Origin of the sequence: Pseudarthrobacter sp. BRE9 (genome assembly GCF_031844305.1) — a bacterium.
Classification (GTDB): domain Bacteria; phylum Actinomycetota; class Actinomycetes; order Actinomycetales; family Micrococcaceae; genus Arthrobacter.
Genome location: NZ_JAUZUY010000013.1, coordinates 56,360 through 113,576, shown reverse-complemented (window position 1 = coordinate 113,576; position 57,217 = coordinate 56,360). Strand labels below are relative to the sequence as shown.

At 66.5% G+C, this 57,217-nt stretch carries 50 protein-coding genes and 2 riboswitches (2 of these 52 cut by a window edge); of the genes, 27 read left to right on the top strand and 23 right to left on the bottom strand.

Annotated elements, in window-relative coordinates:
- Together Q9R31_RS19355 and Q9R31_RS19350 are read right to left on the bottom strand one after the other, a co-directional pair.
- Positions 1 to 899: the 5' portion of a CoA transferase gene (locus Q9R31_RS19355; protein ID WP_311264331.1), read on the bottom strand. The gene continues 502 nt to the left of window position 1, outside the view; the window shows 899 of its 1,401 coding nt (coding positions 1-899); it begins with the start codon at positions 897 to 899; the stop codon falls past the left edge of the window.
- Positions 900 to 906: 7 nt separating this feature from the next.
- A complete protein-coding gene (locus Q9R31_RS19350) occupies positions 907 to 1,806 on the bottom strand; it encodes a glycerophosphodiester phosphodiesterase family protein (RefSeq protein WP_311264330.1) in 900 nt (299 codons plus the stop codon).
- 49 nt (positions 1,807 to 1,855) lie between these two features.
- Here Q9R31_RS19350 and Q9R31_RS19345 point away from each other — a divergent pair, with 49 nt between their 5' ends.
- Positions 1,856 to 3,217 (top strand): DUF445 domain-containing protein, encoded by a 1,362-nt coding sequence (locus Q9R31_RS19345; protein ID WP_311264329.1) that lies wholly within the window; start codon positions 1,856 to 1,858, stop codon positions 3,215 to 3,217.
- 197 nt (positions 3,218 to 3,414) lie between these two features.
- A complete protein-coding gene (locus Q9R31_RS19340) occupies positions 3,415 to 4,989 on the top strand; it encodes a DUF222 domain-containing protein (RefSeq protein ID WP_311264328.1) in 1,575 nt (524 codons plus the stop codon).
- A gap of 88 nt (positions 4,990 to 5,077) precedes the next feature.
- Here Q9R31_RS19340 and Q9R31_RS19335 read toward each other — a convergent pair whose 3' ends face one another.
- The 3 genes from Q9R31_RS19335 to cycA all read right to left on the bottom strand — a co-directional run bounded on the left by Q9R31_RS19335 (position 5,078) and on the right by cycA (position 8,328).
- Entirely contained in the window at positions 5,078 to 5,827 is a 750-nt protein-coding gene (locus Q9R31_RS19335) for a 5-oxoprolinase subunit PxpA (RefSeq protein ID WP_311264327.1), read from the bottom strand.
- Complete coding sequence (locus Q9R31_RS19330) at positions 5,811 to 6,611, bottom strand: hypothetical protein (RefSeq protein WP_311264346.1); 801 nt, start codon at positions 6,609 to 6,611, stop codon at positions 5,811 to 5,813. Before Q9R31_RS19330 ends, Q9R31_RS19335 begins: the two co-directional genes overlap by 17 nt.
- A gap of 175 nt (positions 6,612 to 6,786) precedes the next feature.
- The gene (gene cycA, locus Q9R31_RS19325; RefSeq protein ID WP_311264326.1) at positions 6,787 to 8,328 is read right to left on the bottom strand and encodes a D-serine/D-alanine/glycine transporter; all 1,542 of its coding nucleotides are present in this window, start codon (positions 8,326 to 8,328) and stop codon (positions 6,787 to 6,789) included.
- Between the two features lie 146 nt (positions 8,329 to 8,474).
- A riboswitch (glycine riboswitch) is annotated at positions 8,475 to 8,572 on the bottom strand.
- Positions 8,573 to 8,862: 290 nt separating this feature from the next.
- Positions 8,863 to 8,962: riboswitch (glycine riboswitch) on the top strand.
- A gap of 159 nt (positions 8,963 to 9,121) precedes the next feature.
- Here cycA and gcvP point away from each other — a divergent pair.
- From gcvP to lipA, 6 genes are all read left to right on the top strand, one after another.
- On the top strand, positions 9,122 to 11,995 hold the full coding sequence (gcvP, locus tag Q9R31_RS19320; RefSeq protein WP_311264325.1) for an aminomethyl-transferring glycine dehydrogenase: 2,874 nt from the start codon (positions 9,122 to 9,124) through the stop codon (positions 11,993 to 11,995).
- Positions 11,996 to 12,004: 9 nt separating this feature from the next.
- Positions 12,005 to 13,138: a glycine cleavage system aminomethyltransferase GcvT gene (gene gcvT / locus Q9R31_RS19315; RefSeq protein WP_311264324.1), complete on the top strand. Its 1,134-nt coding sequence runs from the start codon at positions 12,005 to 12,007 to the stop codon at positions 13,136 to 13,138.
- A 102-nt stretch (positions 13,139 to 13,240) separates the two neighbouring features.
- Positions 13,241 to 13,624 carry a glycine cleavage system protein GcvH gene (gene gcvH / locus Q9R31_RS19310; protein ID WP_311264323.1) on the top strand — a complete coding sequence of 128 codons (384 nt, stop codon included), beginning with the start codon at positions 13,241 to 13,243 and terminating at the stop codon, positions 13,622 to 13,624.
- Between the two features lie 11 nt (positions 13,625 to 13,635).
- The gene (gene glyA / locus Q9R31_RS19305; RefSeq protein WP_311264322.1) at positions 13,636 to 14,949 is read left to right on the top strand and encodes a serine hydroxymethyltransferase; all 1,314 of its coding nucleotides are present in this window, start codon (positions 13,636 to 13,638) and stop codon (positions 14,947 to 14,949) included.
- Positions 14,950 to 15,352: 403 nt separating this feature from the next.
- Positions 15,353 to 16,780: an L-serine ammonia-lyase gene (locus tag Q9R31_RS19300; RefSeq protein ID WP_311264321.1), complete on the top strand. Its 1,428-nt coding sequence runs from the start codon at positions 15,353 to 15,355 to the stop codon at positions 16,778 to 16,780.
- A 14-nt stretch (positions 16,781 to 16,794) separates the two neighbouring features.
- Positions 16,795 to 17,808, top strand: a complete 1,014-nt coding sequence (lipA, locus tag Q9R31_RS19295; RefSeq protein ID WP_311264320.1) for a lipoyl synthase — start codon at positions 16,795 to 16,797, stop codon at positions 17,806 to 17,808.
- Between the two features lie 69 nt (positions 17,809 to 17,877).
- Here the strand turns inward: lipA and Q9R31_RS19290 are convergent, their stop codons facing one another.
- The 3 genes from Q9R31_RS19290 to Q9R31_RS19280 form a co-directional block, all read right to left on the bottom strand.
- Positions 17,878 to 20,223, bottom strand: coding sequence for a glycosyl hydrolase family 65 protein (locus tag Q9R31_RS19290; RefSeq protein ID WP_311264319.1), 2,346 nt, complete (start codon positions 20,221 to 20,223; stop codon positions 17,878 to 17,880).
- A 136-nt stretch (positions 20,224 to 20,359) separates the two neighbouring features.
- Complete coding sequence (locus tag Q9R31_RS19285) at positions 20,360 to 21,097, bottom strand: HAD-IA family hydrolase (protein WP_311264318.1); 738 nt, start codon at positions 21,095 to 21,097, stop codon at positions 20,360 to 20,362.
- A gap of 201 nt (positions 21,098 to 21,298) precedes the next feature.
- A complete protein-coding gene (locus Q9R31_RS19280; RefSeq protein ID WP_311264317.1) occupies positions 21,299 to 21,916 on the bottom strand; it encodes a phospholipase in 618 nt (205 codons plus the stop codon).
- Positions 21,917 to 22,089: 173 nt separating this feature from the next.
- Between Q9R31_RS19280 and Q9R31_RS19275 the strand changes: the two genes are divergently transcribed.
- From Q9R31_RS19275 to Q9R31_RS19255, 5 genes are all read left to right on the top strand, one after another.
- Positions 22,090 to 22,347, top strand: a complete 258-nt coding sequence (locus Q9R31_RS19275; RefSeq protein ID WP_056333125.1) for a DUF6458 family protein — start codon at positions 22,090 to 22,092, stop codon at positions 22,345 to 22,347.
- Between the two features lie 278 nt (positions 22,348 to 22,625).
- Complete coding sequence (locus Q9R31_RS19270; RefSeq protein ID WP_311264345.1) at positions 22,626 to 23,432, top strand: DeoR/GlpR family DNA-binding transcription regulator; 807 nt, start codon at positions 22,626 to 22,628, stop codon at positions 23,430 to 23,432.
- Complete coding sequence (locus Q9R31_RS19265) at positions 23,429 to 24,469, top strand: PfkB family carbohydrate kinase (protein WP_311264316.1); 1,041 nt, start codon at positions 23,429 to 23,431, stop codon at positions 24,467 to 24,469. The genes Q9R31_RS19270 and Q9R31_RS19265 overlap by 4 nt, the downstream gene beginning before the upstream one ends.
- 2 nt (positions 24,470 to 24,471) lie before the next feature.
- The gene (locus Q9R31_RS19260; protein WP_311264315.1) at positions 24,472 to 26,571 is read left to right on the top strand and encodes a fructose-specific PTS transporter subunit EIIC; all 2,100 of its coding nucleotides are present in this window, start codon (positions 24,472 to 24,474) and stop codon (positions 26,569 to 26,571) included.
- A gap of 67 nt (positions 26,572 to 26,638) precedes the next feature.
- Positions 26,639 to 26,917 carry an HPr family phosphocarrier protein gene (locus Q9R31_RS19255; protein WP_056333115.1) on the top strand — a complete coding sequence of 93 codons (279 nt, stop codon included), beginning with the start codon at positions 26,639 to 26,641 and terminating at the stop codon, positions 26,915 to 26,917.
- 129 nt (positions 26,918 to 27,046) lie between these two features.
- On the opposite strand, the gene Q9R31_RS19250 is transcribed toward Q9R31_RS19255, so the two are convergent.
- The 3 genes from Q9R31_RS19250 to Q9R31_RS19240 form a co-directional block, all read right to left on the bottom strand.
- A complete protein-coding gene (locus Q9R31_RS19250) occupies positions 27,047 to 27,478 on the bottom strand; it encodes an SRPBCC domain-containing protein (RefSeq protein ID WP_311264314.1) in 432 nt (143 codons plus the stop codon).
- A gap of 3 nt (positions 27,479 to 27,481) precedes the next feature.
- A complete protein-coding gene (locus tag Q9R31_RS19245; protein WP_311264313.1) occupies positions 27,482 to 28,324 on the bottom strand; it encodes a class I SAM-dependent methyltransferase in 843 nt (280 codons plus the stop codon).
- Between the two features lie 130 nt (positions 28,325 to 28,454).
- Positions 28,455 to 29,558: a Ku protein gene (locus tag Q9R31_RS19240; protein WP_311264312.1), complete on the bottom strand. Its 1,104-nt coding sequence runs from the start codon at positions 29,556 to 29,558 to the stop codon at positions 28,455 to 28,457.
- Positions 29,559 to 29,598: 40 nt separating this feature from the next.
- Here Q9R31_RS19240 and Q9R31_RS19235 point away from each other — a divergent pair, with 40 nt between their 5' ends.
- Positions 29,599 to 32,142: an ATP-dependent DNA ligase gene (locus Q9R31_RS19235; protein ID WP_311264311.1), complete on the top strand. Its 2,544-nt coding sequence runs from the start codon at positions 29,599 to 29,601 to the stop codon at positions 32,140 to 32,142.
- 128 nt (positions 32,143 to 32,270) lie between these two features.
- On the opposite strand, the gene Q9R31_RS19230 is transcribed toward Q9R31_RS19235, so the two are convergent.
- On the bottom strand, positions 32,271 to 32,528 hold the full coding sequence (locus Q9R31_RS19230; protein WP_311264310.1) for a hypothetical protein: 258 nt from the start codon (positions 32,526 to 32,528) through the stop codon (positions 32,271 to 32,273).
- 435 nt (positions 32,529 to 32,963) lie between these two features.
- On the opposite strand from Q9R31_RS19230, the gene Q9R31_RS19225 reads away from it, so the two are divergent.
- Entirely contained in the window at positions 32,964 to 34,553 is a 1,590-nt protein-coding gene (locus Q9R31_RS19225) for an MFS transporter (protein WP_311264309.1), read from the top strand.
- A 212-nt stretch (positions 34,554 to 34,765) separates the two neighbouring features.
- Complete coding sequence (locus Q9R31_RS19220) at positions 34,766 to 35,881, top strand: FUSC family protein (RefSeq protein ID WP_311264308.1); 1,116 nt, start codon at positions 34,766 to 34,768, stop codon at positions 35,879 to 35,881.
- Here Q9R31_RS19220 and Q9R31_RS19215 read toward each other — a convergent pair.
- On the bottom strand, positions 35,849 to 36,622 hold the full coding sequence (locus tag Q9R31_RS19215; protein ID WP_311264307.1) for an SDR family oxidoreductase: 774 nt from the start codon (positions 36,620 to 36,622) through the stop codon (positions 35,849 to 35,851). The genes Q9R31_RS19220 and Q9R31_RS19215 overlap by 33 nt on opposite strands.
- A 248-nt stretch (positions 36,623 to 36,870) precedes the next feature.
- On the opposite strand from Q9R31_RS19215, the gene Q9R31_RS19210 reads away from it, so the two are divergent.
- A complete protein-coding gene (locus tag Q9R31_RS19210) occupies positions 36,871 to 37,197 on the top strand; it encodes a hypothetical protein (protein WP_311264306.1) in 327 nt (108 codons plus the stop codon).
- Positions 37,198 to 37,253: 56 nt separating this feature from the next.
- Here the strand turns inward: Q9R31_RS19210 and Q9R31_RS19205 are convergent, their stop codons facing one another.
- From Q9R31_RS19205 to Q9R31_RS19170, 8 genes are all read right to left on the bottom strand, one after another.
- Positions 37,254 to 38,219: an NAD(P)/FAD-dependent oxidoreductase gene (locus Q9R31_RS19205; protein WP_311264305.1), complete on the bottom strand. Its 966-nt coding sequence runs from the start codon at positions 38,217 to 38,219 to the stop codon at positions 37,254 to 37,256.
- A gap of 191 nt (positions 38,220 to 38,410) precedes the next feature.
- Entirely contained in the window at positions 38,411 to 38,740 is a 330-nt protein-coding gene (locus Q9R31_RS19200) for a GNAT family N-acetyltransferase (RefSeq protein WP_311264304.1), read from the bottom strand.
- A 20-nt stretch (positions 38,741 to 38,760) separates the two neighbouring features.
- On the bottom strand, positions 38,761 to 40,095 hold the full coding sequence (locus Q9R31_RS19195; protein ID WP_311264303.1) for an acyltransferase: 1,335 nt from the start codon (positions 40,093 to 40,095) through the stop codon (positions 38,761 to 38,763).
- Between the two features lie 90 nt (positions 40,096 to 40,185).
- Entirely contained in the window at positions 40,186 to 40,590 is a 405-nt protein-coding gene (locus tag Q9R31_RS19190; protein WP_311264302.1) for a DUF1304 domain-containing protein, read from the bottom strand.
- A gap of 43 nt (positions 40,591 to 40,633) precedes the next feature.
- Positions 40,634 to 41,497 carry a class II fructose-bisphosphate aldolase gene (locus Q9R31_RS19185; protein WP_311264301.1) on the bottom strand — a complete coding sequence of 288 codons (864 nt, stop codon included), beginning with the start codon at positions 41,495 to 41,497 and terminating at the stop codon, positions 40,634 to 40,636.
- Positions 41,497 to 42,963: a GntP family transporter gene (locus Q9R31_RS19180; protein ID WP_311264300.1), complete on the bottom strand. Its 1,467-nt coding sequence runs from the start codon at positions 42,961 to 42,963 to the stop codon at positions 41,497 to 41,499. The genes Q9R31_RS19185 and Q9R31_RS19180 overlap by 1 nt, the downstream gene beginning before the upstream one ends.
- A 169-nt stretch (positions 42,964 to 43,132) precedes the next feature.
- Positions 43,133 to 44,032, bottom strand: a complete 900-nt coding sequence (locus Q9R31_RS19175) for an NAD(P)-dependent oxidoreductase (protein ID WP_311264299.1) — start codon at positions 44,030 to 44,032, stop codon at positions 43,133 to 43,135.
- 41 nt (positions 44,033 to 44,073) lie between these two features.
- Positions 44,074 to 45,558 (bottom strand): four-carbon acid sugar kinase family protein, encoded by a 1,485-nt coding sequence (locus Q9R31_RS19170; RefSeq protein ID WP_311264298.1) that lies wholly within the window; start codon positions 45,556 to 45,558, stop codon positions 44,074 to 44,076.
- 173 nt (positions 45,559 to 45,731) lie between these two features.
- Here Q9R31_RS19170 and Q9R31_RS19165 point away from each other — a divergent pair, with 173 nt between their 5' ends.
- The gene (locus Q9R31_RS19165) at positions 45,732 to 46,436 is read left to right on the top strand and encodes a FadR/GntR family transcriptional regulator (protein ID WP_311264297.1); all 705 of its coding nucleotides are present in this window, start codon (positions 45,732 to 45,734) and stop codon (positions 46,434 to 46,436) included.
- A gap of 97 nt (positions 46,437 to 46,533) precedes the next feature.
- Positions 46,534 to 46,746, top strand: coding sequence for a dodecin (locus Q9R31_RS19160; RefSeq protein WP_141158437.1), 213 nt, complete (start codon positions 46,534 to 46,536; stop codon positions 46,744 to 46,746).
- Between the two features lie 92 nt (positions 46,747 to 46,838).
- Here Q9R31_RS19160 and Q9R31_RS19155 read toward each other — a convergent pair whose 3' ends face one another.
- Positions 46,839 to 47,045, bottom strand: a complete 207-nt coding sequence (locus Q9R31_RS19155; protein ID WP_311264296.1) for a hypothetical protein — start codon at positions 47,043 to 47,045, stop codon at positions 46,839 to 46,841.
- A gap of 141 nt (positions 47,046 to 47,186) precedes the next feature.
- On the bottom strand, positions 47,187 to 48,086 hold the full coding sequence (locus Q9R31_RS19150) for a helix-turn-helix transcriptional regulator (RefSeq protein WP_311264295.1): 900 nt from the start codon (positions 48,084 to 48,086) through the stop codon (positions 47,187 to 47,189).
- A 210-nt stretch (positions 48,087 to 48,296) separates the two neighbouring features.
- Between Q9R31_RS19150 and Q9R31_RS19145 the strand changes: the two genes are divergently transcribed.
- The 8 genes from Q9R31_RS19145 to Q9R31_RS19110 all read left to right on the top strand — a co-directional run.
- Positions 48,297 to 49,130, top strand: a complete 834-nt coding sequence (locus tag Q9R31_RS19145; RefSeq protein WP_311264294.1) for an aldo/keto reductase — start codon at positions 48,297 to 48,299, stop codon at positions 49,128 to 49,130.
- Positions 49,131 to 49,179: 49 nt separating this feature from the next.
- Positions 49,180 to 50,151, top strand: a complete 972-nt coding sequence (locus tag Q9R31_RS19140) for an aldo/keto reductase (protein WP_311264293.1) — start codon at positions 49,180 to 49,182, stop codon at positions 50,149 to 50,151.
- The gene (locus Q9R31_RS19135; protein ID WP_311264292.1) at positions 50,145 to 51,167 is read left to right on the top strand and encodes an NAD-dependent epimerase/dehydratase family protein; all 1,023 of its coding nucleotides are present in this window, start codon (positions 50,145 to 50,147) and stop codon (positions 51,165 to 51,167) included. Before Q9R31_RS19140 ends, Q9R31_RS19135 begins: the two co-directional genes overlap by 7 nt.
- 92 nt (positions 51,168 to 51,259) lie before the next feature.
- Complete coding sequence (locus Q9R31_RS19130) at positions 51,260 to 51,970, top strand: TetR family transcriptional regulator (RefSeq protein WP_311264291.1); 711 nt, start codon at positions 51,260 to 51,262, stop codon at positions 51,968 to 51,970.
- Between the two features lie 126 nt (positions 51,971 to 52,096).
- Positions 52,097 to 53,353, top strand: coding sequence for an acyl-CoA dehydrogenase family protein (locus Q9R31_RS19125; protein WP_311264290.1), 1,257 nt, complete (start codon positions 52,097 to 52,099; stop codon positions 53,351 to 53,353).
- Positions 53,354 to 53,401: 48 nt separating this feature from the next.
- A complete protein-coding gene (locus tag Q9R31_RS19120; protein ID WP_311264289.1) occupies positions 53,402 to 54,598 on the top strand; it encodes an acetyl-CoA C-acyltransferase in 1,197 nt (398 codons plus the stop codon).
- Between the two features lie 23 nt (positions 54,599 to 54,621).
- Positions 54,622 to 56,178 carry a long-chain fatty acid--CoA ligase gene (locus Q9R31_RS19115; protein WP_311264344.1) on the top strand — a complete coding sequence of 519 codons (1,557 nt, stop codon included), beginning with the start codon at positions 54,622 to 54,624 and terminating at the stop codon, positions 56,176 to 56,178.
- A gap of 298 nt (positions 56,179 to 56,476) precedes the next feature.
- A protein-coding gene (locus Q9R31_RS19110; RefSeq protein WP_311264288.1) for a rhamnogalacturonan lyase crosses the window boundary here: on the top strand, positions 56,477 to 57,217 show its beginning. 1,821 nt of this gene lie beyond the right edge of the window; 741 of the gene's 2,562 nt are visible here — the first part of the coding sequence; its start codon is at positions 56,477 to 56,479; its stop codon lies beyond the right edge, outside the window.

The window sequence follows — 57,217 nt, the reverse complement described above, 5'->3', positions numbered from 1 at the left end:
TGGAGGCCGAAACGGTCCAGGGAGCCGTGCCGGTACCCCGTGACCACGACGTCGGCGCCGTCCAGGAGTTGCTGGAGGCTACGCTGGTTCTGCGGGAGCCCCAGGTCGGTCTCCGCGCTGCGCTTGCCAAACGCCGTGTCCACGAACTGGTCTTCGATTTCGGGGAAGGCGGGCGGGTCGATCCGCAGGACGTCAGCGCCGAGTGCAGCCAGCAGGCGGGTGGCCACCGGCCCTGCGATCACCCGTGTCAGGTCCAGGACCCGCAGACCTTCAAGCGGCAGGCCGTTGCCGCCGTCGTTGCTCTTGCGCTTTTCGCCTTTCCCTTTGTCTTTGCCGTCATCTGTCCTGGTGGTTGCCGCTGCAAGGTCCTGCAGACCCCAACCCGCTCTGGTCCCCTCGGCGAGTTCCACGGCGACCCATGGCCCTGAACCTGCCGCACGGCCGATGTCCGAGGCTAGCCACTCCTCGCGGGTCCTGACGGCCCCAGCAATCCCGCCCAGCCCCTGGATGGCCGCCTCAGCCTCCAATGCCGTCATGGCGCGAAGAGCGTGTTCAGCTCCTTCCGCCGACGTGGTGCCCAGCGCCTGCAGCAGCCGCTGCTCGTGGTGAGGGTAGTTGGCGTGGAGTCGAATCCAGCCATCACCGGTCTGCCGGAAGCCCGACAGGGGTGCGAAGCCCTGCGGTTTGCGTCCGGCAATGCGCAGGTGTCCGAAGGAATCAAAGGCAGCCACTGTGAGGGCGGGTGCGGTGCTGAAGCGGCCAGGCGCACGCGCATAAAGATTCAGCGCCTCCGCGGCGGCTGTCACGGAGCGCAAAGCCAGGCCTTCGACGTCGAGCGGCCCGGCCCACCAGCGGTGCGGGGAAGGTGAGCCGGACAAATTTGAGCCCGCGGCGTCCATGGCGGCGCTACTTTCCCTGCGGCGAGGCTGCGTGAAGCTGGTCCAGGACACGGCCCGGCACGTTGCTGGTGATCTCGTGGATGCCCAACTCCTGGCAGAGCGCGACGTCCTCCGGGGCGTCCACCGTCCACACCCGGAAACGCCGGCCGGAATCCAGCCAGCGGCGGACCGTCGCCGGGCGCTCGCGGACATAGTCGATGCCGGGACCCGCCATGAGCACCTCACGGTCGTCCAAAATGCGTTTGCCCTCCAGCTGCGTCGCCTTCATGAAGTTGGCGATGGCGCTGCCGGTAATTGCCCCCACCCCCAGTCCCCCGCGGATCTCATGGATGGTCAGATCGTCCACCAGTTGGCAGATGTACTGGGGCGGGACGGAACGGAGCAGGTGGCGTACCGAGTCCGGGCTGAAACTCATGAAGGTCACGGCCACGTTGTCCACGGCGGAGCTTTGCGGGTCCCAGCCCTCGCTGCGGAGCACCTCCAACACGCGGTCCTCCAGTTTGAGCTGGTAAGGGCTGGGATGCTTGAACTCGATGGCGAGCTTTACCGGCCGTCCCGCGCCGCGGAGGATGTCCAGCAGCTCCGGAAGCGTGAGGAGCTGCTCCGAGCGTGCCCCATACGCTTCGGGGATGCGGACTCCTTTCCAGGAGGAGAAGTCCAGCTGGTGCAGCTCGCGCAGGGTCCGTTCGGCAACCGGCCCCGTCCCATCCGAGGTGCGGTCCAGGTTGGCGTCGTGGAGCAGGACTACGTGTTGGTCCCGGGTGAGGTGGACATCGCACTCCACCCCGTCGGCCCCGTCAGCCAATGCCTGCAAGTAGGCGGCCCGGGTGTGTTCGGCGTAGGCACCGCTTGAACCACGATGGGCAAAGACCAGTGGCCGCTGCGGCAATGACTCGTCAGTTGTCATGGACACACGGTAGCCGACCGGCCCCCGCCTTCGGGGCTAGGCTTGGCACATGCAGGTGAACTCTGAGGCAACTACTGGGCCAACCACGCAGGAAGCCCCCACCGAAGCCCCGCAGCAGGTGGGGCTTGGCACCGAGGCGGCAGGCGCCGTCGTACGCCGCCAACCCGGCGCCGACGACGCCGAAAAGGCGGCAGCGCTGCGGAAGATGAAGCTGCTGGCGCTGAGCCTGCTGATCGCCATGGCCGTGATATTTGTCTTTGCGTTCGCGCTGCAGAAGGAATATCCGTGGTTGCAGTACGTGCGCGCAGCGGCCGAGGGCGGCATGGTGGGTGCGCTGGCTGACTGGTTCGCCGTGACGGCCCTGTTCAAGTACCCGATGGGCATCAAGATCCCGCACACCGCCATCATCCCCCGTCGGAAGGACCAGATCGGCGCCTCGCTGGGCGAGTTCGTGGAGACCAACTTCCTCTCAGAGCAGGTGGTCCAGGACAAGCTGGCGAGCGTCAACATCGCCCGCCGGGCTGGTCAGTGGCTGGCCGCGCCCGGCGGCGCCGACCGCGTGGCCAAGGAGGGCGCTGCCGTCATCCGCGGCGCCTTCAAGGTCTTGAACGACGACGACGTCCAGGCCGTGATCGAGGGCATGGTGCGCAAGCATCTGCTCACACCGCCGTGGGGACCTCCGGTGGGCAGGCTCGCCGAACGCATTTTCCATGACGGGCACCACCACACGCTGGTGGACCTGCTGGTGGACCGCGCGGCGGACTGGGTGGACGACAACCACCAAACCGTGACCCACCTGGTCTCCGACCGGTCCCCCACTTGGGTTCCGCAGTTCGTGGACGGGTTGGTGGGCGACAAGGTCTACATCGAGATCCTGAAGTTCGTGCGGGCCGTCCAGGCAGACCCCCGGCACCAGGTGCGCCAGTCGATTGACAAGTACCTCAACGACCTGGCGCAGGACCTCCAGCATGACCCAGCGATGATTGCGCGCGCCGAAGACATCAAGGCACAGGTGCTGGGTGACCCCGAGGTGCGTGAACTCGCATCCCGGACGTGGGGCACCGTCAAGAACGCCCTGCTGGGCGCCGTGGATGATCCAGACAGTGAACTCACCATCAAGTTCAAGGCAGCGGTGCGCGATTTCGGATCCCGGCTCGTGGACGACCCCGAACTGGCCGGGAAGGTTAACGCCTGGATCGGTGACGCTGCTGGGTATCTGGTGCGCACCTACCGGTCTGATATCGCCGGGGTTATCACGGACACGGTGGCACGCTGGGATGCCGAGGAAACCTCGCAGAAAATCGAGCTCCAGGTAGGCAAGGACCTCCAGTTCATCCGGATCAACGGCACGGTGGTGGGTTCCCTGGCCGGGTTGGTGATCTTCACGGTGGCGCACCTGCTCTTTGGGTGATTCCCGGGTATTTTTCAGGCGCTGCGCATCTGGGCTTTTCGCAGCGGATATTTGGGGCGCGAAAAGGAACTTTCGCAGCGAAAAGACGGACGACGGCGGGACGGGCTTGGGATGCTCGCTGCGCCTGCGCTAAGGCCCGGCTGAGGCAGGTTTAGCCGGCATGCTTGATTGTCAGTGCCTCGATGGATGATGTTCGTATGGAAATCGGCGCAGGTCATGGGGTGGCTCTGGAGGCTGTGCGTGCCTCTGGTGTTCATGCCTCCCTTGCTGCGCTTGATGCGCTGGACCGCGAGGACAAATTTCTGGCTGTCGGGGCCGGTACTGGGTCTGATGTTGGCGCTGATGTTGATGTGTTGCAGCGGCGGTTTGAGCTCCGGCTGGACCGGTTGGAGGTGGTGAAGCGGCTGGAGGCGCAGCTCGCCGCGGTCAAGGCCCGTGATGTCGCCGAGACCGTTGAGATCCAGCACGCGATGCTTGCTCCGGACGCGCCGGTGCATGAGCGCACCTTCGCGGAGATGTCAGCGGTGGAGGAGATCGCCGGGGTCCTGACCATCAGTTCCGGCGCTGCCGGGGCGTTCGTGGAACAGTCCCGGCGGGTGTGTTCGTTGCCGCCCGTCCTGGCAGCCTTGTCCGCGGGTGCCGTGTCCTGGCAGCACGCCAGGATTGTTGCCGACGAGACCGAAGGCCTGTCCCCGGATGGTGCCGCCGGGCTGGTGGCGCACTTCTTCGACCCGGACGCGCCCAATCCGGCCCGTGGTGCCGCGCCCGGTGAGCTCGTTCCCGCCCGGTTCCGGGCCAAGGTCCGCACCTGGCGCGAACGCCACCACCCCGAGACCCTGGAAAAGCGCCACGCCAAGGGCGTCGCGGACCGGCGGATGGAGTACACCCCGGACCGCGACGGCATGGCCTGGATCTCGCTCTGTCTCCCCGGGCACATCGCTTCGGCGATTTGGAACCGCACCACCGCCACCGCCCGCGGCCTTCAAGGCCCGGACGAGGCCCGCACCCTCAGCCAGCTCCGCCCCGACATCGCAGCATCACTCCTCCTCGGCGCAGGCAGCGCCGGCGACACCGACAGCGCGGGACCCACCGAGGCAGGCCAGGTCCCTACCCCGCGGGCCGATGTGCTGGTCATGGTGCCGGTATTCTCCGTCCTCGGCCAGACGGACGAACCCGCGGTGCTGGACGGTTTGGGCCCGATCCCGGCGTCGATGGCACGCAAACTCGTCGCGGACGGGGCGGAGTCGTTCTACCGGGTCCTGGTCGACCCCCGCGACGGGGCCCCGCTGGAGATCGGCCGCACCCGCTACCGGCTGCCCGAAACCATCAAACAATGGATCAGGATGCGGGACGGGAAATGCACCTTCCCCGGCTGCAGCAACCACACCAACGACAACGACACCGACCACCTCACCGCCTGGGACCACGGCGGCACCACCGGCGCCGGCAATCTGGGACAGCTCTGCCCCAAACACCACCGGCTCAAACACGCACGTGCGTGGATCCCCGACGAGGCAACGAAAAACGAGTCACCCGGCTGGACCTCCCCAACAGGCCGGCACTACAAACCAGAACACCCCGATCCCGAACCAACCCACTGGCCACCCGGCATTATGCCGATGCCTGCTGCAACCCCGTGCCTGGATGCCGGCCCCGAAGACCTCCCGCAGTGGGAACCAGACGACGACCAACTCATAGACCTCAACGACCTGTCACCGGAGGACCCCGTCTGGGCAGAGTTCTTCGCCAAACCGTTCGTGCTGTCCGGGTGACGTTGCCTGCCGTCCGGCGGCAGCAAGCAGCGCAAGCTTTTCCGCGCCCTGCCCTCCGCCGTGCCCCATGCCCCTATGCCCGCTGCCCCTATGCGATGGAGTCCAGGCCCACGCCCGCAGCTTCAAGTCCTGCCCTGATCCGGGCGGCCATCTCTACGGCCCCAGGGCTCCCGCCACGGACGTGCAGTGAGTCCGGCCGGACCGTAACCACGGTTCCATCCACGGCCACCACCTCGCCTTGCGTGGCCAGGCGGACGGCCCGCTCAACCACGAGGTCGACGTCGTGCAGGACTGCGTTTTCCTCGGAGAGCGGCACCAGGCTGCCGTCGGCGAGGTAGGCGCGGTCCGCGAAGGCCTCGATGAACACCGGGTGCCCTGCTTCCTGGGCCTGCTTGAGCAGCTCCGATCCCGGGAGGCCCAGGAACGGAAGGCCAGGATCGTAGGCGTTTACTGCCGCCACCACGGCGGAGGCCTGCTCGCCGTCGTGAACCGTGGTCTCGTACAACGCTCCGTGCAGTCTCACGTAGTCCACCGAGGCACCCACCGCGTGCGCGACGCCGTCGAGCGCGCCCAGCTGGTACAGCACGTCACCGAAGAGCTCATCGAAGCTCATCCCAAGCGTGCGGCGCCCATAACCGGCCAGGTCCCGGTAGCCCAGGTGCGCACCGACGGTGACATCAAGTTCGTACGCGGCCCTGCAGCTGTCCAACATGGTGACAGGGTCTCCTGCGTGGAGGCCACAGGCTATGTTGGCGCTGGTTGCCAGCTGGAACATCGCCGGATCGCCTCCCGCGGTCCAGGAGCCGAATGATTGGCCTACGTCAGCGTTGAGATCCAAGTATGTTGCCTTCCAGCGTCGGGTTGTCCGGCCCGGCAGCGGAAGTCAGCTCCCCGGGAATGGTGTCCGGCATCGGTCCGAACGCCTCCCGGGCATTCTTGGCCACCGCACGGCCCATCACGAGGTTACCCGCTCCGCCGACAACAGCCCCTATGCCGAACGGGAGTGCGCGGCCGAACAAAGCAGTGCCCTGGCGCTTGAGCAGGTTCTTGAGGAAGGCCTGCTGGATCCTCTTCCTGACACTGCCGAACCCGGGCACCACCATGGATTTGGAGAGTGCGTTGCCCCAGGTGTTGTTGGGGCCACCGGATGCCTGCCCACTGAGCGTCCCCAGCAGGGCCGTGCCCTCCTCGCCAAGCATGATGGCCATGACCATGGTGCCGGCCTTCTCCGGATTGGTGAGGCGGATGCCGTGAAGTTCAGCCAGCGAAGTTGCGTAGAGGGCTGTTGCTTCCAGGAAACCAACGGTGGCGGCGGCGGAAAGTCCCAGCGATGCCACGGTCCCAACACCGGGGACGACGGCGGTGGCCCCCACCAGGGCACCCCCACCGGCCACGGCACGCAAATAGTCACGCTCTGCGATGTCCGCCAGCTGGGCAGCGGTGGCACGCGGGTGCTTCTTTTGCAGCCGGCGGATGTAGCCAACCACCAGGGGCCGTTGGATCTGGACTGCCTTCAGGAGCATGTTGTGAACGCCGGGCTTGGGCTTGCCATCGGCGTCGAACATTGCGTTGTGGGCGGTTTCCTGTGCGATGCGTACTGCGGGGTTGCTGCGCCGGGCCATGGTCACCTTCATTCAAATCGACCTGCAGCGGGTAGGCTGCCGTGCTCTTCCCATCCTATGTGGACAAACACTAAGCATGCTGAACTTTCAGCGTCTGCAGCCCGAGGTTGCCGGGCTGCGGCGGCAGGAACGGTAACTGTTCCCGTGTGCCTGCGCCGCAACCCGCCGTCGGGCGTTACCTCCCGGCCTGCTCAACCTCCTGCGCAGCCGGGTCAGCATCCCGGCCTGCGGAATGCCCAGCGGCATCCTGGTCGGCCCGAAGTTCAGCCCGGAAGACCTCGAAGCGGGCCAGGTGAGCGGGACGGCGCCGCAGGATGGCCCACGCCACGCCCAGGATGACGAACCAGATGGGCGTTACCAGCAATGCAACAAGCGTGTCTGGCTGGGTGGTCAGGGCCCACAGGACGAAGGCGAAGAACCCGTAGACCACCCAGACGGCGGGGATGCCGCCGGGCATCTTGAACTTCGACGCCGCGTGCAGGTGTGGCCGGCGGCGGCGGAAGGCGATGTAGCTGGCAAGGATTATCGACCAAACGAAGACGAAACAGACGGCTGACACGGTGGTCACCATTTCGAAGGCCATGCCAACGTCCTGTCCGGCATACATGAGTACGACGCCGGACAGCAGCAGGACGCAGGACAGGAACAGTGCGTTGCTGGGCACCTTCCTCGTGGAGAGTCGGCCGAAAATGCCGGGGGCGTCGCCTTCCTGGGCGAGGCCGAAGACCATGCGGGACGTGGAGTAGATGCCGGAGTTCGCGGAGGACATTGCCGAAGTGAGGACCACCAGGTTGACCACCGTGGCCGCCGCGCCGAGGCCGGCCAGGGAGAACATGCCGATGAAGGGGCTGTGGCCTGCGGCGAACTGGGTCCACGGGGTGACGGCCATCAGGATGACCAGCGCGCCGACATAGAACAGCAGCACGCGGACGGGGATGGCGTTGATTGCCTTGGGCAGCGTGCGCTCGGGGTTCTTCGCCTCGGCGGCGGTGGTGCCCACCAGCTCGATGCCCACGAAGGCGAACACGGCAATCTGGAAGCCGGCCACGAAGCCCATGAACTCGTTGGGGAAGAACCCGCCATGGCTCCACAGGTTGGTGAAGCTTGCCGTGCCCGCGTCGCTCTGGAAGCCGGTGAAAATCATGAAGAGGCCCACGATGATCAGGGCGGCGATGGCGATGATCTTGACCAGGGCGAACCAGAACTCGGTCTCGCCGAAAGCCTTGACGGTGGCGAGGTTGAGCAGGAGCAGGATGGCCACCGTGGCCAGGCCCGGGATCCACAGCGGAAGCCCCGGCCAGAGTTCCTTGGAGTAGCCGGCAATCGCAATCACATCCGCGATTCCGGTGATCACCCAGCAGAACCAGTAGGTCCAGCCGGTGAAGAAGCCTGCCCAGGGCCCCAGGAGGTCGGCTGCGAAGTCACTGAAGGACTTGTAGTTCAGGTTGCTCAGCAGCAGTTCGCCCATGGCCCGCATGACGAAGAAGAGCATGAAACCGATGATCATGTACACGAAGATCACGGAGGGGCCGGCCGCGGAGATGGTCTTCCCGGAGCCCATGAAGAGGCCGGTACCGATCGCTCCGCCGATGGCGATGAGCTGGATGTGCCGGTTGGTCAGCTGCCGCTCCAGGTGGGGAGGTTCGCTGCGGGCCGCAGGGGTGGCGCCATGGTTGCGGGCGGGTTCGCCGTTGGACGTGGGGGGATGAATCGCCATGAGGAACTCCATCGATAAAGCGGCACTTTGGGTACCGCAAAGATTTGGTTCCTCCCCGCTCTGTAGTGAACCTGAGAGTTTCCGCAGCCAGGGCCGCTTGCACCGTCGGTGAGCCAGGGACATGCCTGGCTGCTTTCCAGAGTTGCCTGTCCGCGGCGGTACGTGGGCCTGAGAGTTTCCTGGGGAGGATTTGCTCCTACGGCGCCTGCTGAATGTACCGGCAGGGCTCTCCCGCCGCAGGTCGAAGGCGTGTTCAGTTGGAAGCCGCAGCTTCTTGGGCCGCAGCGGGTCATGCGTCGGGATGGGCGCCGACTGGTCGGCCGCTCCGGATACGTTGAGCCGGCAACCGGCGACGCCAATCCCGGGGTTCAGTGTGGTGTGCGTCACGATCGAAAGTCAAACTTGTCCCGACACAAGCGGGACAGCGAGGTGTCACGTGCCGGTTCCGGGCCCTGACGTCCGCTGCCCGATTTGCCACCGGCAGCTAATCCCGATACCTTGTGAGCCGAATCACCCATATTTTAATAAGCCTTTCGAGCTGTGACGGGAGAGTCCTCCCGCGAAACACCGGGCAGGCGCCGTAGGAGCAAATCCTCCCCAGGAATCTCTCAGGCCCACGTACCGTCACGGCGAGGCGACTCTGGAAAGTAACCGGGCTTCTGCCTGGTTCACCGACGGTGCAAGCGGCCCCTGCCACGAGCAGGCAACGCGGAATCTCTCAGGTCCAATACAGAGCGGGGAGGAACCCATCCCACGCCGTGCCACCTTTGGCCGGCCAGAACTGGAGTTCCTCATGACGATTCAATCGCATCCAACATCGTTTGTTGACCGCCATATCGGCGCGCGCCGCCAGGCCGACATCGACACCATGCTCAAGGCCGTGGGCTACGACAGCGTAGATGGCCTCGTTGACGTGGCCGTGCCCGCGTCCATCCGTCAGGAAACTGCGCTCAGGCTGACCGGCGCCCTGAGCGAAGTGGAGGTCCTGGCTGAGCTGCGCCGGATCGCCGGCAGGAACAAGACCGCAGTCCAGATGATCGGCCAGGGCTACTACGACACCGTGACGCCGCCGGTGATCCGCCGAAACATCCTTGAGTCGCCGGCCTGGTACACCGCCTACACCCCCTACCAGCCCGAGATCTCCCAAGGCCGGCTCGAGGCGCTGCTGAACTTCCAGACCATGGTCCAGGACCTGACGGCCCTTCCCGTGGCCAACGCGTCGTTGCTCGACGAGGCAACGGCAGTGGCTGAGGCCGTGCTGCTGATGCGCAGGGCCAACAAGGACAAGACCGCCAAGGACGGCAAGACGGTCCTCGACGCAGACCTGCTTCCGCAGACCATCGCCATCGTGCTGGGCCGCGCGGAGGCGCTCGGCTTCGAGGTGGAGGTCGCCGACCTGTCCAAAGGACTGCCCGACGGCGCCATCAACGGTGTCGTGCTGCAACAGCCGGGCGTCTCCGGCCAGGTGTGGGACCAGTCCGCAGTGATCGCCGATGCCAAGGACCGCGGCGCCCTCGTCACGGTGGCGGCCGACCTGCTTGCCCTCACCCTCATCACCCCGCCGGGTGAGCAGGGTGCCGACATCGCCGTCGGCTCCACCCAGCGTTTTGGCGTGCCGTTGTTCTTTGGGGGGCCGCACGCCGCCTATATGGCTGTCCGCAAGGGCATGGAACGGACCCTGCCGGGCAGGATTGTGGGCGTGTCCAAGGACAACGCCGGCGTTCCCGCCTACCGTCTGGCTCTGCAGACCCGTGAGCAGCACATCCGCCGCGAGAAGGCCACCTCGAACATCTGCACCGCGCAGGCCCTGCTGGCCATCGTCTCGTCCTTCTACGCCGTGTACCACGGTCCGGACGGGCTGAAGGCGATCGCCGAAACCGTCCACCACAAGGCCAGGGTCCTGGCCACCGCCCTTACGGCTATGGGCCGCGAACTCATCAGCGACTCCTTCTTCGACACGCTTACGGTCCGCGTCCCGGGCAAGGCCGCCAAGGTGATCACCGCCGCCGAAGCCCGCGGCATCAACCTGCGCTTCATCGACGCGGACACGGTGGGAGTTTCCGTTGATGAGACGACGACGGCGGCCACACTGTCGGCCGTCGCCGTCGCCTTTGGCGCCGGTCCCGTGGGTGACGCCCAGGGTTTCGAACTGCCCGAAGGAGTGCTGCGCACCTCGGCGTATCTGCAGCACCCTGTCTTCAACACCCACCGGTCCGAAACCCAGCTGCTGCGCTACATCCGTAAACTGTCAGACCGGGACCTGGCGCTGGACCGCACCATGATCCCGTTGGGTTCCTGCACCATGAAGCTGAATGCCACCGCAGAGATGGAAGCCATCTCCTGGCCCGAGTTCGCCTCGATCCACCCGTTCGCGCCGGACTCCCAGACCGAAGGCTGGCGCGAGCTGATTTCCGGGCTGGAGGCGGATCTTGCCGAGATCACCGGCTACGACCAGGTGTCCATCCAGCCCAACGCCGGTTCCCAGGGCGAGCTCGCGGGCCTGCTCGCAATACGCGGCTACCACCACTTTCGCGGCGATCAGCAGCGCAACGTCTGCCTCATCCCGGCCTCGGCGCACGGCACCAACGCCGCCTCCGCCGTCCTGGCCGGCATGAAGGTTGTCGTCGTCGCTACTGCTGCCGACGGCACCATTGACCACGCGGACTTGCAGGCCAAGATCGAGGCCCACAAGGACGTCCTCTCGGCCATCATGATCACCTACCCGTCCACCCACGGTGTGTACGATTCCGACGTCCGCGAGGTTTGCGATGCGATCCACGCGGCCGGCGGCCAGGTGTACGTTGACGGCGCGAACCTGAACGCCCTCGTTGGCTTGGCACAGCCGGGCAAGTTCGGCGGCGACGTGTCCCACCTGAACCTGCACAAGACGTTCTGCATCCCGCACGGCGGCGGCGGACCCGGCGTTGGACCCGTTGCCGCCAAGGCCCACCTGGCACCGTTTATGCCGGGTGATGCGAATAAAGCTGCGCATGAGGCTGGGCACGGTGTTGCGATTTCCGCTTCGCGCTTCGGTTCCGCTGGTGTGCTGCCGATTTCCTGGGCGTATGTGAAGCTGATGGGCGGCGAGGGCCTGACCGAGGCCACCAAGTCCGCGCTGCTCGCAGCGAACTACGTCGCCTCCCGGTTGAACGAGTACTTCCCGGTCCTCTACACGGGTGAGGGCGGCCTGGTGGCGCACGAGTGCATCCTGGACCTGCGCGACCTGACGGCCAAGACCGGGGTTACCGCCGAGGATGTGGCCAAGCGGCTCATCGACTTCGGTTTCCATGCACCCACGCTGTCCTTCCCGGTGGCGGGCACGCTGATGGTGGAGCCCACAGAATCCGAGGACCTCGCCGAGATCGACCGCTTCATCGAGGCCATGATCAGCATCCATGGCGAGATCCAGCAGGTTGCCAGCGGCGACTTCACCCTGGAGGCATCGCCGGTGCGCAACGCACCGCACACGGCGGCCGCCGTCGTCAGCTCTGACTGGGACCGCGCGTACCCGCGTGAGCAGGCCGTCTTCCCCGTTGCCTCGCTGCGCCAGGACAAGTATTTCCCGCCCGTGGGCCGGATCGACGGCGCCGCCGGCGACCGGAACCTGATCTGCTCCTGCCCGCCCCTCGAAGCGTTCGAGGACAGCACCGTCGATTTTGAGAACTAAGGATTTCCAATGACCGAGAATTACACCGCTCTCTTTGAGCAGCACAAGAAGGCCGGCGCCTCCTTCACGGACTTCGGCGGCTGGCAGATGCCGCTCAAGTACGAGTCCGAACTCGCCGAACACCACGCCGTGCGCAACGCGGCCGGCCTGTTCGACCTCTCCCACATGGGCGAAGTCTGGGTCACCGGTCCCGACGCCGCAGCGTTCCTGGACTACGCGCTGGCCGGCAAGCTGTCTGCCGTGGCCGTGGGCAAAGCCAAGTACTCACTGATCTGCGACGCCGACGGCGGCATCATCGACGACCTCATTTCCTACCGCCGCGCAGACGACACCTACCTGGTGGTCCCCAACGCGGGCAACGCCGCCATTGTGGCCAAGGAACTCCGGGAACGCTCCGCCAACTTTGACGTCACCGTGGCTGACGCCTCCGCTGAGACTTCGCTGATCGCCGTGCAGGGACCGAACTCCGAAGCAATCCTCCTGGCGCTGGTCCCAGCCGAACAGCACGCGCTGCTCACGGAGCTGAAGTACTACGCCGCCGTCGAAGTGGGCATCACTGTCAACGGTGCTGTCCAGGACCTGCTCGTCGCCCGGACCGGCTACACGGGCGAGGACGGGTTCGAAATCTACGTTCCCAACGTGGACGCGCCCGCACTGTGGGAGGCGCTGCTTGGGGCTGGCGAAGGCTTCGGCCTGGTTCCCGCCGGCCTCGCCGCCCGCGACTCCCTCCGCCTCGAAGCCGGCATGCCGCTCTACGGCAACGAACTCTCCCGCCAGGTCAACGCTTACGCGGCCGGTCTGGGTCCCGTGGTGTCACTGACGAAGGAGAGCGGCTTCGTGGGCAAGGAAGCCCTGGCCGCCATCAAGGCCGCGGGAGTGGGTTCAGCCATCGGGCAAAAGCTGGTGGGCCTCAAGGGCACCGGACGCCGCGCCGCCCGCGCCCACTACCCCGTGCTCAAGGACGGCACCCTGGTGGGCGAAGTAACCTCCGGCCAGCCCTCCCCCACCCTCGGATACCCCGTCGCCATGGCCTACGTCGACGTCGAATTCGCCGAAGTCGGCACCGTCCTGGACATCGACCTCCGCGGCAAGCCCGAGCGCTTCGAAGTAGTCAACCTCCCGTTTTACAAGCGCCAAAAGTAAGCCCCCGCGGCTGGCCCGAAGGGCCAAACGCCCGCTCACCTTTGACATGTTTTGGGCCATCGCCCGCTCACTTTTCACATCGAAACCTAAGGAAGATAGACAATGAGCAAAGTTGTTTCTGAACTGAAGTACTCCGCCGAGCACGAGTGGGTTGCTGTTGATGGATCCGGGCCTACCGGCGTCGGTATTTCCGCTGTGGCTGCCGACGCCCTGGGCGACATCGTGTACGTTGACCTGCCCGAGGTCGGCTCCACCGTGACGGCCGGTGAGACCTGCGGCGAAGTGGAATCCACCAAGTCGGTCTCGGACCTCTACGCCCCCGTCACCGGTGAAGTGGTGGAGATCAACGACGAAGTGGTCTCCGACCCCGCCCTCATCAACAACGATCCCTACGGTGCAGGCTGGCTCTTCAAGGTGGCCGTCACTGAAGAGGGCCCGCTGATGTCCGCTGAAGAATACGCCGCAGCGAACGGCGGCGAACTGTGAGCGGCGCGGGCATGACCACAACGGCGGCCTTCGAGCAGGTAGTCTCCCCGTCGCTGGACGCGAAACTGTCCGCCCTGGACCCCGAGATCGCCGCAAAGATCGACGACGAACTCACCCGCCAGCGTGACGGCCTGGAGATGATCGCCTCCGAGAACCACACCGCCGTCGCCGTGATGCAGGCGCAGGGCTCGGTGCTGACCAATAAGTACGCCGAGGGCTACCCGGGCAAGCGGTACTACGGCGGCTGCGAGCACGTGGACGTCATTGAACAGCTCGCCATCGACCGGATCAAGGCGCTGTTCGGCGCGGAGTTCGCCAACGTGCAGCCGCACTCCGGCGCGCAGGCCAATGCCTCGGTGATGCACGCGCTGATCAAGCCGGGCGACACCATCATGGGCCTGAACCTGGCCCACGGCGGCCACCTCACCCACGGCATGAAGATCAACTTCTCCGGCAAGCTCTACAACGTGGTGCCGTACGGCGTCCGCGAAGACACCCACACGGTGGACATGGCCGAGGTGGAGCGTCTGGCCCAGGAGCACAAGCCGGCACTGATCGTGGCGGGCTGGTCCGCCTACGCCCGGCAGCTGGACTTCGGCGAGTTCCGCCGCATCGCCGACTCTGTTGGCGCCTACCTGATGGTGGACATGGCGCACTTTGCTGGTCTCGTGGCGGCGGGGCTGCACCCATCGCCGGTGCCGCACGCGCACGTCACCACGTCCACCACGCACAAGACCCTCGCCGGTCCGCGCGGCGGCATCATCCTGACCAACGACGCCGGCATCGCCAAGAAGATCAACTCGGCCGTGTTCCCTGGCCAGCAGGGCGGCCCGCTGGAACACGTGATCGCGGGCAAAGCTGTGGCGTTCAAGATCGCAGCGTCCGCCGAGTTCAAGGAGCGCCAGGAACGTGTTCTGGCCGGCGCCCGGATCCTGGCCGAGCGCTTGGTCCAGCCCGATGTCAGCGCCAAGGGCATCAGCGTGGTCTCCGGCGGCACCGATGTGCACCTGGTCCTCGTTGACCTGCGCAACTGCGAGCTCGACGGCCAGCAGGCCGAGGACCGGCTCGCGGCCATCGACATCACGGTGAACCGCAACGCCGTGCCGTTCGACCCCCGCCCGCCGATGGTCACCTCCGGCCTGCGGATCGGCACCCCCGCGCTGGCCACCCGCGGCTTCGGCGAGGACGCCTTCCGTGAGGTTGCGGACATCATCGCCGAGGCATTAATTGCCGACGCCGACACAGACCTTTCCGGCCTGCGTCACCGCGTCGAGGCCCTCGCCGCCGCCCACCCGCTCTACCCGGGCCTCGCAAACCTCGGCTGACCTGTGCAGCTTCGGGCCCGGCGGACCGGACATTTTCACGCGTGCTGCTCCTTCGTCGCTTTGACGCACGCTTTCGAAAAGTCCGGCTCCGCCGGCCCCTCGTGCGCACGCGGTTGTGCGCGGACAGGGTCTGGTCGTACAGGAAGAGAGCGGAGGCAGACGGCGTGCGTGTGTCTTTCTGTTCCGGTCCACACGCCTTCCGTGTTCGTTGCCTGCTTGCCCGCTTGCCTGTCGCTCTGGTGAGGGGTGTTGGCGACTGGTCGGATTCCGGAGACGTGCGTCTAAGGGAGCGTCGCGTCCGCTTAGCGGGCGTCTTCGCGACCGAGCACGCGGAGGAATTCGGCCGGTCGCACCCAACCCCGGCCACAAGCAACCGAACAAATTTTAGTTAGGACTACCCGTTATGGCTGTTGGAGTCTTTGACCTGTTTTCTATTGGAATCGGACCTTCCAGTTCCCACACTGTGGGGCCGATGCGGGCTGCTGCCGTTTTTGCGGAGGAGTTGAAGGCTTCCGGGCTGCTGGCTGGGGTGGCGTCGTTGCGGGTGGACCTGTACGGGTCGTTGGCCGCGACGGGGCATGGGCATGGGACGATGACCGCGGTCCTGCTCGGGTTGGAAGGGTTTCACCCGGAGTTGATCCTGCCCGAGGAGGTGGAGGAGCGGCTGGCTTCGATCGCTGAGACCGGGACCTTGAACCTCGCTGGTGCGGTGCCGTTGCCGTACGGGGTGAAGGACATGGTGCTGCGGCCGTTGACGGTGCTGCCGCGGCATACGAACGGGATGACGTTCACGGTGTCCGATGCCGGCGGCCAGGTTTTGCATTCGGCGACGTTTTTCTCGGTGGGTGGCGGGTTCATCGTCCGCGAGGGCGAGGAAGACGCCGCGCAGCAGGAACTGGACGCGTCCAAGGAGGAACTGCCGCTGCCGTTCCGGACCGCGGCGGAACTGCTGGAGCACTGCCGGAGCACCGGTTTGGGCATCAGTGACGTGATGCTCGTGAACGAGAAGGCGTCCCGTACGGAGGAGCAGATCCGGGAGGGTTTGCTGCACATCTGGTCGGTGATGGAGGACTGCGTGGCCACGTCCCTGAAGCGTGACGGGGTGCTGCCCGGGGGACTGAAGGTCCGCCGCCGCGCCCCTGACTGGTATGACCGGCTGAAGAAGGAAAGCTCACGGCCGGACGGTGAAGGCCAGGACGAGGACTTCTATGACCAGAAGTATTGGCAGGAGTGGGTTAACTTGATCGCGCTGGCGGTCAATGAGGAGAACGCCTCCGGCGGCCGGGTGGTCACCGCCCCGACCAATGGGGCGGCCGGGATCATCCCGGCGGTGCTGTTCTACGCCCTGCACTTCGCTCCCGGCATGGACCAGGCCGGCCAGGAGGACCGGGACGGTGTGGTGGTGAAGTTCCTGCTCGCCGCCGGCGCCGTCGGGGTGCTCTACAAGGAGCAGGCCTCCATCTCCGGGGCCGAGGTGGGCTGCCAGGGCGAGGTGGGCTCCGCGTCGTCGATGGCCGCGGCGGGCCTGGCCGAGGTGATGGGCGGGACCCCGGCGCAGGTGGAGAACGCCGCCGAAATCGCGATGGAACACAACCTGGGCCTGACCTGCGACCCGATCGGCGGGCTGGTCCAGGTCCCCTGCATCGAACGGAACGCCATCGCCGCCGCGAAAGCGATCAACGCCGCGAAAATGGCCCTCTGGGGCGACGGCACCCACCGCGTCTCCCTCGACGAAGTCATCATCACCATGCGCGAAACCGGCAAGGACATGAGCTCCAAATACAAGGAAACGGCCATGGGCGGCCTCGCCGTCAACGTCGTCGAATGCTGAAAGAAGAGAACCACATGACATTGGCACCTGAAGGCCGGAAGATGCTGCGGATTGAGCAGCGCAATGCTGCAGTCCCGGTGGAGCGCAAACCGGAATGGATCAAGGCCAAGGTCCAGATGGGCCCGGAGTTCGTCGGGCTGAAGAACCTGGTGAAAAAGGAAGGCCTCCACACTGTGTGTGAGGAGGCCGGCTGCCCCAACATCTTCGAGTGCTGGGAAGACAAGGAAGCCACCTTCCTGATCGGCGGCTCCGAATGCACCCGCCGCTGCGACTTCTGCCAGATCGACACCGGCAAACCCTCCCCCGTGGACATGTTCGAACCCACCAAGGTAGCCCGGTCCGTGCAGTCCATGCAGCTGCGCTACGCCACCGTCACCGGCGTGGCCCGCGACGACCTCGAAGACGAAGGCGTCTGGCTCTACGCCGAAACCGTCCGCAAAATCCACGAACTGAACCCCGGCACCGGCGTGGAACTGCTCATCCCGGACTTCTCCGGCAACCCCGACCACATCAAGGCGATCTGCGACTCCGCCCCCGAAGTGTTCGCCCACAACGTCGAAACCGTACCCCGGATCTTCAAGCGGATCCGCCCCGCATTCCGGTACGAGCGGTCCCTGGACGTGATCACCCAGGGCCGGAACCTGGGCATGGTCACCAAGTCCAACCTCATCCTGGGCATGGGTGAAACCCGCGAAGAAATCAGCGAAGCCCTGAAGGACCTGCACGAGGCCGGCTGCGACCTGATCACCATCACCCAATACCTGCGCCCCTCCGAACGGCACCTGCCCGTGGACCGGTGGGTCAAACCGCAGGAATTCGTGGACCTCCAGCACGAAGCCCAGGAGATCGGCTTCCTCGGCGTCATGTCCGGCCCCCTGGTCCGCTCCTCCTACCGCGCCGGCCGCCTCTGGGCCACCGCCATGCGCAAAAAAGGCCGCGACATCCCCGCCGAACTCGCCCACATCGCAGAAGGCATCCAGGACTCCGGCACCACCCGCCAGGAAGCCGCCACCCTGCTGGCAGGCTAAAAGTAGTGGAATAACGACGGCGGCAGGAGACTGAAGTGGGCCGGCGGAAGTAGCTGCCGGCAAGCCGCCTCAGCTGTTGCCGCGCACCACGGGGATGCTCGCCGTCGGCAGTCCGCTGGGGAACACCGTGGGCTCCGGCTCCGGGACGCGCTCCAGGTGCACCTGCACGGGCTGGCCGCCGACCGTGGCTCGCTGGCCACGCACGTCCACCTCCAGCGGCTCGCCCTCCTGGACGGTGAGCGTGATGGCATCGGCGGACAGCTGGACCAGCAGCAGGCGTCCACGGATCTTCAGGTGGAAGGCAAGTCCCTCCCACTCCGCGGGAAGGCGGGGATCGAAGAACGGGACGGGGCCCTGGTCGCGCATGCCCGCGAAGCCGCATACCAGCGAACTCCATACGCCCCCGGTGGAGGCGATATGCACGCCGTCGATGGTGTTGCCGTGGGTGTCGTCCAGGTCGATGAAGACTGCGTTGGTGAAGTGGTCCAGGGCTTCCCTTGAATAGCCAACTTCGGCCGCCATGATCCCCTGGACGCAGGCAGACAGGGTGGAGTCGCCGGTGGTGATGGGGTCGTAGAAGTCGAAGGCGCGCTGCTTTTCCTCCGCCGTGAAATCCTGCCACTGCAGGAACATGGCCAGGACCGTGTCCGCCTGCTTGAGGACCTGGTGGCGGTAGATCACCAGCGGGTGGAAGTGCAGGAGCAAGGGGTACTTGGACCGCGGCGTGGTCCAGTCCCAGGCCTCCAGGGTCATGAAGTCATTGTCCTGGGAGTGCACCTGCATCCGCTCGTCGAACGGCAACTGCATCCGGCTGGCTGCCGCCTCCCACAGCTGCCGCTCCTCGAGGGTGATTTCGGCGTGCTCAAGGGCGGCGGCGGCGCGAAGGTTGAAGCGGGCCATCACGTTCGTGTACAGGTTGTCGTTCACCACGGCGGTGTACTCATCAGGGCCTGTGACACCGTGGATATGGAAGAGCCCGTCCTTGCCGAAGAAGCCCAGCGAGATCCACATCCGGGCGGTCTCGATCAGCAGCTCGGCGCCCATCCCTTCCCGGAAGGCGGAGTCGCCGGTGGCCCAGAGGTACCTGTTGGTGGCAAAGGCGATCGCGGCCGCGATGTGGAACTGGGCCGTACCGGCAGCGTAGTAGGCGCTGGCCTCGAGCCCGTTGATGGTGCGCCACGGGAAGAGGGCGCCGTCCACGCTCAGTTCCTTGGCCCGGATCTTGGCTTCGGGCAGCATGCCGTGGCGGAACTCCAGGACCTGGCGGGCGCCGTCGGGATTCGTGTAGGTAAGGTACGGCAGCAAGTACACTTCCTGGTCCCAGAAGTAGTGCCCCTCGTAGCCCGAGCCCGTCACGCCCTTGGCAGGGATGCCGGCAACATCCGCGCGCGCTGTTGCCTGCGCCAGCTGGAACAGGTTCCAGCGGATGGCCTGCTGCAGTCCGGGCTGGCCCCCATCAACCACAATGTCCGACGTTGCCCAGTAGCTGCGGAAGTGGGCTTCGCTCTCGGCAAAGATGTCATTCACCGGGTGCAGGGCCTCTTCCGCCACTGCGGCTGCGTCGACATCCGGGTCCTGGACGGTGCGGCCGGCGGCGTAGCTGACGCTCTTTTCCAGCCGGAACGGCTCATCGGCATCCACTGCCAGGACGTACCGGACGCTGCTGTCATCCTGGTCCACCAGTGTCTCGAACGGCTGGTGCCCGGCGGAGGTCCAGTGGTCAACCGCGATCCCCACGCGCTGCTTGGATTCGGACGCCTCCCAGGACAGGCGCAGCGAGCCGTCGCCGCCGTCGAGCCGCACGGGCAGCAGCACACGCCCGGCATGGCGGCCGGCGCGGCGCGGATCATGCACCGAGTGGTCTTCCACCGGCTGGTCCTGGCGGTTGATCACGGAGGAGATGACGTCCAGGGAGACCTGACGGTCCGTGGCGACTTCCAGGGAGATGCCAAGGCTGCCGCGGGAGGCGAAGCCCACGGCCCGCCGTTCCGTGGTGGTCACCGTGGCCCCGGACCGGCACTGCCAGGTGATGCGGCACTCATAGATGCCGGTGCGGAAGTCGACGGTGCGTCGGTAGTCGAGGACCTCGGATTCGGCCAGGCTGAGGTTTTCGCCGTCCACCACCACGGTGAAGTTGTTGGCGTCCGGGATGTACAGGATGCGCTGCCCCGTCCGGGCGAACCCGAAGGCGTTTTCGGCGTGCTTGATGTCCCAGATCTCGTGCAGCCCGTTGATGAAGCTGCCCGGCAGTTCGGCGTCGGCTGTTGCCCAGTGGGCACCCCGGACGCCGAGGTGGCCGTTTCCCAGGGCAAACAGGGTCTCCAGGGTCCCCGCGTTGCCGGTTTCGTAGCGCGTTTCAACGAGCTGCCAGGGGGTGTCGGGGAACCGTTCGCGGTCCGCGGTGATGAGTGCCATGGTCGGGGTCCTTTTGGCGATGCCGTGCGGCCGGGCGGGCCGGCACGGAGTATTCGGGGGAAGTGCGGTACTGGGATTGGTGCTGCCGGGGAAGCAGCAGGGTTGCCCCGGGGAAGGCAACGGGATTCTTGAGCTTTTAGGGGATGAGTTCCTGAAGGTCGTTGACCACCAGGGTGGCGCCGGCGTCCAGCAGCGTCTGCCGGCCGGCGCCGCGGTCCACGCCAATGACCGAGTGGAATGATCCCGCGTGTCCGGCCTGCACACCGGACACGGCGTCTTCCACCACCACGCACTCGGAGCTGGACAGGTCCAGCAGCTTGGCTGCGTATTCGTAGGTGGCCGGGCTTGGCTTGCCGGGCAGGCCCTGCTCCGCGGCCACCACCCCGTCCACCACGACGGCGAAGTGGTGGCTGAGTCCGGCGGCTTCCAGGACGGCGGGGGCGTTGCGGGAGGAGGAGACGACGGCGACCTTGAGTCCGCGCTCCAGCGCGGCTTGGAGGAAGCGCACCGAGCCTTCGAACGGTTCGACCCCGGCGCTCACGATGTCATTGAAGATCGCGTTCTTCCGGTTGCCGAGGCCCTGGACGGTGTCGTTATCAGGGGCATCATCCAGGGGGCCCTCCGGCAGCTTCAGCCCCCGGGAGGCCAGGAAGTCCCGCACTCCATCAAAACGGGGCTTGCCATCGATGTGGTCGAAGTAGTCGCTTTCGCTGTATTCGGAGACCCCGGGCTGCGTGGCCAGGTAACCGTCGAACAGTTCCTGCCAGGCACGCTCATGTACGGTGGCCGTAGGGGTGAGCACCCCGTCCAAGTCAAACAGGATGGCAGACGCGCCGGTCCAGGCGGCGGCGTCAGCTGCAATGTGTTGTGTCATCGGCAGTGCGATGTCCTCTCGATTTGCGGACTGGCGGCGCTGCCGGGGCGGCCTGCAGGAGGGTGATGCTGGCGCGGCATGCGCGCAGCATCGTTTCCTGTCCGCCCACTGCAGGACCGACTATGGCCGTAGACGAGTGTAAGCGCTTGCAAATTTGACTTGCAAATGTTTTTTATGGCTGTTGAAGCATTCGCCTCCGGGTCAGCGCAGCACGTAGTGGCGCAGGAAGGCGCTGACGTCCACCATTTCTGCCTTTGACATGGCGTGCCCCATCCCCGGGTACGTCCGCGCCGTCAACAGGGTGTTCTTTTCCAGCCATTCGGCGGTGTACGCAATGGCGTCTTCGTTGATCACGAGGTCCGCCTTGTCCCGGCCCCAGAAGAACGGCGGTTTGGCCTCGAAGGAATCCATCACGGAGAGGAGCTCGTTGTTGAGCACGAAGCCTGACAGCCCCACAACGGCCTTGTAGTCGTCCGGGTGCAGCCTCAGGAGGGTACTGGCCATGGCCATGCCCTGGGAGTACCCCATCAGGGTGACGCTGCTGTACTGGTCCTTCACCGAGCTAATCCAGGCCTGGACTGCGTTGGCGGCCGAAATAACGTCCGCGAAGTCGTTGGCCAGGAAGTAGTCGAGCAGGAACCAGCCCCAGTGGTCGCCAATGGGCATGGGGGCGCGCAGGGCGGCGAAGGTGAACTCCTGGGGCAGGGACTCGAACAGGCGCACCATCCGCGACTCGTCCGTCCCGTACCCATGCATCATCACCAGCAAGGGCGTGCCGGCACGCTGGCCTTCCGGCTTGGACCACACAACTGTTTCCACCGGACCAGCCTAGCGACGCCCACCGCGCCGTCCCGGGAGGGTCGTTGAATCCGGTATCGCCGCGAGGTAGCGTGTCGCTTGACAGACAGCAGGCTTAGCTTTGGCAGTGTACGCAACACCTTTCCGTAACGCCCTACCAGCGCCGCCCAGGCCGCGGCCATAAGGAGCAAGTCATGAGAATCGGTTCGTCAATCTTCCTTATCGCCCTCGGCGCCATCCTTGCATGGGCCGTTGCGCCCGGCCTGATTCCGTTCGTGGACCAGCAGTTGGTGGGATACATCCTGATGGCGGTGGGCGTGATCGGACTGATCGCTTCGCTCATCCTCGCCTCCCCCGGCCGCAGCCGCCGGGTGAGCGAGTCCCGCTCCGTGGTCGACCCCAATACCGGCGAGCGCATCACCCGCCATGAAAGCCGCGACGGCGGCGTCTGACCAAAGCGGAAACGGGACAGGGATCCCGGAAAGACCAGTGAGACCCGGAAAGCCGGGCTGGACACGACCTGTCCAGCCCGGCTTTCGCGTTCCCGTCCGAAACGCCCGCCTGGGCGTTCCCACCAAAGCGAATATTGTTTCATGTTGGTTTCCATTGACAAACCAACAGAAGCAAAGATAAAGTCAAGTAACTCAACATCGATGTGATGCCAGTCACGCAGCCGTCCGGGAAGTCCGCCGGGCATCAGAACCAGCAGGACCTACGCAACGGAGGGTACGTGTTCGCCGAAGAGCGCCAGCAAAAGATTGCCGAGCTTGTAGCCGGCAGTGGCCGGGTCAGCGTGACCCTGCTGGCTGAGCGCTTCAGCATCACTACTGAAACAGTCCGCAGGGACCTTGCCGCCCTGGAAAACGCGGGCACCGTCCGCCGCGTTCACGGCGGAGCGGTGGCGGCGGACCGCTTCAGCACCACCGAGGAAAGCATCACCGAACGGGCCATCCAGCGGCCTGACCAAAAGATCCGCATCGCTGAAGCCGCCCTCGCCCTGATCCCCCGGAACTCGCCGGCCAGCGTCCTCATGGACGGTGGCACCACCACCGAAGTGCTGGCGGACATGCTGGCGCGGCGCACCGCCGTCGAGCCTTCCGACGGGAACGATCCCCACCACGAACTGGTGGTCATCACCCACGCCGTCCCCATCGCCAGCAAGCTCTCCAACGTTCCCGGCGTTGCCCTGCAGATCCTGGGCGGCCGGGTGCGCGGCATCACCCAGGTGGCCGTGGGGCAGACGACGGTGAACGCCGCCGCCCGCATCCGCCCGGACATAGCGTTCATTGGCACCAATGGCATCCACGCCACGTTTGGCGTCAGCACTCCCGATCCTGAAGAAGCAGCTGTAAAGGCCGCCTTCGTCCAGTCGGCACGCCGCATTGTGGTGCTGGCCGACTCCTCCAAGCTGGACACGGAAACCCTGGTCCAGTTCGCCAACCTGAAAGATCTGGACACCTTGATCACAGACAGTGAACCTGGACCTGAACTCGCAGCTGCCCTGGAAGAGGCAGGCGTCGACGTGGTGGTCGCATGATTGTCACCTTCACGGCCAACCCCAGCCTTGACCGTACTGTCGCCCTCCCCGGCCCACTGGAACGCGGTGAGGTGCAGCGCGCCGTCTCCGTCCGCCAGGAATCCGGCGGCAAGGGCGTCAACGTCTCCCGTGCCTTGGTGGCTTCCGGCCTGGAGTCGCTTGCCGTCCTTCCCGGGGCGGACAGCGATCCCGTCCTTGCGGGCTTGCGGGAAAGCGCAGTTCCCTTCGTGTCGCTTCCCATCGATGAACCGCTGCGCACCAACGTGGCGCTCACCGAGCCCGGCGGCGTGACCACCAAGATCAACGAACCCGGCCCCATCCTGGCCGCCGACCAGCAGGAAGCCCTCATCAAGCTGCTGCTGGAAAGCTCCCGCGGCGCCGGCTGGGTGGTCCTGGCCGGCTCACTGCCGCCTGGATTCCCGGACAACTTCTACGCCACGGTGGCCCGGCGGATCCGGGAGGCGGGTAACGGCACTGCGCCGCTGATCGCCGTCGACTCCTCCGGGGCGCCCCTCGCCGCCGCTTTGGCTGACGCCGGAACCCCCGACGACGGGACAGGCGCCGGCGGAACAGGCACCGGCGGCGGAACAACCACGCGTTCCGGGAAACCGGACCTCCTCAAGCCCAATGCCGAGGAACTGGCGGAGCTGGCCGCAGCTGCCGGTTTTCCCCCGGCCTCCGGTGACGAGCTGGAAGCGGACCCGGCTGCTGCCGCAGCCGCCGCAGCCGCCGTCGTTCGTTCCGGTGTTGGTGCTGTGCTGGCAACTCTCGGTTCCAAGGGAGCTGTCCTCGTTACGGCCGACGGCGCGTGGCTGGCCACGCACCCGCCGGTCGCCGCGGTCAGCACGGTAGGCGCGGGCGATTCCGCACTTGCCGGCTACCTGCTTGCCCACGGCCGGGGCGCCGCCCCCGCCGACTGCCTTCGTCAGGCGGTGGCCCATGGTGCCGCCGCTGCCTCCCTGCCGGGTTCCACTGTTCCGGCAGTAAACCAAACCACCCCGGATGCCGTAACCATCACGGCCCTTCGAAAGGATTGACAGTGACCCAGCTCATCACCACGGAACTGGTCGAGCTCGACCAGAACCTGGGCAACACCCCCGAATCGGTGATCCGGCATCTGGCAAGCAAGGTAGCTGCCACCGGACGCGCATCAGAAGTTGAAGGCCTCTTCGCCGACGCCTTCGCCCGCGAGCAGAAGACTGCCACCGGAATCCCCGGCGGCATCGCCATCCCGCACTGCCGCTCCGCAGCCGTGATCGAACCCACCCTTGCCATGGCCCGGCTGAACCCGAAGGTGGACTTTGGCGCCAAGGACGGCCCGGCGGACCTGGTGTTCTTCATCGCCGCTCCGGACGGCGCGGACCAGGAGCACCTGAAGCTGCTGTCCAAGCTGGCCCGCTCCCTGATCAAGAAGGACTTCACCGCAGCCCTCCGCAACGCTTCCTCGGAGACGGAAATCGTGGAACTCGTCGACGGTGCCCTGGCTGACAAGCCTGCCGCACACGCCGCATCCGCTCCTGCTGACGCAGTCCCGGTTGGCGCCAGCGTTGGCTCCTCGGGTGCCGGCGCAAGTGCCGCCGGTGCATCCGCAGGGGCATCGGCAGGTTCCACCGGCCGGGGCCCCAAGCGCCTGGTGGCCGTGACCGCCTGCCCCACCGGCATCGCCCACACCTACATGGCCGCCGACTCGCTGGTGGCTGCCGCCAGGGAAGCAGGCGTTGACCTGCAGGTGGAAACCCAGGGTTCCTCCGGCGCCAAGGCACTGGACCCCGCCGTCATCGCAGCGGCGGACGCCGTGATCTTCGCCGTTGACGTGGACGTGCGCGGCAAGGAGCGCTTCGCCGGCAAGCCGGTCATCAACGCCCCCGTCAAGCGCGGCATCGACGAACCGGACAAGATGGTCCAGGAAGCCCTGGCCGCGGCCGACAACCCCCACGCCCGGCGCGTCCCGCACTTCGGTGCGGAGGAACAGGCCGAGCATGAGGCCGAGGAACGGGGCGAGCACATCGGGCAGAAGCTCAAGAAGGCCCTGCTCACCGGTGTCAGCTACATGATTCCGTTCGTCGCCGGCGGCGGCCTGCTGATCGCGCTCGGCTTCCTCATGGGCGGCTACCTGATCACCAAGTTCGCGGACAACATCGTGGTGCAGAACAGCCTGTTCAACCTGCCCACGCAGTTCCCGGACAACGCCTGGGGCCCGCTGGGCGCCTACCTCGGCGCGGTGTTGTTCAAGATCGGCGCCCTGTCGCTGGGCTTCCTGGTTCCCGCGCTGGCAGGCTACATCGCTTACGCGATCGCTGACCGCCCGGGCATTGCCCCCGGTTTTGTCGCCGGTGCGGTGGCAGGATTCATGGGAGCCGGCTTCCTCGGCGGCATCGTCGGCGGCCTGCTCGCCGGTTACATCGCCCACGTGATCGGCCGCCTGCAGGTGCCCCGCTGGCTGCGCGGCCTGATGCCCGTGGTCATCATCCCGCTGCTGGCCTCCCTCGTGGCCTCGGGACTGATGTTCGTCATCCTGGGCGGCCCCATCGTGGCCATCACCAACGGCCTGAACAGCTGGCTCTCCGGGCTCACCGGCGCAGGCGCCATCGCCCTCGGCGTCATCCTTGGCCTCATGATGTGCTTCGACCTGGGCGGTCCGGTCAACAAGGTTGCCTACTCCTTCGCCGTTGCCGGCCTGGGTGCCGCCACCATGGACAACCAGGCACCGTGGCAGATCATGGCAGCCGTCATGGCTTCCGGCATGGTTCCGCCGCTGGCCATGGCCCTGGCCTCCACCGTCCTGAACAAGAAGGTCTTCAGCCTCGCTGAGCAGGAAAACGGCAAGGCAGCCTGGCTGCTGGGCGCCTCCTTCATCTCCGAAGGCGCCATCCCGTTCGCCGCAGCCGACCCGCTGCGCGTCATCCCCGCCAGCATGCTCGGCGGCGCGGTCACCGGAGCACTCTCAATGGCCGCGGGCGTCGGATCCAAGGCACCCCACGGCGGACTCTTCGTCTTCTTCGCCATCGACAACTTCCTGATGTTCGTCATCTCGATCGTCGTCGGCACGGTGATCACCGCACTGTCGGTCATCGCACTGAAGCGCTGGGCAGTCAAGAAGACCGTTGATACGGTTGAACCGGTTCCCGTAACCGTCTGAGCCGGCCCACCCGCCTACCCCACCGGCCGCTGAACCGTCAGCACGCCGAAAGACAAAAGGAGCAACAATGCCAGAACGCACCGCAACCGTCGCCAGCCGCGTGGGCCTGCACGCCCGCCCCGCCGCCATCTTTGCGGAGGCAGCCGGCGAGTACGACCTGGACATCACCATCGCCCGTGAAGGCGAACCGGCCGACGAGGCCATGGACGCCGCCAGCATCCTGTCCCTCATGAGCCTGGGCGCCTCGCACGGCGACGTGGTGGTGCTCCGCGCCGAAGGTGCCGGCGCGGACGATGCGCTGAACCACCTGGTGCAGATCCTGGAAACGGATCACGACGCCGAGTAGCCGCACGCTGCCGGACGGCAGCACAATGCCGGCGGCCGCCGTCGGGCTTCCCCTCCTGGGAAAACGCCCGACGGCGGCCGCTTGGCTTTTAAGCGTTGGGCACCCAACTGGGTAGCGGGGTGGCGTGGCTCAGCCGCGTTCGGCGAGCGCCTTGACGTCGGCCAGGAGCTTGTCCCACATGGCTTTCGAATGCCCGGCGGCTTCCTCGGTGGGGTTGTTGTCCTGGGCCAGTGTCAGCCGGGTGGCGCCGCCTTGGTCCTCGAGCGTCCATTCGAGGGTGTGGTAGTTCCCGGGCTCGTCCTCCTGCCCGGACAATGGGCTGAAGTGGGTGTGCACCAGTTTCCGTCCCGGCTCAACCGCCAGGATTTTGCCTCTGTCCTGGTAAGCCTTTCCCTCCCACTCGCCGCGCCAGGTGATGGGGCTTCCAACGTTCCAATCGGTCTCCAGCGTGGTCCCGAACATGAACTCCTTCACGGCAGCAGGATCAGTCATCACCTCCCACACGCGTCCCGGGCTCGCGTTGATGGTGGTGGCCGACGTTGCCACATGGTTCTCCGGCATGGCTCAGGCCTTCTTTGCCGTGAAGAGCAAGTACTCCCATTCCATTTGGAAGGGGACGTCACCGTGGGCGTCGCCGAACGAGTCAGCCAACTCCGTGAGCGCCTGGTCCAGTGCCTTGACCTTGTCCTGGTCCTCGCCCAGTGATTTGTAGACGGAAATGATGGGGCCGTAGTGGGACTTGAAGTACCTGACGAAGTCCGCGGGCTGGTGGAAGCTCTTGACGGCAAGGTTCTGCTTGCGGGTATGGATCCCGGTAATCCTCCCGTCCAACAGCTCGCGGACATGTTCCTCACTCCCCCACAGTGGCGCCGGCTGCGCGCCCGGTGGGGGCGGTGGGGCGAAAGGCTTCAAGACGGCAAACATCTGCCCGATAAATCCTTCCGGCGTCCAGCACAGCAGCCCGATGGAGCCTCCCGGCTTGCACACGCGGAGCAGTTCGTCCGCGGCCGCTTGGTGGTGCGGTGCGAACATGACTCCGATGCAGGACATGACGACGTCGAACTCGGCATCGCCGAATGGCAGGGCTTCGGCATCGCCTTCCTGCCACTCCAGGCTGACGCCGCGGTTAGCGGCCTCCCGGCGTCCTGCCTCGAAAAGCTCGGGGGTGAGGTCGCTGGCCACCACCTTGGCGCCCATCATTGCTGCCGGAATGGCTGCGTTGCCGGTTCCCGCGGCGACGTCCAGGACCCGCTGGCGCGACCTGATTCCGCAGGCTTCGACCAGGATGGCGCCCAGTTCCAGGAGCATCTCGTCGGCGAGGGCGGGGTAATCCCCCGACGCCCACATGGCCCGGTGCTTCTTCTTGAGTTCCCGGTCCGCGTCCGTTAAGTCGGTCTGGTTGTCCATGTCCGTGCCCCTCTACGTGTCCGTTCGAATGAGCGACAGCGCACTGTTGGCACAGCGGAGGCTGCGATGCGACTCATTGTGGACGCGATGCAGGCCCCTGTAAAGGCAGGACTGCAGGCATGTACCGGGGTCAGGCGGGTTTGCGCGCCCTGGTGGTCTTGGCGGCAGGCTTTTCCGCGGTCTTGGTGCCCGTGGCCTTGGTTCCTGTGGACTTGGTGTCCGCAGCCTTGGATGCAGTCGATTTGGACGCCGTTGATTTGGACGCCGTTGTCTTGGACGCCGTTGTCTTCGCTGCCGTTGTTTTGGAAGCCGTCGATTTTGATGCGGCGGCCTTGGTGCCGGATGACTTCGTACCGGACGTCTTCCGTGCCGGTTTGGCCTGCTCCGCCTCCTCGTCCCCGGTGTCCGCTTCGTCGTCGGAATTCCCACTGGAGGCGGCCTCCCCGCCGCCGCGCTTCCTGTCCAGGCTCCGCTTCAGGGCCTCCATGAGGTCGATGACCTCGCCCTTGCCGCCCTCTCCGGCTTCGACGCCGAAAGTCTCCTCCGTATCCAGCGACTCGCCCTGTTCGAGCTTGGCCTCGATGAGCTGGCGGAGCTGCACCTGGTACTCGTCCGTGAAGGACGCGGGGTCGAAGTCGGCAGCCATGGATTCGACCAGCGCCGCGGACATGTCGCGTTCCTGGGCGGAGATCTTGATCGAGGCGTCCAGGGACGGGAAGTTGGCTTCCCGCACCTCATCGGGCCAGAGGAGTGACTGCAGGACCAGCACGTCGTCCTTGATGCGCAGGGCCCCCAGCCGGGTTTTCTCCCGGAGGGCGAACTGGACGATGGCCACCCGGTCCGTGTCCTCGAGCGCGCGGCGGAGCAGCACGTAGGCCTTGGGCGACTTGGAGTCCGGTTCCAGGTAGTAGCTCTTCTCGAACATCATGGGTTCAAGCTGTTCGGACGGGACGAACTGCACCACCTCGATCTCGTGGCTGTTCTCCGCGGGAATGGACTTGAGCTCATCCTTGGACAGCACCACCGTGCGGCCGTCCTCCTCGAATGCCTTCTCGATGTCCGAGTAGTCCACCACCTCGCCGCACACCTCGCACCGGCGCTGGTAACGGATCCTGCCGCCGTCGGCATTGTGAACCTGGTGCAGACTGATGTCATGATCTTCAGTGGCGCTGTAGACCTTCACTGGCACGTTGACCAGCCCGAACGCGATGGCACCTTTCCAGATGGCTCTCATCCATACAGTCAACATCAGAGCGGGCCGGAGGTGAAGCCCCGTGGCCCCCAGTAGGGAACGTGTCCGGGTCGCGGGACGCGAATTGACGCTGACCAACCTGGACAAGATCATCTTTCCGGAGACCGGAACCACCAAGGCGGACGTGCTGGCCTACTACGCCGCGGTGGCCCACGTCCTCATCCCGGCGGCGGCCAACCGTCCGGCCACGCGCAAGCGGTGGGTCAACGGAGTGGGCACCGCGGACAAGCCGGGCGAGGTGTTTTTCCAGAAGGACCTGGAGGACTCTGCCCCGGGCTGGCTGCCGCGGGCCGCGATCACCCACAAGGACCGGACCATCCACTACCCGATGGTCAACGACGCCGCGACCCTGACGTGGTTCGGCCAGATCAACTCACTCGAAATCCACGTGCCGCAATGGCGGGTGGACTCGCACGGGAACCAACTGAACCCGGACCGGCTGGTGCTGGACCTGGACCCGGGTGAGGGCGCCGGCCTGCCGGAGTGCCGCGAGGTGGCACTCCTGGCGCGGTCCATCCTGGAGGACGTGGGCCTGGACCCGGTACCGGTGACCAGCGGCAGCAAGGGCATCCACCTCTACGCGGCGCTGGACGGGACGCAGACCTCCGAGCAGATCTCGGCGTTTGCGCGGGAATTGGCCCGGGCGCTGGAGGCCGACCACCCGGACCTCGCCGTCAGCGACATGAAGAAGTCGCTCCGCAAGGGCAAGGTGCTGGTGGACTGGAGCCAGAACAATGCGGCAAAAACCACCGTGGTCCCCTACTCGCTGCGGGGAAGGCCCACGCCCCTGGTGGCCGCACCCAGGACCTGGCGGGAAATCGAATCGCCCGGGCTCAAGCACCTGGACTACCACGAGGTCCTGCGCCGGGTGGGCGACGGCAAGGACCCTTTCGCCGCCGTCGTCAACGCTGCAGGGGGTGCTGCAGACGGGGCCTCAGCCGGTGCTGCGGAGGACGCGTCAGACGTCGGGCCGGACCAGGGCAAAGCACCCCACGGCGACGATCCCCGCCTGGGCAAGTACCGCTCCATGCGCGACCCCAAGGCAACGCCGGAGCCCTTCGCAGGCATCCCGGCCGGCGGCAACAGCTTCGTGATCCAGGAACACCACGCCAGCCGGCTGCACTACGACCTCCGGCTTGAACACGAGGGCGTCCTGGCGTCGTGGGCCCTGCCCAAGGGCATTCCGGAGTCCGGCACCAAGAACCATTTGGCGGTCCAGACCGAGGACCACCCCATGGACTACCTCACCTTCCACGGCACCATTCCGAAGGGACAATACGGGGCGGGTGTCATGACTATTTGGGACACCGGCACCTACGAGCTGCACAAGTGGATCAACGGCAAGGAAGTCATCGTCACCCTGACCGGGTCCGACGGCGGCGGGCTCGGCGGCACCAGCAAGATCGCGCTCATCCACACGGGGCGCGGACAGGGCAAGGACGCCGAGAGCCAGTGGCTCATCCACCTGATGGACCAGGAGCATCACGGCGGACGACGGCGGCCGGCGGCTAGGGCGGCTTCAGAACCTTCGAAGGAGGCCGGCGAAAGCGAAGCTGCCGCTGATGCGCAGCCCCCTGCCGCTACCGCTGCGGACACCGAAGAAGCGGACCCGTTGGAATACCAGCCGATGATGGCCACCTCCGGGAACATCGGCGACCTGCAGGGCAGCGCATGGCAGTTCGAGCTCAAATGGGACGGCGTCCGGGCCATCCTGGTGGCGGACCGGGAGAAGGTCCGGATCTTCTCCCGCAACGGCAACGACGTCACCCGGACCTATCCCGAGTTCACGGACCGGTCGTGCTGGCCGGAGCATCCGTTCGTGGCGGACGGTGAGATCATCGCCGTCGGGCCCGGCGGAAAGCCGGACTTTGGCCTGCTGCAGGGCCGGATGAAACTCACCCGGGCCGCCGACGTCGCCAAAGCCCGCACCACGATCCCGGTCCAGCTGATGCTGTTCGACCTGTTGTTCGACAATGGGGAAGACCTTCGGCGCCTGCCGCTCAGGACCCGTCGGCGGCGGCTGGAGGAATTCTTCCGCCAGTCCGAGTGCCCTATTAATCTCTCCATGGTGCTGGACGAACCGGTGGAGCTCCTGATGGAAAGCGCGCAGGAGCTTGGCCTGGAAGGGGTCATGGCCAAGCGGACGGACAGCCGCTATGTGAGCGGCCAGCGGACCCGGACGTGGATCAAGCTCAAGACAGAGCAGACCCAGGAAGTGGTGGTGGGCGGCTGGCGGCCGGGAAAGGGCGGGCGCCAGGACACTGTGGGGTCGCTGCTGGTGGGAATTCCCGACGGCGACAAACTGCAGTACGTGGGCCGCGTGGGCAGTGGATTCAGTATGCGCGAACTCACGGAACTGCGCCAAACGGTGGAAAGGCTTGGCCGGAAGACCTCGCCTTTCCATGAAGTCCCCCGCCCCGACGCCGCCGACGCCCACTGGGTGGCGCCGGAGCTCGTGGGCGAGGTGACATACAGCGAGTGGACAGGGCCCGGGAGGTTGCGGCATCCCCGGTGGCGCGGCTGGCGCGTGGACAAGGATCCATCGGAGGTGGTCCGGGAAGGCTGACCCGGTTCTCGACGCGCCCGTCAGCCCACGACGCAGAAATTACCTGGCGCCCGCCAAATTTGGGGGGCGCCAGGTAATTTGCGTGTCGACGCCGGTTTTCGCTGCCGGCTGCTTGTTTTCGGTGCCGGCTACGAGGAGTGCGGCATCTGCGGCCGGCCGGTGCGGTGGACGGCCGTCACGGCTGCCTCGTGTCCCATCCGGCCGTGACCGGCGGCCTGGTCCTTGGGATGCCGGCGCTTCCCATAGCCGTCCGGCCACCCGCCTTGCTGTCCCAGGGGCGCCGCGCCCATGGCTGCGGGACCGGGTGCTGCCGGCGCGTCCATCGCGGCCGCAATGTGGTCCGCCACCTCGGGCTTGATGTGGAACTGGTTGGACTCTTCACCCATTGTGGTTCTTCCCTTCTTTCCTTCGTTCTTCCTTGAAACGAAACGCCAACGAAAGCGTCCGGGCGCGCGCGGACTACTGCCCGGAAAGAGGTGTGTTCATCGCTCTACAATAGGCACGCCAAGGTGTCCTGTGAACCCCTCGAAGGGCAGTGGCCGCCGTCACTTTCGCGGCCGTGGTCACCAGGAAATGGGCCCTCAAACGGTTCCCGGCGGAAAATTTTTGGGAACGCCGCCGTTGATCAGCGCGCTTCCCAGTAATGGCGCGGGAAACGGCGCCACAAAAATTTGCAGATTCCAGCCTTGAAATGGCCCAAAAGGGTGCACTCTACGCCATTGAACTGTCGGTGCGCCAGAGGCATCCCGTAAAATTGAAGGCCTGCCCGGAGCGGGGCAGCTACAAGTCGCAAGCAAATGACCTCCATAGGAGTTGCCCAAATGCCCACAGACCGAAGCAGGACCGACTCTCCAGCAGGCGCCAGGAACGCCCGCGGAACAGACCTTGCAGCCCCCGTGGCTGCCAAGAAGCCCAGGCTGCTGCCACGCCGCCGGCTCAAAGAATCAGATGTCAACGTGGTGGACCAGCCCATGCTCAAAAAGGCGCTCGGCGGAACCATCGTCGGCAACACCATGGAATGGTACGACGTAGGAGTCTTCGGCTACCTCATCACCACCATGGGCCCGGTGTTCCTTCCCGAGTCCGATCCCACCACGCAGACGCTGTTCCTGTTGGGGACCTTCGCCGCCACCTTCATCGCCCGCCCCCTTGGCGGCGTGATCTTTGGCTGGCTGGGCGATAAGCTGGGCCGCCAAAAGATCCTGGCCACCACCCTGATGATCATGGCGGCAAGCACCTTCGCCGTCGGACTCCTGCCGGGATACGCGCAGATCGGGCTGTGGGCCGCGGCGCTGCTGGTGCTCCTCAAGGTCATCCAGGGCTTTTCCACCGGCGGCGAATATGCCGGTGCCACCACCTTCGTGAGCGAATACGCGGCCGACAAGCGCCGCGGCTTCTTCGCCAGCTTCCTGGACCTGGGCAGCTACCTCGGCTTCGCCATTGGAGCCGCCCTGGTTTCTGTCCTGCAGCTGACCCTGGGCCAGGACAGCATGGAGGACTGGGGATGGCGCATCCCGTTCCTCGTGGCCGGCCCGCTGGGCCTGATCGCCGTCTACTTCCGGAGCAAGATCGAGGAATCGCCGCAGTTCCAGGCCACCCTTGATGCCCAGGAAGAGAACGCCAAGAACGCTTCCGCCGGTGACGTGGCCACGGCCAAGGGACCCGTGGGAATCGTCAAGGCCTACTGGCGCCCCATCATCGTCGCCATGGTGGTGGTGGCCGCCGCCAACACGGCCGGCTACGCCCTCACCTCCTACATGCCCACCTACCTGACGGAGTCCAAGGGCTACGACGAAGTGCACGGCACGCTGCTGACGATTCCGGTGCTGGTGGTCATGAGCCTGTGCATTCCGCTGACCGGCAAGCTGTCCGACCGGATCGGCCGCCGTCCGGTGCTCTGGATCGGCGCCGTGAGCACCATCGTGCTGGCAGTACCGGCATTCATGCTGATCGGCGTTGGCCAGATCTGGTCCACCATTGCCGGGCTGGCCCTGGTTGCCTTCCCCGTGACGTTCTACGTGGCCAACCTGGCCTCGGCCCTGCCGGCCCAGTTCCCCACGTCCAGCCGCTACGGCGCCATGGGCATTGCCTACAACTTCGCGGTGGCCATCTTCGGCGGCACTACGCCCTTCATCGTGGCGGCCCTGATCAGCGCCACGGGCAACGACATGATGCCTGCCTACTACCTCATGGCCACCTCCTTTGTGGGCGCCATCGCCATCTACTTCCTGAAGGAATCCGCCAACCGTCCCCTGCCGGGATCCATGCCCAGCGTGGACACCCAGGCTGAGGCAAGGGAACTGGTGGCCACGCAGGATGAGAACCCGCTGATCAACCTGGACGAACTGCCGTTCGAAACCCAGGACGGCATCGACGCGCACGAACACCGTGGGGTTCCGGCGGGGGCATAACCCCAGCCGGCCGCCCGGGCACGCTTGTAGCCCACGCTCACAGGCCCGTCCGTGCGTGCTTCCTTGGGGGAAGCATGCAGGGACGGGCCTTTGCGTGCCTGCCGGATGTCCTATTGTGACTGCCGGCAGTATGAGTCAGTCTGATGCCGGTGATACGTTCCCAAAGGCCTTAGGGCCACGGCAGGGCAACAAGACAGGACAGGTGTCGGGACATGAAGCGCGTGGTGGCACAGGTTCGCGCACTCCACAGGCTGGAACCGGCCAACAACGACCACCTTGCCGCGCTGCGCGTGGCCCTCAGCGTTGCCGTCCCGTCGCTGCTCCTGCTGGCCGCCGGGCGGACGGACCTCATTATCTACGCCGTGTTCGGCGCATTGACCGGCATGTACGGCCGTTTGGAACCCCACCAGCTGCGGCTCCGCCACCAGGGGCAGGGCGCCCTGGTGCTGCTCAGCGGCGTGGCTGTGGGGGTAACGCTGTCCGTCAACCACATCCACTCGTGGTGGCTGGTGGCGGTGGAGGCGAGCCTGGCCGCACTTGGCTCCGTGTACTCGGACCGCGTAAGGCTGAAGCCGAACGGGCCCTTCTTTGGAATCCTTGCCCTGGGTGCGTGCGCATCTGTTCCCACCGCCGTCCCCTGGTATGTGGCCATGCTCATCGCGGCGGGATCATCAGTGTTCTCCATCCTGATCGGCTTCAGCGGCTGGGTGCGGCGAAGGTCATGGGAACCCGGGGCCACCAGGAGCCGGCCGCCCCGTTCAGCCGCAAGGCAGCGGGAACTGACCGTCCACGCCGCCCGCTACGTACTGGCCGTGGGTGCTGCCGGAACAGTGGGGGTCCTGAGCGGCAGCGGCCATCCGCACTGGGCCATGGCCGCGGCCGCCGTCCCGCTTGCCGGCGCCGACCTGCCCAGCAGCGTCCGGCGCGGCGTCCACCGCATCGTGGGGACACTCCTGGGCCTGGCGGTTACCGCCGTCGTGATCCTGCCGGGGCCCTGGGCACTGGCTGGCCTCTATCCCGCACTGAAGGAGCCGGTACACCAGGCCACGGTGCTGGCCCTCCTGGTCATCCTCTTCCAGTTCGCCACCGAGCTGTTCATGACCAGGCACTATGGCCTGGCGATGGTCTGGTTCACGCCCGTCATCCTGCTCATGACGCAGCTGGCTTCCCCTGCCGAACCGCAGGTCCTGATCCTTGAGCGCGCGGTGGAAACCCTGGTGGGCGCGCTGTTGGGGATCCTGGTGGTGGTGGCTGTCCGCCGGCCCGGAGCCCGCACCTGGCCCGCGCGCCCGGGCTTACTTCGGTTTCCGGGCCGGCCCGGCCATTAGCCGCGCCGGAGCCACCTTGGCCACCGCCGCCAGCACCTTGTAGCGTTTGGACGGGATGGACACCGCCTTGCCGCGTTCGTTGTCCGCCAGGCCTTCGCGGACCACCCGCTCGGCGCGCAGCCACGTCCAGGACGGGGCCACGGACTTGTCCATCCCCATCCGGTCATGGAACTCCGTGTGGGTGAAGCCGGGGCAGACGGCCGTGACCTTGATGCCCTGCTTGCGGTAGGCCAGGTTGGCCCAGCGGCTGAAACTGACCAGCCAGGCCTTGGCCGCGGAATAGGTGCCGCGGGGCAGGAACGCGGCCACGCTGGCCACATTGATGATCCTGCCTTCCCCGCGCTCCAGCATGCCCTTCAGCGCCGCATGGGTCAGCACCATGGACGTCTCGGCGTGCAGCTTAAGGTGCTTCTTCTCCTCCGGCGCGTGGTTGTCCTCAAAGTTGTGCAGCAGCCCGATCCCGGCATTGTTCACCAGGATCCCCACAGGCCGGGATGTGTCTTCCAGGCGTTCGACGACGGCCGCGACGTCGTCGTCGTCCGTCAGGTCTGCGGGGAGCACCTCAGCCGTGATCCCGTACCGGCGCCGGAAGTCCCCAGCTGCTTCTGCCAGCCGGGACGCGTTGCGCGCCACCAGGACCAGGTCATGCCCCTGCGCCGCGAGCTGCTTTGCGAATTCATGGCCGAGCCCGGCGCTGGCCCCGGTGACGAGTGCTGTTGTTCGGGAACTGGATGGCGTCATGGTGCAAGCCTAACCAGAGAGCTGCCCGCCGGAGCCGATGCGAACGGGATGGGCCGGCAAGGTGAGTGCCCTGCAAAAACCCCCAAACCGAACGAGAGCCACCTCCGGGAAGGCGTTCCCGCCCATCCCGACTTGTGCATCAATTAGTAAGCATGCTTTGCTTATGGCGTAGATGAACCTCCGCAAGCAGTTCGCGGCGGGGCTGCCAACGCCGGCGGCTCCGTGAAAGAAGCCCAAGGAAGAACATAATGACCACCGCAATGGAAGACCAGCTCACCGCGTTTGGGGAACGCAGCGACGCAGCTGGCCAGCAGCTCTTGGCCGCCACCGGACGCGTGGACGCAGGGCTGCTGATGACCCTGAATTCACGCATGCACTGCCGCATGCCGATGCAGCTTGTTGACCATGGGGAAATGCCGGTCCGTGAGCCCGTATACGTTGACGGGAACTCCGTCGTTGCCCTGCGGACCGGCTTCGTCGCGGAAAGCGTGGTCACCTACCGGTGCGCCTGCGGCTTCACGATTGACGACCCGGGCGCCGCCATGCCGGTATCCGACCAGGCCCTCGCAAGCTAAACAGTCCTTTTCGGCCGGCCGAGCAGCTCTTTCGGCCGGCCCAGCAGCACCTTCCCCTACTGCCCGGCAGGAACGCGGGCGGCTTCAACCGCGTCCCGCGTGTCCGCCAGGACCAGGTCCGCATTGATGGCCTCCGCCGCCCGAAGGCCGGCCGCGGCGGCCGTCATGACCTGGGCCGAAACATCAGTGGCGTTGCCCGCGGCCCATACTCCCGGGCATGACGTCCGGCCGCTTTCGTCGGTCTCCAGGCGGCTGCCCGGACCCTCCTGGAGGGCGGCCGGTTCGAGTCCAAGCCGCTGGAGCATGTTGGCTTTGCTGGTGGTTGCGGGACTGACCACCAGCACGTCAAGGGGCACGGTCCCGCCCGCATCCAGGATGGCGCCGGCGAGGCGGTCGTCGCGGACCTCCAGGGCCCGGACCTTGCCCTCCACCACGCGGACGGACCGCGCCGCCAGTTGTTCCTCCTGGCCGGGGGTGAGTTCCAGGGCGCCGTTGAGCAGGAGCACCACGTCCGGACTCCACTGCCGGAACGTCAAGGCCTGCAATACGGAGTGGGAATCGGCCGCCAGGACTCCGATTCTTTGGTTTCGGACCTCCCAGCCATGGCAGTAGGGGCAATACAGCACATCCCGGCCCCAACGGTCGGCTACGCCGGGAAGCTCCGGCAACTCATCCATGATTCCTGTGGCGATCAGCAGGCGCCGGGCGGCCTGGGTGGAGCCGTCGTCCAGGGCAAGGACGAACTGGTCGCCGTCGCGCCTGGCATACCTGACAAATCCGGACGCCATGGTCCCGCCGTACCGGGCCAGCTCGTCCCGGCCTGCCGCGAGAAGGTCCCTTGGGCTCATCCCCTCCCGGCTGAGGAAGCCGTGGACACTTTCCGCCCCGAGATTCCGCTGCTCACCGGCGTCGATCACCACTACCGAACGCAGTGCCCGCGCCAGGGCGGTCCCCGCGCTCAGCCCCGCCGGTCCCCCGCCAATGACCGCCACGTCGAAAACGGTGTCCTGGTTTCCCGCCACATCGCCCTTCCCGGCCAGCACCGCGGGAACGGCCGGCTAAGCCGGCTTCCTCAACGGGCTTTCACACCCGGCTCCCGCTTCCGGACGGCGCTGGACCTGCCCTGCTGCACATGCCTCTTGCACACACATACCTACACACGCTGTACCCGGGGCAGGCGTGGGAGTAACGGCGGGACGATGCCGGGATGAGGTCAGCGCTCAGGCCAGTCGACGAACTGGCCGTAGCCTTCGTGCTTTCGGAGGTAGCTGGACATGAACGGGCAGTGCGGGATGATGCGCTTTCCTGTAGCCACTACATCATCCAGGGCAAAATGCGCCAGGACTTTGCCGAGGCCCTGGCCTTCGAAGTCCTCCCCGGTCTCCGTGTGGGTGAAATCGATGTGCCCGGGAAGGTCACGGAAGAAGGCCTGGACAGCCAACCTGCCATCCACCAGGAGCTCATACCGTTGCTGTTCGTCATTGCGCAGCAGCGAGACGTTGGCGTGGAAGGTGTCCTCTGCGGACGCGGTGTTCTCGGTCATGGTTCGACACTGGCACTACTTCACGCCGCTGGCAATGCCCCTTCTGCCCCTCTTCCCGGACCCCGCCTCCGGCCCCCGCGGACAGCATGCCGCAGGCGCAACGGCAGGCCGCCCAGCAAGAGGATCGCCGCGGAAAAACATCCGGCGCCTGCTGCCAGCAGCCCCAGCGACAGTCCGTTGAGGGCGGCGTCCGCCACGGGGAGGAAGACCACCACGACGGCGACCCCCGCCACGGCGGGCCTGCAGCGGAAGGCCTGGGGCGCCGTCGTCCGTTCCTCCAGGCGGCCAAAGGCTGCGGCCACCGGCAGGAGCAGGAGGACCAGAGCAAGGACCACGAGGGGGCGTGACCACCACCATTCGGCGGTTCCGGAGGATGGTTTGGGAATTGGCGCCAGGAGCAGCACCCCGGACATCGCCGCCAGCAGCGGCAGGTGCCAGAGGTACACCGTCAGGGATCTGGCACCGGCCACCACCAGGAGCCGGCCGATCCAGCCGATGCCGGCCAGCGGCGCCAGGACCGGCCGCGCCAGTTCCATTTCCGCCAGCTGGGAAACGCCCAGGAGCACCAGGGACAGGTTGGGCGGGTTGAGGTTGACCAGCATGTTGCCCCGATACAGGCCCAGCCCGGTCACGAGTCCCAGCAGCAGATGTGCCGCCACCGCGAGGCCCAGCAGCCCGGAACGGGAGAGGCGGGAAAAATGTCCGTCGGCAGCCAGGAAACCCAGTTGCTGGACTGCACACCAGACGAACACCAGGTTGATATTGGCAAGGTCCGGCAAGGCACCCCGAAGGCAGTCGACGGCGACCACCAGCCCGGTCAGCAGGCCGAAGCCCAGCCATGGCACGCGGTCATGGAGAGCCGACAGGACCGGGATGTTCAGCTGCGCCGCGAGGTAGGCCGCCAGAAACCACAGCGGCATGCCCGCGCCGGTGGCAATGAGTTGGACCACCTGCCGGTCCACGCCGAGCGCGGCCGCCACGGACAGGCCCGCCACCATGGCCGCCAGCAGTGCGGCGGCCGGGCGGACCAGGCGCAGGAGCCGCGCGCGGATGAACTGCGCCGCCGTCCCGCCGGCTGCCTTGAGCCGGCGCCAGGACTGCAGGCCGGTGATCCCGCCGGTGACGAAGAACAGGGGCATGACCATGAAGATCCAGATGACGGGTTCGAACCAGTCCTGTTCGGCCAGGGTGTTCTCGGTTGTCACGGTCCCATCGGGGTGCAGGACCGGGCTGACCATCGTGGAGTGCCCCACCACCACCAGGACCAGGCAGATGAACCGGACAAGGTCGATGGCCGGGTCACGGATTTCCGTGTCCGCCCCGGTTCCCGTCCCCCGCGTGCCGGTGCTTCGCATGGGAACTTACAAGGACTCGACGTTGCCCATGGCACTATTGTGCCCCCGGCGCGGGCGCGGTTTAAGGACTTGGGCCGGTTGCTGATCCTTTTACTGCAGTGTGGCCAGCAGTCCCAAAACGACGGCGAACAGGGGCATGGTGCCCTGCGTTACGGCGGGGCGGAGGTACTTCCGTCCGGTAAAGGCCAGGACGGCGGCCGCCAGCAGCATGGAGCCGCAACAGCTGAAGATGAGGGTCCAGCCCGCCACGGCCTGGGTGGACCCCGCACCGCCGAACGCCACGAGCCCTGTGCCGATGAACGCCCCGATGGCCAGGAACAGGTTGTAGAAGCCCTGGTTGTAGGCCAGGGGCCTGGTGGTCTCGGCATCGGACTGGGAGGCAACCCCAAAGCGCTTCCAGGTGGCGGGCCGGGTCCAGGTAAGCGACTCCATGGTGAAGATGAAGACGTGCAGGGCGCCGGCAAGGAAGGCAAAAAGAAGGGAGGCCAGGGTCATTGCTTGATCCTAGCCTCCCTACCGTTGGAGTTTCCGGCCGGCGTTACCGTGCCAGAGTAGCCAGCGTGGTGGCGGCAAAGCCCTTGGCGGACTGGTTCCAGGTGGCCAGCAGGCCCTGCAGGTTCTCTCCGTCCGCGCGGTGGGCGGGAAGCTGGTCCTGGAGGGTGGCCAGCACGCCGGTCCGCAGTTCGGTGTTGAAGTTGACCTTGCCAACGTTCATGGCCGCGGCTTTGACGAGCTCGCCGGCCGGGATGCCGGAGGCGCCGTGCAGGACCAGCGGAATGTGGACCCGTGCCGCGATGTCCTGCAGTACGTCCCAGCGCAGCCGCGGCTCGCCCTTGTATTTGCCGTGGACATTGCCCACGGCGACGGCCAGCAGCTCCGCGCCGGTGCGGGACACGAAGTTCTCAACCTGGGCCGAGTCCGTCAGCCCGGCGACATCCACGCCGCCCCCGCCGGCCGGCTGGTCCGCGGAGAAGGCACGGTCCTCGTCGCCTGCCAGGCCGCCCAGTTCCGCTTCCAGTACCACGCCGGCGCCCAGCAGGGCCCGGGCCGCCTGGACCAGGGCGATGTTCTCCTCGTAGGGAAGGGACGAACCGTCGGCGAGGACGGAATCCGCCCCTGCCGCCACGGCGTCGGCCATGACCTTCAGGTCGGATGCGTGGTCAAGCTGCACCGCGACGGGCACCGCGGCAGCGTCGGCCAGCCCGCGCAGCGCCGCGATGAGCCGCAGGCCGTTGGCGGTGGCGGCGGTCTTGGGTGCCACCAGCAGGATCACGCCCCGGCCGGATTCCTCGGCGGCGCCCACCACGGCCAGCGCGGTGGTGAAGTCGTAGCAGGTGAAGGCGGGCACCGCGGAGCCCTGCTGCAGGGCGGAGGTGACCAGGTGGTCCAGTCGGGTCTTCATCAGGCGCCGAGGCCTCCCACCAGGATCCAGGCAACGAAGGTCAGCGCGAAGCCGGCCAGGCCCAGGACGGTGGTCAGGACGGTCCAGGTCTTCAGTCCGTCAGAAACTGTGAGGCCGTAGTAGCGGACCACAACCCAGAAACCGGCGTCCGTCACGTGGGACAGGCCCAGGGCGCCGAAACCGATGGCGATCACGATCACGGCAATCTGCGCCGGGCTGTAGCCGCCACCGCTGACCGCCGCGGACAGCAGGCCGGTGGTGGTCACGATGGCCACGGTGGCCGAGCCCTGGGCAGCGCGCAGCGCCAGCGAGATGATGAAGCCGAGGAGCAGCAGGGGCACACCGAGCGTGTCCAGGGTCTTGGACAGCGCGGAACCAATGCCGGAAACCTGGAGGACGTTGCCGAAGACGCCACCGGCAGCCACCACCATCAGGATGGAGGCGATGGGAGGCAGGGAGCCTTCGAAGATTTCGCCGGTTTCCTTGAAGGACCAGCCGCGGCGGACGGCAAGCAGGAAGAAGGACAGCGCCACGGCCACGAGCAGGGCCAGGAAGGGGTTGCCGACGAAGGCTGCGAGGCCGTACAGCGGGTGGGACTTGGCGAGGATGAGGGTGCCGGCGGTACCGAGGAGGATCTGCACGATGGGTGCGGCAATCAGGAAGATGATCAGGCCCGGCCGGGGAGGAGCGATGGCGGCGGCACCGGGTCCGTCATGGCCCACCTTGACCAGCGAGTCGGAGCCGAACTCCTCCACCTGGGTCCTGACGGCGGGCAGCAGCTCATATTCCTTGCGGTTCATGATGGAGGCGACCCAGTAGGACAGGAAGCCCAGCGGAACACAGATCAGCAGGGAAATCAGGGCGATGAGTCCTATGTCGGCGCCGAGCACGCCGGCGCCGGCAACGATGCCGGGGTGCGGCGGGACGGCCACATGGATGGCGAGCATGATGCCGGCCATGGGCAGGCCGAACTTGATCGGGTGGACCTTGGCGATCTTGGCGAAGGCGTACACGATGGGCACCAGTACGATGACGCCCACTTCGAAGAAGACGGGGATGGCCACCAGGAAGCCGACGGCGGTGAGCGCGACGGCCACGCGCCGGGCGCCCAGCTTGCGGGTGAAGTGGTCCGCGAGGGACTGGACGCCGCCGGACACCTCGATCATCCGGCCCAGCACGGCGCCGAGCGCAATCAGGATGGCCACCTTGCCCATGGTGCTGCCCACGCCGCCGGAGACCACGGTGAAGATGTCCTGCAGCGGAATGGTGGCAGCCACGGCCACCAGGATGCTGACGGTGAGCAGCGCAACGAAGGCCTGGATCTTGAAGCGGATGATCATCACCAGCAGGATGGCGATGCCCACCGCTGCGATGGTGAGCAGTACCGGGGTGCCCAGCTCAACGGCGGGTTTGAGGGCCGGGGCATCGGCCGCCCGCTGTATCAGCGGATTCATAAGGTGGTTCACGGGGTGGTGTCTCCTTCGACATGCCGGTCCGGGGGCAGACGGGCATCAGGTCTTACGGCGGGGATGGAACGCTGCGGGAACAGGGTCAGCAACGCTGGGAGGTACGACGACGGCGGAGGGGGGACCGCCGTCGTCGCACCGCTTGGGGGTGGCCTGCTTGGCGGGTGGCTTATTTGGTGCGCTTGGTGGGCGCAACGACCTTGATGACGGCGGAGTCATCGGCGGCGGCCAGGCCCTGGGCCTGGCCCAGGAGGTAGAGCTGCTCGGCGGCAGCGGCAACAGGGGCTGCCAGGCCGGCGGCACGGGTGGCCTTGCCCACGATGCCCATGTCCTTGACGAAGATGTCCAGGCGGGAGAGGACCTCGGCGCCTTCCTCGTCGTAGGCCTCAAGGATCCGGGGGCCACGGTTGGAGAGCATGAAGGAACCGGCCGCGCCGGCTTCCAGGGCGGCGAGCGTCTTGGCCTGGTCCAGTCCCAGCGCGTCCGCCAGGGCCAGGGCCTCGGCAGCGGCGGCGATGTGGACGCCGCAAAGGAGTTGGTTGACGGTCTTCAGGGCCTGGCCGTCGCCGGGCTTGTCGCCCACAACGGTCAGGGTGGAAGCCAGCAGTTCCAGGGCCGGGGCGGCCTTTTCGCGGGCTTCCGGGGAAGCTCCAACGACGATCAGCAGGTCGCCTTCGCCGGCGCGCTTGGGGCCGCCGGACAGCGGGGCGTCCACCAGGTCCACGCCGTATTCGGCCAGCTTGGCCACAGTGGCGGGAATGGCATCGGTACCGACCGTGCTGCCAAGGATAACGACAGCGCCCGACTCCAGCACCGAGGCCACACCGTTCTCGCCGAACAGGACGTCGTTGAGCTGTTCGCCGTTGCGGACGGCCAGGAGCACGGCGTCGGCGCCCTTGGCGGCCTCACGTGCCGTGGTGAAGGTGGCGATGCCGGCTTCCTGCGCGAGCTTGAGGCGCGGTTCGGCGATGTCGAAGCCGTGGACGGTCAGCTGGGAGGCAAGGCGGGTGGCCATGGGCAGGCCCATGGCACCAAGGCCCAGGACGGTGACGGTGTAGTTGCTGGTCATGGTGTTCTCCGTTGAATTCTTGCGGGAAATTAGGGTGGGGATCAGAACTTGGCGCTGAGCTTGCGGGTGACCTGGGCGAGGGAGTCATCGTCGCCCACGTTGCCGGCGAACACGATGTACGGGATGCCCTTGGCCGGTCCGTCCACGGGTTCCCAGAGGCTGACGATGCCGGGCAACATGGGGCCGCGGACAATGGCGTGGCGGATTTCCAGGCCGTGGGCGGCCACGTCGGAGGAGGTGATGCCGCCCTTGGCGATGACAAACCGCGGCGGGAAGGTCTTCAGGGTCCGGTTGACCACGTCCACGACGGCGGCGGACACGGTCCGGGCGATCCGCAGGCTTTCGGCGGGGTCGTCGGTCTTGATGAGCAGGCGGCTGGTGTGGACGATGACGTCACCGGCGCGGAGGGCCGCGACGACGGCGTCCACCGCCTGGTCCAGGTGTGCAGTGGCGTCCGCTTCGTTGCCGAGGAGCTTCTCGACGTCGATTTCGATGATCCGCGCTGAGCTGTGCTCGGCGGTGAGGACGTTGAGCTGCCGGGTGGTGAGGCCAACGTGCGAACCCACCACGATCAAACCCCCCGCCTCCGACGGGGTGTTGCCCGCATAGGCTTCATCGGCGCTCAGGGCGGTGCGGATTTCCTGGCCGATGCGGCCGCGGACGAACGGCGGCCCAACCCGGTACAGGAGTTTCTTGCCGCGGCGTTCTGCTTCGTCCAGGCCCAGGGCCAGGGCGCGGAAGTCGTTTTCAGTGACGATGTCGGCGACGATGGGCGTGGAGTCGGTGGCCGGTTCGATGGCATCGGCAATGGCCTTGGCGGAGATGGCCGGATCCTGCGCGGAAGCGCCTGCCCGGATGATGTCCAGGTCCAGGACAATGACCGAGTCGGCGGGGAATCTGCCCTGCGACTTTTCTGCGACGTACTCAGCCATGACGGAGGTGCTGAAGCCAAAGCTTGCGTCCTTGGCGAACTCGGTCTCGGAGACGGGGACCAGGGCGCCCTTGGCGTCACCGGTGCCGCGCATGTAGTGCACGCCGCCGATGGTGAGCCGGCCGGCGTCGGGAAAGGCCGGAACCAGGACCACGCCATCGGTCTTTTCGCCGCTCACCGCGGCGACAGTGGCGGCGATGACGTCGGGTTCCAGCGGGTAGTGGCCGCGGAGGGTGGAGTCGCTGCGGCTGACGAAGCCCAGGCGGAGCTTGTCGGGTGATCCTGCTGCGGCCAGGGCGTTCCGGACCACTTCTTCATTACGGGCGGCGGCCTCTGCGGGGTCCAGGCTGCGGGTGTTGGTCAGGACGTACACAGCGGGCTTGCCCTGGCCAAAGGCCCAGGCGAAGTCCGCCACGTCCCAGCGAGTGAGCACGGGCAGGTCCGCCACGGACTGCGTGCCGGTCGGATCGTCGTCGAGCACTACCAGCACACGGGGAACCTCGGCGTTGGAAGCGGCCAGCGCACCGGCAACCAGCCCTGCGGGGATCTCCATGTCTGCCGGATAGGCGGCCAGAACGTCTGCTTCAAGCGTCACAGTGCACTCCATTGTGTATGGATCCGGGCGGGCGGATCCTGATGTAAAGGTAACTGTAAGATGTCTGACATCTTGCATTTGAATGTCAGTGTGGCACACGGCATACGGACGCGCAAGTACACTTGTCTGACATATCCGCCAGGCGTGTGCCGGGCACAGGGATCGGGGGCAACATGGCAAGGAAGTCACTTGTCGGCGTGGTGGCCGACGAGCTGCTTGACCGCATCATCGAAGGCGAGTTTCCGCCAGGCTCCACCGTTCCCGGCGAGCATGAACTGAGCGCACGCCACGAGGTCAGCCGCATGACGGTCCGCGAAGCCATGAAGACGCTGCAGGCCCAGCGCATCCTGAGTGTGGAGCGCGGCAGGGGAACGTTCGTCAATCCCCTGAGCCGCTGGGCCTCGCTGGAAGCCGTCATCCGGGCCGCGGCCGAGGGCAAGAACGACGCCGACGCTTCCATCCAGCTCATCGAGCTCCGCCGGATGCTCGAGACGGGAGCCTGCGAGCTTGCCGCCGGCCGGATCGCGGAGGAGGACATCGAAGCCCTCTTCAACTACGTCGCCGCGATGAAGGCCGCGCACAGCATTAACGACGTCGCGGCTTTTGTTGAGGCGGACCTGGCTTTCCATGACGTCATCCTGCATGCATCGGGGAACGTCTTCGTATCAGTCCTGTTCGAGCCCCTGCACCGCGTGCTGGAAAAGCGCAGGACGGAGACCTCTGCCGTTCCGGCAATCCAGAAGCATGCCATCGGCCACCACCGGAACATTGCCGAGGCCCTGGAGTCCCGAGACGCCGTCCGGTCACGCGAGGCAATGGACGCGCACATGCAGCAAACCCTCGACGACCTCAGGCAGCTGGTGCTGGAAGCCAAGTAACCGGCGCGTGGAATGGGTCTGTTCAACGCTCCCGCAGTCCCACTAGGCTTCAGGGACGGCCCGCAACCGGGAGCAATGATGATCACGAGGAGCGAAGTTGTCCAACCACACGTACAGCATTTCTGAAATTGTCGGCACCTCCACCCAGGGCGTGGATGACGCCGTCCGCAATGGCATTGCCCAGGCTTCCAAGACCCTGCGCAACCTCGACTGGTTCGAAGTCAAGGAGGTCCGCGGCCACCTGGAGGACGGGAAAATCGCGGACTGGCAGGTCACCATCAAGATCGGTTTCCGCCTGGAAGAGCACTGAACCAAATAGCTGGCGGGTTAAATAACTGACCCGCAGTCCACGTCCCGGATGTTTACGACGTTGGCTGCGGGTCAGTTCCCCTTTAATCGGCCCTAGTTTGCCGTACCCGGGCTGCGCCGGCGCCAGACCGTTGGGACGCCGTCGAAGGCAGGAAAAATGTGTCCTTCGAAGAAGGACAGGACCGTGTGCGGATCGAGGTCCGGGCTCCAGAGCCCCGAAGCAGGGCAGTGCGAACCGGTAGCGGTGGAGGCGGTGCCGGCTGACGCCTGGCGCTCCTTCAGCAGGGCGATGCGTTTCATCGTTGAGACCATCCTGGGTGTTAAAGACTGGGCAGGGAAAACGTGTATTCCCACCCTAGGAAACCCCTGGTCAGGGACCAATGGGCGGCTGGCCAGAATCACCGCCCTTCGCTGGACGAATGAACAGAAGCAGGGCGCCCGTCAGCCCGCTTCGCCGCTTTCGGCGACCACTGCGGCGTCGCGCTCCAGGTCAGCGCCGGGTACCGCACCGAGGCTGCCCAGCAGGGCAAGGGCGTCCGACGACGGCGATCCCGGCCGTGCGGAATACACCCTCAGCGTCTGGTCGGGATCCTCGGGCAGGACAAGGTTTTCAAAGTTCAGTTCCAGGTCCCCCACCGCGGGATGGTGCAGCCGGACGGTACCGGCCGAGCGGGTGGCCACCCGGTGCCCTGCCCACCACTGGCGGAAGTGTTCACTGTGGACCGCCAACTCGCCCACCAGGTGGCTGGCCTGCGGGTCGTTGGGGTGGCGCCCCACGTCCAGCCGAAGGGATCCCGCGGCCTCCGCGGCCACCGTCTTCCAGTCCCTGAACAGCTCCCGGGCTGCGGGGTCCAGTATGGTCCACCGGGTGAGGTTCCGCTCCGCCGGCGGCAGTGCCGGGAAATCCGTGAACAACAGGAAGGCCATCCGGTTCCCTGCCAGGACGTCGCTGCGCCGGCCCAGCACCATGGCCGGCACCTCCCCCACTGCGTCGAGGAGTTGGCGCAGCGCGGGCCGGACCCCTTGGGCAGTTGCCGCTCCCGGGTCTCGGGGAGCACCGGCGCAGTTCTCGAGCAGGTCCAGCATGTGGGCGTGCTCGCTGCTGTCCAGGCGCAGTGCCCGGGCCACCGCATCCAGGACCGTGCGCGAGGGGTGGATGTTGCGGCCCTGCTCCAGCCGCACGTAATAGTCGGTGCTGACGCCGGCAAGCCGCGCCACTTCCTCCCGCCGCAGCCCCGGAACCCTCCGGGCCCCCGCACTGGGACCCGTACCGGCAACCTCCGGACTCAAGCGCGACCGCATGGCTTTGAGGAATTTTCCAAACTCGGCGCTTTGACCCATGGGAACCATTCTGCCTGCGATGAGTGCCTTACTCTACAACGAAGGTAGGACTGGCAGTCCTAGGAAAAACAGGAACAGCCTTGCCTGCTGACTTGAAGGCGAAAAGTGCATAGGCTCGGGATTGAGCCGGTGGAAACCGTTTTCTGGCGCAGTCCAGCCCGTGGTGAGCCGGCCTCGATCCCCAGCCCCACACTTTCCAAGGAGCACACCATGTCAGAGCCGACACAGAACCTGACCCTGAACAATGGCGTCACCATCCCGCAGCTTGGCTTCGGCGTCTTCCAGGTCCCGCCGGAAGATACCCAACGCACGGTGGAGGACGCCCTGGAAGCCGGCTACCGCCACATTGACACCGCAGCGGCCTACCGCAACGAGGCAGGAGTGGGGGCGGCATTGGCCGCCACCGGGATAGCACGCGAGGAAATCTTCGTCACCACCAAGCTCCGCAACGGCGAGCAGGGCCGGGCGCAGGAAGCATTCCAGAACAGCCGTAAGGCATTGGGCCTGGACTTCATCGACCTCTACCTCATTCACTGGCCGGTCCCCTCGCAGGGACTCTTCGTCCAGGCATGGAAGGAGATGGAGCGGCTGTACGAGAACAAGGAAATCCGCGCCATCGGCGTCTCCAACTTCCTCTCCGACCACCTCGACACACTCCTGGAGTCGGCCGAAACCGTCCCCGCCGTCAACCAGATCGAGCTGCACCCCAGCTACCAGCAGGCGGACCTTGCGGCGAAGTGCCGGAGCCTTGGCATCGCCGTGGAGGCCTACAGCCCGCTGGGGCAGGGCGGTGACCTGAAAGGAAACGCCGTTACGGCAATCGCCAGCACCCACAACGCCACCACCGCCCAGGTAGTGCTTGCCTGGCACCTGGCCAACGGAAACATCGTCATCCCCAAGTCGGCCAATCCGGACAGGATCCGGCAAAACTTCGCGGCCTCGTCCCTGAAGCTTTCCCAGGACGAACTGGCCGCCATCACCGCACTCGAGTCCGGCGCCCGCATCGGGTCCGATCCCGCCGTCGCCGCCTTCACCCAGATGTAGCTTCCGGACACCCAGCCGCCGGAAGGCTTCACCACCGAAAGGATCTGCCATGCAGTACACCCATCTGGGCCGTTCCGGCCTGAAAGTCTCCCGCCTTTGCCTGGGCACCATGAACTTCGGGCCGCAGACGGAGGAAGCGGACGCCCACAGCATCATGGACTCCGCGCACGGGGCGGGCATCAACTTCTTCGATACAGCCAACGTGTACGGCGGTGCCGGCCACCGCGGCTGGACCGAGGAAATTATTGGGCGCTGGTTCGCCAAGGGCGGCGAGCGCCGCGAACACACGGTGCTGGCCACCAAGCTGTACGGCACCATGACGGACCGGCCCAACGAGTCCAAGCTCTCGGCACTGAACATTCGCCGGGCGCTGGACGCCAGCCTCAAGCGGCTGCAGACCGACTACATCGATGTGTACCAGTTCCACCACATCGACCGTGATACGCCGTGGGACGAGATCTGGCAGGCCATCGAAGTTGCGGTGCAGCAGGGGAAGATCCTGTACTCGGGCAGCAGCAACTTTGCCGGCTGGCACATTGCGCAGGCGCAGGAAGCGGCCCGTCGACGGAACTACACCGGCCTGGTCAGCGAGCAGTCCATCTACAACCTGTTCATGCGCCAGGTGGAACTGGAAGTCATCCCCGCGGCCCAGCAGTACGGCCTTGGCCTGATCCCCTGGTCGCCGCTGCAGGGCGGGCTGCTGGGCGGTGTCCTGAAGAAGGAACGCGAGGGCGTGCGGCGCACTGAAGGACGGGCGGCTGAAACGCTGAAGAAGCACCAGGACCAGATCCGCCAGTACGAGGACTTCGCCGACGAACTGGGTCACGAACCCGGCGATGTTGCCCTGGCCTGGCTTCTGCACCAGCCGGCGGTGACCGCCCCGATCGTGGGCCCGCGCACCCAGGAACAGCTGGACGCCGCCATCCGCGCCCTGGACGTCTCCCTCGATGGCGACGCCCTCAAGCGGCTGGACGACATCTTCCCGGGACACCGCACGGCACCGGAAGACTACGCGTGGTAACCCCACCCGCCGGCGATACGGTGGCGCCCCGGAGCATCCTCTTCATCGGCGGCACCGGGGTCATCAGTGCGGCGGCGGCCGAACGCGCCGCCGCGCTGGGCCATCGGCTGACCATCCTGAACCGGGGCCAGTCCACCCGGCCGGTTCCGGACGGGACGGAAGTGCTCCATGCGGATGTCCGGGATGCGGCGTCGGTCCGGGAGGTCCTGGGCACCAGGGAGTTCGACGCCGTCGCGGACTTCATCTCCTACACTCCGGACCAGGCACAAACAAGCATGGACCTGTTCCGGGAGCGGACCGGCCAGTTCGTCTTCATCAGCTCCGCCTCGGCATACCAGAAGCCGCCCACCAGGTTGCCCATCCGTGAGTCGACGCCGCTGAAGAACCCGTTCTGGCAGTACTCCCGGGACAAGATCGCGTGCGAGGAACTGCTCTTCCAGGCCTACCGGGAGCAGGACTTCCCCCTGACGGTCATCCGGCCGTCGCACACCTACGACCGCACCAAGATTGCCATGGTGGGCGGCTGGACGGACATCCACCGGATGCGCAGCGGGCTCCCGGTCATGGTGCACGGCGACGGCACCTCGCTGTGGACGCTGACGCACAGCAAGGACTTCGCCAAGGCGTTCGTCGGCCTGCTCGGAAGGCCACAGGCGGTTGGAGAGAGCTACACCATCACCTCTGACGAGTACCTGCCATGGAACCAGATCTACCGGCTCTTCGCCCGGGCAGCAGGAGTCCGCGAGCCGGAACTGGTGCACGTAGCGTCCAAGACCATCGCCGCCCACGACCAGGAACTGGGCGCCAACCTCCTGGGCGACCGGTCGCATTCGGTGGTCTTTGACAACACCAAGATCAAATCCCTCGTCCCGGACTTCACCGCCACCATCCCGTTCGCGGACGGCGCCCGGGAAATCGTCGCGTGGTACGACAACCACCCGGAGCTGCACCAGGTGAACGAGGCCTACATGCAGCTCTCGGACAAGCTCACAAGCTGGGCGCGGCAGGGCGCCTGAACCGGGGTTGCAGCATCCAGGGCCTGGTGCCGCGGGCCCGCCGCATCCAGCGGCGGGCCGGCGGTGCCTGCCCGCTGTGCTAATTTCGGCGCATGACGTTGCCCCCTTCCGAACAGCCCGTCGACAAGCCTGTGGCCGCCGCCATCCGGCTCCTGGCCGGGCAGGGTTTCGATGCAACATCCGTTGAGGAACTCGCCGAAGCCTCGGGCATGAGCCGCAGCACGTTCTTCCGGCGGTTCGGGTCAAAGGAGGACGTGGTCTTCGCCGACCACGAACGGATCCTGCGCCAGGTCAATGACCGGCTCGCGGAATCGAGGCTGGAGCCCCTGGCCGCCGTTGTGGACGCGGCGCTGCTGGTGTTCGACCACCACCTGCGGAACCCTGAAACGTCCCGGGCCAGGTACGAACTGTTGCAGGCGGTTCCGGCCCTGCGGGACCGGGAGCTGGTCACGTCGCACCGGTACGAGCGGGCCTTCCTGCAGTCCCTGAATGACCAGCTGCCCCGGGACGGGCGGAGCGGGTACAAGGCCGTCGCCTTCGCCGCAGCCGTGGTGGCCGTGCATAACGCCTTCCTGCGGGAGTGGCTGCGTGCGGCGCCGGGGCCGGGAGACGCCGGGGCTGGGGACCGCACAAGGGCTTCAGCCCTTGCAGCCGAACTCCTGGCCCTGTCGGAAACATTCAGGCCTGCACTCCTCGGTTCCGCTGCCATCGCCCAGCCGGCGCCGACCGTCGTCGTGACCGTCCTCCCTGGCCAGGCCGGCAGGGAAGCGATCGCCCAGGCCGTCCTGGACGCCCTCCCCTAACGCGTCCCACACCCCCGTGATACTCAGTTTCTTGACGTGGAACTGCGTTTCAATGCATCCTTAGTCGGTGTGGCGGAAGCCACACGGCTCCACCAGTTCCACCGCTGATGAAGAGGATGCAGATACATGACGACGACGTCGCCCACCCAAGTGCCCCACCGCGCCGAAAACCCTTCCGGCTTTCCCGCCGGCACGGTGGAGCCCGACTACTTCCTGACCGAGGCCCTCGGCACGGACCCCGCGTCCGTCCTGGCCGGCATCAACGATGAGGACCGGGCGTACTGGGACCGCGCACGCCGCTTCGTCCAGGAGGAGGTCCTCCCCGTCATCGACGGCTTCTGGGAACGCGGCGAGTACCCGCTGCATCTGCTCCGGCGCCTTGGCGAACTGGACCTGCTGCGGGACGGCGTTCCGGTGGACGGCTACGCGCCCATGAGCAGCATGGCCGCCGGGCTGGTGAACATGGAAATCAGCCGCGGTGACGGCTCTGTGGCAACGATGATCGCGGTCCAGGGCGGCCTGGCCCTGCGCTCCGTGGCGGAATGCGGGTCTGCGGCGCAGCGGGAGCGTTGGCTGCCGGCAATCGCAAGCGGCACCGAGTACGCGGCGTTCGCCCTGACGGAGCCCACCCACGGTTCCGACTCGGTGGCCCTGGAAAGCACAGCCACCCGTACCGACGGCGGTTTCCTGCTCAACGGCGAAAAGAAATGGATCGGAAACGGCTCGGTTGGGGGTGTCAGCATCGTCTGGGCCCGGGGCGACGACGGCCAGGTCCACGGCTACCTGGTTCCACAGGACTCCGCCGGCTACACCGCAACGAAGATCGAGGGCAAACTGGCCCTGCGCGCCATCTGGCAGGCCCACATCCGGCTGGAGGATGTCTTTGTCCCGGAAGAGAACGTCCTCCCGGGCGCACGGACCTTCAAGGACACGGCCCGTGTCCTGCTGGCGACCCGGCTGGGTGTTGCCTGGTCCGCCGTCGGCCATGCCACCGCCTGCTACGAAACCGCCGTCCAGTACGCCAGGCAGCGCAAGCAGTTCGGCCGGGCCCTGGCCGCCTCCCAGATCGTCCAGGAGCGGTTGGCCCGCATGCTCAGCGAACTTGCCACCATGCAACTGATGGTGGTGCAGATGACCCGGCTCGATGAAGCCGGGATGCTGACTCCGGAGCAGGCGTCGCTGGCCAAGTACACCTGCACCCGGACCGCCCGGGGCATCGCCTCCAACGCGCGCGACCTGCTGGGCGGCAACGGCATCCTGCTGCAAAACCGCGTGGCCCGGCACCTGGCCGACATCGAAGCCATCCACACCTACGAAGGCACAGAAACCATGCAGGCGCTCATCATCGGGCGGGGCATCACCGGCATGTCCGCCTTCGCCTGAGCCCTACAGCCTGACTTCCACCGCCCGTCATTTCTGAAAGGACTGTTCTTGAACCAGTTCGCCAACATCCCCGTCATCCTGGGCGGTGCCCGCACCCCATTCGGCAGGTTCCGCGGCGGCCTCACGCCCTTCTCCTCCAGCCAACTCGGCGCCCATGCCATCCGGGCAGCCCTGGAACGGACCGGCGTGGCCCCGGAACAAATCGATGCCGTGATCGTGGGGCAGGTCATCCAGGCCGGCGCCGGGCAAGGGCCCGCACGCCAGGCAAGCCTGGCAGCCGGAATCGGTTGGGACGTTCCCACGATCACCATCAACAAGCTCTGCCTGTCCGGACTGACTGCCGTGATCGACGCCGCCCGGATGATCCGCACCGGGGAAGCCGACTTCATTGTCGCCGCCGGCCAGGAGTCCATGACCAACGCACCGCACCTGGTCCCCGGGCTTCGCGCCGGCGTCGTCATCGGCGATGCACCCATGCTCGACTCCCTGAACCATGACGGCCTGCAGGACCCGGTGAGCGGCAAGCTCATGGGAGAGGCCACGGACGCCGGGAACGCCCAGCGCGGGATCGCGCGTGAAGAGCAGGACGCAGTGGCGGCCCGCTCGCACCAACGCGCCGCAGCGGCCCGGGCTGCCGGGGTGCTGGCCGACGAGATCGCGCCGATCCAGGTGCCGCAGCGCAAGGGCCCGGCGGTGACCATCGAGCACGACGAGGGCATCCGCCCGGACACCACCGCCGAATCCCTGGCGCAGCTCCGGCCGGCGTTCTCCAAGGACGAGACCGCCACCATCACCGCCGGCTCGGCGTCACCCCTCTCCGACGGCGCGGCGGCACTGGTCATCGCGAGCAAGGCGGCGGCCGAAGCGGCAGGGCTGGAGTGGATCGCCGAGATCGGAGCCCACGGCCAGACGGCCGGACCGGACGGATCCCTGCACTCCCAGCCGGCCCGTGCCATCGAGCGTGCGCTGAAGGACCAGGGGCTTACGGTCCAGGACCTGGACCTCGTGGAAATCAACGAAGCGTTCGCCTCCGTCCTCATCCAGTCCGCCAACGACCTGGGCATCGACACCGAGGCAGTCAATGCCGACGGCGGCGCCATTGCCCTGGGCCATCCCGTGGGCGCCTCCGGCGCCCGGCTGGTGCTGCACCAGGCACTCGCGCTGAAACGCCGCGGCGGCGGCACCGGCGTCGTGGCCCTCTGCGGGGGCGGCGGCCAGGGCGACGCCCTCATCCTCAAAGCATGACCCTCCCAACGAAGAAGCAGGCCATGACCAACACCACCTCCGCCGACGGCTTCGCCACCATCTCGGTAGCAGCCGTCCTGGCAGAATCAGCCAAGAGGACTCCCAACAGCATCGCCCTCGTGGTGGGTGAGGACCAGGTCAGCTACGCCGACCTCTGGGACCAGACCCGCGCCTATGCCGGGGCGCTGCGGTCCCGCGGCATTGGTCCGGGAGATGCCGTCGCCGTCCTGATCCCCAACGTCCCGGACTTCGCCCGGGTGTATTACGCCATCCTGTCGCTCGGCGCCATCGTTGTCCCCGTCCATGCCCTGCTCAAGGCCCGCGAAATCGAATACGTCCTGCAGGACAGCGGCGCCAGGCTCTTGGTCTGCGCCGCTCCCCTGCTCGCGGAGGGGGCGGCGGGTGCTGCGGCCAACGGAACCGACGTCCTGACGGTGATGGCTCCCGACGACGGCGGGTTCCCCCGGCTCGAAGCGGAAGCAGCCGCCGCCGAACCCATCCGGACGTATGAACCGTGCCGCCCCTCGGATACGGCCACCATTCTTTACACCTCGGGCACCACCGGTAAACCGAAGGGCGCACTGGGCACGCACTTCGCCCTGGTGGAACAGACCAGCGTACTGCTGACCAGCGTGATGGACTTCAAGCCCGGCGACGTCCTGTTCGGCGGGCTGCCGCTCTTCCACACCTTTGGCCAGACGGTGGTCCTCAACACGGGCCTGCGTGCCGGAGCCACCATCGTCCTGATGCCGCGCTTCACCGGCGAGGACGCGCTGCGGCTGCTGGCGCGGCACAACGTCAACATCTTCCTTGGGGTGCCCACCATGTATGTGGCGCTCCTGGAAGCTGCGAAGACCGTAGCGGACCGGCCGTCGGCGCTCCGGTACGGCATCTCCGGCGGCGCCTCCCTTCCGCTTGCCGTCATGGATAAGTTCCGCGACGTCTTCGGCGTGGAGATCCATGAAGGCTACGGACTGACCGAGACGTCGCCGGTGGCCGCCTTCAACCATGTGGGCACCGCGCCGCGGCCCGGCACCATTGGGGTCCCGATCTGGGGCGTGGACATCGAAATCGCCCGGCCGGAGACCGTGGAGGCCATCGAGCTGCTGCCCAACGGCGAGCTGGGCGAACTCGTCATCCGCGGCCACCTGCTTATGAAGGGCTACCTCAACCGGCCCGAGGCAACTGCGGAGGCCGTGGTGGACGGCTGGTTCCGCACTGGGGACCTGGGAAGAAAGGACGACGACGGCTACCTCACCATCGTGGACCGCAAGAAGGACATGATTATCCGCAACGGCTACAACGTCTACCCCCGGGAAGTGGAGGAAGTCCTGCTGACCCACCCGGCCGTGGTGAGCGCCGCTGTCTACGGCATCCCCGATGATGTCCATGGGCAGGAGATCGCCGCCGCAGTCGTGCTGGACGCCGGCGCAACCGTCAGCGAAAGCGAGTTGGTGGACTTCGCCAGCAACCAACTCGCGGCCTACAAGTACCCGCGGGTGGTCAGGATCCTTTCCGAACTCCCGCTGGGACCCAGTGGAAAGATCCTGAAGCGGAAGCTGGCCGGCGACCCCGCCTAGGACAGGGCGGGTTGGGACAGGGCAGGTCAGGACAGGGCGGGTTGGGACAGGGCAGGTCAGGACAGGGCAGGTTTAGGGCAAGGCCGGCGCCATTCGGCAGAAAGGCCGAAGGCAGGCCGCCACCCGGCAGGAGACCGAAGGCACGCCCGCCAAGCGCACGGGGCGGGCCCGGCCTGCCCCTCTACAACGTTCTAAATACCGTGCCAGGGCCAGGAAAACAAGGCTTGCCTTCACCCCTCCCCCGGACCTAGATTGCTGGGGAAGCGTTTTCCGGTCTTGAAATTGAAAGGATTCACTGATGAATCCCCGCCTCACCCCCATACGCCTTCTTTCCGTGGGCGCCGCCGGCCTGGCACTGACGGTGGGTTGCCTCGCCGCCCCGGCCTCCGCCGTCGGCCCTTCCCCCAAGCCGGGGAACCCCGGCATCCAGCTGGACCACCTGGACCGGGGCCTGGTGGCCGCAGGCACTTCGGAGGGCGTCTTCCTCAGCTGGCGCCTGCTGGGCAACGAAGCCACCGGCTCATCCGCCACCGGCCTCACGGGCACTGACTTCAACGTATACCGCGACGGGCAAAAGCTGGCCACGGTCACGGACAGCACCAACTTCCTGGACCGCAGCGGAACGGGAGCTTCGGCCTACCAGGTGCGTGCCGTCGTCGGGGGTGCTGAAGCGGACAACAGCGCCGCGGCCACCCCGTGGGGCACCAACTTCAAGGACATCCCGCTCAAGAAGCCGGCGGACGGCGTGACTCCCGCGGGCCAGGCCTACACCTACTCCGCCAACGACACCTCGGTAGGCGACGTGGACGGCGACGGACAGTACGAGTTCATCGTGAAGTGGGACCCGAACAACTCGAAGGATGTCTCCCAGGTGGGCTACACGGGCAACACCTATGTCGACACCTACAAGGCGGACGGCGCCCTCCTCAGCCGGATCGACCTGGGCGTCAACATCCGCTCCGGCGCCCACTACACCCAGCTGCTGGTCAACGACTTCGACGGCGACGGCCGCGCCGAGATGATGATGAAAACTGCGCCG

Bases quoted from the DNA above. Each gene is read 5' to 3' on its own strand.
- Q9R31_RS19350 (WP_311264330.1), bottom strand. From the start codon at position 1,806: ATGACAACTGACGAGTCATTGCCGCAGCGGCCACTGGTCTTTGCCCAT.
- Q9R31_RS19345 (WP_311264329.1), top strand. From the start codon at position 1,856: ATGCAGGTGAACTCTGAGGCAACTACTGGGCCAACCACGCAGGAAGCC.
- Q9R31_RS19340 (WP_311264328.1), top strand. From the start codon at position 3,415: ATGGAAATCGGCGCAGGTCATGGGGTGGCTCTGGAGGCTGTGCGTGCC.
- Q9R31_RS19330 (WP_311264346.1), bottom strand. From the start codon at position 6,611: ATGGCCCGGCGCAGCAACCCCGCAGTACGCATCGCACAGGAAACCGCC.
- cycA (WP_311264326.1), bottom strand. From the start codon at position 8,328: ATGGCGATTCATCCCCCCACGTCCAACGGCGAACCCGCCCGCAACCAT.
- gcvP (WP_311264325.1), top strand. From the start codon at position 9,122: ATGACGATTCAATCGCATCCAACATCGTTTGTTGACCGCCATATCGGC.
- gcvT (WP_311264324.1), top strand. From the start codon at position 12,005: ATGACCGAGAATTACACCGCTCTCTTTGAGCAGCACAAGAAGGCCGGC.
- gcvH (WP_311264323.1), top strand. From the start codon at position 13,241: ATGAGCAAAGTTGTTTCTGAACTGAAGTACTCCGCCGAGCACGAGTGG.
- glyA (WP_311264322.1), top strand. From the start codon at position 13,636: ATGACCACAACGGCGGCCTTCGAGCAGGTAGTCTCCCCGTCGCTGGAC.
- Q9R31_RS19300 (WP_311264321.1), top strand. From the start codon at position 15,353: ATGGCTGTTGGAGTCTTTGACCTGTTTTCTATTGGAATCGGACCTTCC.
- lipA (WP_311264320.1), top strand. From the start codon at position 16,795: ATGACATTGGCACCTGAAGGCCGGAAGATGCTGCGGATTGAGCAGCGC.
- Q9R31_RS19290 (WP_311264319.1), bottom strand. From the start codon at position 20,223: ATGGCACTCATCACCGCGGACCGCGAACGGTTCCCCGACACCCCCTGG.
- Q9R31_RS19285 (WP_311264318.1), bottom strand. From the start codon at position 21,097: ATGACACAACACATTGCAGCTGACGCCGCCGCCTGGACCGGCGCGTCT.
- Q9R31_RS19275 (WP_056333125.1), top strand. From the start codon at position 22,090: ATGAGAATCGGTTCGTCAATCTTCCTTATCGCCCTCGGCGCCATCCTT.
- Q9R31_RS19265 (WP_311264316.1), top strand. From the start codon at position 23,429: ATGATTGTCACCTTCACGGCCAACCCCAGCCTTGACCGTACTGTCGCC.
- Q9R31_RS19255 (WP_056333115.1), top strand. From the start codon at position 26,639: ATGCCAGAACGCACCGCAACCGTCGCCAGCCGCGTGGGCCTGCACGCC.
- Q9R31_RS19250 (WP_311264314.1), bottom strand. From the start codon at position 27,478: ATGCCGGAGAACCATGTGGCAACGTCGGCCACCACCATCAACGCGAGC.
- Q9R31_RS19245 (WP_311264313.1), bottom strand. From the start codon at position 28,324: ATGGACAACCAGACCGACTTAACGGACGCGGACCGGGAACTCAAGAAG.
- Q9R31_RS19240 (WP_311264312.1), bottom strand. From the start codon at position 29,558: ATGAGAGCCATCTGGAAAGGTGCCATCGCGTTCGGGCTGGTCAACGTG.
- Q9R31_RS19230 (WP_311264310.1), bottom strand. From the start codon at position 32,528: ATGGGTGAAGAGTCCAACCAGTTCCACATCAAGCCCGAGGTGGCGGAC.
- Q9R31_RS19225 (WP_311264309.1), top strand. From the start codon at position 32,964: ATGCCCACAGACCGAAGCAGGACCGACTCTCCAGCAGGCGCCAGGAAC.
- Q9R31_RS19220 (WP_311264308.1), top strand. From the start codon at position 34,766: ATGAAGCGCGTGGTGGCACAGGTTCGCGCACTCCACAGGCTGGAACCG.
- Q9R31_RS19215 (WP_311264307.1), bottom strand. From the start codon at position 36,622: ATGACGCCATCCAGTTCCCGAACAACAGCACTCGTCACCGGGGCCAGC.
- Q9R31_RS19210 (WP_311264306.1), top strand. From the start codon at position 36,871: ATGACCACCGCAATGGAAGACCAGCTCACCGCGTTTGGGGAACGCAGC.
- Q9R31_RS19200 (WP_311264304.1), bottom strand. From the start codon at position 38,740: ATGACCGAGAACACCGCGTCCGCAGAGGACACCTTCCACGCCAACGTC.
- Q9R31_RS19195 (WP_311264303.1), bottom strand. From the start codon at position 40,095: ATGCGAAGCACCGGCACGCGGGGGACGGGAACCGGGGCGGACACGGAA.
- Q9R31_RS19190 (WP_311264302.1), bottom strand. From the start codon at position 40,590: ATGACCCTGGCCTCCCTTCTTTTTGCCTTCCTTGCCGGCGCCCTGCAC.
- Q9R31_RS19185 (WP_311264301.1), bottom strand. From the start codon at position 41,497: ATGAAGACCCGACTGGACCACCTGGTCACCTCCGCCCTGCAGCAGGGC.
- Q9R31_RS19175 (WP_311264299.1), bottom strand. From the start codon at position 44,032: ATGACCAGCAACTACACCGTCACCGTCCTGGGCCTTGGTGCCATGGGC.
- Q9R31_RS19165 (WP_311264297.1), top strand. From the start codon at position 45,732: ATGGCAAGGAAGTCACTTGTCGGCGTGGTGGCCGACGAGCTGCTTGAC.
- Q9R31_RS19155 (WP_311264296.1), bottom strand. From the start codon at position 47,045: ATGAAACGCATCGCCCTGCTGAAGGAGCGCCAGGCGTCAGCCGGCACC.
- Q9R31_RS19150 (WP_311264295.1), bottom strand. From the start codon at position 48,086: ATGGGTCAAAGCGCCGAGTTTGGAAAATTCCTCAAAGCCATGCGGTCG.
- Q9R31_RS19145 (WP_311264294.1), top strand. From the start codon at position 48,297: ATGTCAGAGCCGACACAGAACCTGACCCTGAACAATGGCGTCACCATC.
- Q9R31_RS19140 (WP_311264293.1), top strand. From the start codon at position 49,180: ATGCAGTACACCCATCTGGGCCGTTCCGGCCTGAAAGTCTCCCGCCTT.
- Q9R31_RS19130 (WP_311264291.1), top strand. From the start codon at position 51,260: ATGACGTTGCCCCCTTCCGAACAGCCCGTCGACAAGCCTGTGGCCGCC.
- Q9R31_RS19125 (WP_311264290.1), top strand. From the start codon at position 52,097: ATGACGACGACGTCGCCCACCCAAGTGCCCCACCGCGCCGAAAACCCT.
- Q9R31_RS19115 (WP_311264344.1), top strand. From the start codon at position 54,622: ATGACCAACACCACCTCCGCCGACGGCTTCGCCACCATCTCGGTAGCA.